Here is a 54,894-nt window from a genome sequence, read left to right on the forward strand (position 1 = left end):
CCGCGCGCTCAACGTGGCCGTGTCGCGGACGCCCGCGCCGAGAGGCGTGTCCTGGTCGAAGCTCGTCCTGAGCGGAGTCCCGGTGGAGCGAAGCGCGCCGAACCCGCAGAGCGACACGGCCGTGCTGTACCTCCACGGCGGCGCGTTCGTCGTCTGCGGCCCCGGGACGCACCGCAGGCTCGCCGGGACGCTCGCCCAAGACTCCGGGGCGACCGTCTTCTCCATCGACTACCGGATGCCGCCGCAGATCCCGTTCACCGAGATCACGGGCGACTGCCTCGCCGTCTACCGCCAGCTCCTCGCGGACGGCTACGCGCCGGGGCGGATCGTCGTCGCGGGCGACTCCGCAGGCGGCTACCTGACCATCGCCACCGCCCAGGCCATCCGCGCGGCCGGACTCCCCCTCCCCGCCGGGCTCGTGGCCATCGCCCCCTGGCTCAACCTGCGCCGATCGCTGCGCGGAGAGCGGGTCGCGAGCGAAGCGCTGATCCCGTGGCGGCAGCTGCAACTCGTCGTCCAGCAGTTCGTCGCCCCGCTCGGGCCCGAGGCTCTCGCAAATCCCGCCGACCGGGATCTTGCCGGGCTGCCGCCGGTCTTGGTCCAGGCCAGCTCGACAGAGCTCCTCTTCCCCGACGCCCAGCATCTCGCGGCCAAACTGGCCGAGGCTGGCGTGCCGACGACGTTCGAAGTCTGGGAAGGGCAGATCCACGTTTTCCAGGTCGCCGTCGACATCAACCCCGACGCCCGGCGGGCGGTCCGCAACGCCGCCGAGTTCGTGCGCCGCACGACCGGGGCCGCCGTCCCCTCCGCGCAACCGGAAACCGCGCGCTAAAGCATGCCTCGATCCGCATACTTGTCCTTCATATAGTCGTATGCTAATTTATGCACGTAATTGTTCCGACTCAACGATGAGAGGAAGCGACCATGAGCGCTCCGCATGATGTCCACACCGAGCACGAGCACCTCCACGGCCCGGATTGCGGCCACGAGACCGTCGAGCACGACGGCCACGTCGACTACCTGCACGACGGCCATCGCCACCACCCCCACGGCGACCATTACGACGAGCACTAAAGAGAACTAGAAGCGCTCGCCCCATTTTCCGGCGAACGCCACGTCCGACAGCGGCAGGCGCTTGCGCGGCGCGTTCTCCTTGGCCACAAGCCCTGGATCCGCGCCCGCGAGCCCTGCCCCGTCGAAGCCGACCGCGACCACGGCCCATGGCTCGAATCCTGCCGGGAAGCCGAAAACCGCTTTCGCGACCGCCTTGTCGAATCCGGCCATCGGGTGCGCGACCAACCCGTCCGCGACCGCCTGGAGAATGAACTGGCCGAGCGCGAGGCCGAGGTCCACCGGAGCGTACGCGATTTCGTCGGGATCGCCCGCAGCAGTCGCGGCGAACAGCACCAATGCTCCCGCCGCAGGCGCCCAAGACTGATTACCCCGGCTCAAAAGCCCTCGGAGCTTCCCGAACGTCTCATCCGGCCCGTCTGGACCGCGCAGTCCGACGATGAATCGCACCGGCTGGCGCTTGCCCCAGGTCGGGGCCCATCTCGCGGCTTCGAGGAGCGTCGTCACCTGGTCGCGTCCCACGAGCCCGGCAGGGTCGAGCAAACGCCCGGAGCGCCTCGCCGCGATCATCGGATGCAGCCGCGCCGCAGCCTCCGCGAAGTCGTCCGCCATATGTCGAGCCTACTGGCTCGCCGAGCCTATGTGTTGGTCCACCTCGGCCCGCAGCGCGCGAATCGAGTCCAACGCGTATTGCCCGTCGATCGCGGAGATCGCCATCGTGGGGACGAACTCGTCGTCCGGGATGTCCACCCTCGCCCACGGCGAGGACTCCGGGAACGAGACAGAGACGACCTGCCCCCAAGGAACCAGCTTCTCGGCGAAGAGGTTGCGCACGCCCAACCCCTCGTCGAGCACCCGGAGCCTCGGCCGGGCGAACAGCAGGGCGAGCCCGCCGAAGATCAGTCCGAGCAGCACCAACGCCACCTGGTCGGACACCCGGAAATACACCCCGGTCGCCGCAATCCGCAGCAGCACGCCGATAGTCGTGTGGATCGCCACGAGGATCACCGCGACGATCCACGCGTACACACGCATTTTCCTCGGCCGAATGACCAACGGCTGGCTCAGGCGGCGATCTCCGGCGTTATCGGCTCCTCGTGTACCCATTCCGCCTCCGTACACGTCGTCGCCTGCTGTCTTGGATCTCATCCGCCTGATCCCAGCCGGGAAATACTGTGCTCATGCCGAACGCAGCCGCCGCAACGCGAGCGCCGTGTTGATCGCCGCAGCGGCGGCCTCCCCGCCCTTGTCCTCCGCAGAATCCGGCAGTCCGGCGCGGTCCACCGCCTGCTCGCGGTTCTCGGTGGTCAGGACTCCGTGGGTGATCGGCGTGCGGGAGTCGAGGCTCGCGCGCAAAAGCCCCTGCGCCACCGTCTGCCACACGTAGTCGAAGTGGGCCGTGTCGCCGCGCACGACGACGCCGAGCGCGACGACCGCGTCGTTGCTCTCGGCCAGCTCCTGCGCGAGGATCGGGAGCTCCAATGCGCCAGCGGCCCGGACCACCTCCGTCTTCACCTGCGCCCGATCGGCCACCCGCAACGCGCCCGCAAGGAGCGCCTCCACGATGTCCGCGTGCCAATCCGACGCGACGATCCCGATGGTGAGCCCGGACGCGTCGCCGCTCAAGGCCAGCCCCGGCGCGTGCTCGCCCGCGCTCACGCCAGCCCTTCGTTCAACAAGGCCTCAGCCTGCACCGCTTCTTCCAAACCGTGCAGCTCATGGCCCATCCGGTCGCGTTTGGTCTGCAAGTAGCGCAAGTTCTCCGCGTTCGCCCGCATCGGCATCGGCACCCGGTCGTGGATCGTGAGCCCGTAGCCGTCCAAGCCGACCCGTTTGGCCGGGTTGTTCGTGAGCAGCCGCATCGAGCGGATGCCCAAGTCCACGAGGATCTGCGCCCCGACCCCGTAGTCGCGGGCGTCGGCGGGCAGGCCGAGCTGCAAGTTCGCGTCCACCGTGTCGGCGCCTTCGTCCTGCAGCTCGTACGCCCGGAGCTTCGCGAGCAGGCCGATGCCTCGGCCCTCGTGCCCGCGCATGTACAGCACAACGCCCCTGCCCTCTTTGGCGACGATCTCCATCGCCGCGTCGAGCTGCGGGCCGCAGTCGCATCGCAAGCTGCCGAACACATCGCCGGTCAGACACTCCGAATGCACGCGGACCAGCACGTCCTCCCCGTCCGTGATGTCGCCGTAGACCATCGCCACATGCTCGGCCTCCTCGTACGCGCAGGAGTAGCCGAGCGCGCGGAACACCCCGTGCCGGGTCGGAAGCCTCGCCTCCGCCTCACGGCGCACATGCTTCTCGTAGCGCCTGCGGTAGCGGATCAAGTCCGCGATCGACACGCGGGCGAGGTCGTGCTCCTCGGCGAAGACCCTGAGCTCGTCGCCCTTGGCCATCTGCTCCTCGTCCTTGGTGCTCACGATCTCGCAGATCACCCCGGTGGGGCGCAGCCCGGCGAGCCTGGCAAGGTCCACGGCGGCCTCGGTGTGCCCCGGCCTGCGCAGCACGCCGCCCGGCTTCGCGCGCAGCGGCACCATATGCCCAGGCCTGGTGAGGTCGGAAGCATTCGTGCCAGGGTCGGCGAGGAGCCGGATCGTGTGGGCGCGGTCGCGAGCGGAAATGCCCGTCCCGATCCCCTCCTTCGCGTCCACGGTCACCGTGTAGGCCGTGCCCCGGCGGTCTTGGTTCACCCGGTACATCGGCGGGAGGTCGAGCCGGTCGCAGTCCTCTTCCTCCATCGGCACGCAGAGGTAGCCGGAGGTGTGGCGGATCATGAACGCGACCAGCTCCGGGGTTGCTTTCTCGGCCGCGAACGTGAGGTCGCCCTCGTTCTCCCGGTCCTCGTCGTCCACCACCACGACCGCTTTGCCGTCGGCGATGTCTTTGATCGCCCGCTCGATGCTGTCGAAACCGCTCATCGGTCCACCCCCGAGGTCAGCCTCTCCACATATTTCGCGATCACATCAACCTCCAGGTTCACCACGTCGCCGACTGCGTGACGACCGAGCGTGGTCGCCCGAAGTGTTTCGGGGATGAGCGACACTTCGAAGAACGCCACAGCGCCGTTCTCTGTTCCCGCCGCCTTGCCGACTGCGCTCACGGTGAGGGAAACCCCGTCCACCGTGATCGAACCTTTGTGGGCGACGTACTTCTCAAGGTCTTCGGGGAGGCTGATCCGCACCACGTCCCACGACTCCGCCTTGGTTTGGCCGAGCACTCGCCCGATGCCGTCCACATGGCCTTGGACGAGGTGTCCGCCGAGCCGGGCGCCGAGGGCGAGGGCGCGCTCCAGGTGCACCAGCGAACCGGGCTCGAGCGCGCCGACGCTCGTGTGGCGAAGGGTCTCGCCCATCGCGTCCACCACGAACACGCCTGGTTCGGGCTGGTCGATCACGGTGAGGCACACCCCGTTCACGGCGATGGAATCGCCATGGCGGGCGTCCTCGACCACGCGCTGCGCCTTGATGGCGAGCTGCGCCGAATCGCCGATCGGTTTGAGCCAGGCCACCTCGCCAAGCTCCTCAACGAGGCCGGTAAACATAAGAGCCACGATACCCTTCGAGAAAGATCGGTCGAACCACGCCGCCGCGGACTGCCCGCTCAGCCGGGGATCATGGTGTGCCGCTGGCCGGTCGGGCTGGTCCAGTGGACGGTTCCGTCGGGTGATTGTTCGTCTCGCCAGTGGCCGTGTGTTTTGGCGCGATGGTGGTGTCTGCATAGACGTTTCAGGTTTTCGGGGATTGTTTGTCCGCCTGCTTGTGGATCCTCATGGTCAAAGGGAATGGTGTGGTCGAGTTCTGTTCGGGCTCTTCGGTAGCAGCCGGGAAACCTGCAGTGCTGGTCGCGGGTGTTCACATGAACTTCGAGGCTCGGGGTGGGTTTGTACTGGTCGGGTGTGGTGGTGAAGCGGATGCGTTTGGCGGCTTTCGCGAGCATCCGCGCGAGGTCTGCGCCGATGGGCGCTCCGTCCAGGAGCGCGGGTGCGGCGTCGCCAGCCAGAAGCGTGGTCTCGGTGATGACGAGTTCGATGTTTTTGGCGTGCCGTGCTGGTCGTTGGGCCGCCTCGCAGGTGTCTCGTCCGCATTCGCAGACAAGTTGGTGCTCAGATCCGAGGATCGCGAGCGCGTCGCTGTGCCGGGTGAAGATGGGACGCGGATCCTGCGGGCAGACCGTGCGGGCGATGGCGTCGAGTCTCTCGCGCAATTCGGCTGCGGCTTCCAGTGGCATGGTGCCGCGCAGGTCGGCCATGCCGTCACTGACCGGGGTGATCGTGAACGATCGCGACTTGTGCGCCCGCTCCCGCCGCCGCTTGCACCAGTCCGGATCGAGCCGCAAGTACTGGGCCTCCATCAACTGCGAGATCTTCCCGTACGAGTGCGCCCGCCAGCGCGGGGCCTGCACGGCGAGCCACGCGTCCAACTCCTCCCGCCAACCCGAAGGAGCGAAACCCAGGTTCTCACCCACGAACCGAGCCGCCTTCGCAGTGACCTCGGCCGCCGCCAGTTTTGATCCCAGTTTCGGGTAGTTCACGGTCATGTCCTCCGCGAAGGAGAGCATCGCCTCCGCTCCCCGAGACGACACCCCCAACGCCGGACCGAGCTCAAGGAGGACAGCCTCACGAGTCGCGAAGGAGAAAATCCCCTTCCCAACAGCCTCCTCCACAATCTGCCGTTGGGCGATGTCATCCGCGATAGAGGCCACCATCGTCGCCTTGCACGACAGCAGCACCGCCTCCAAACGCTCCATCTCCACGAGCGCCGCGAACTTCGTCTTCACATCCGCGCAGGCCTCCGGCCGGAGATCCCTGAACAGATCCTCCGACACGATTCCCCTCGCATCATCCATACGTTCGATTCTACATGAAAACACCAGGCAGGACAAGAGAAAAATAAGAAAAATACCGCTACGGCGCGTTGCGCGGGACCAAGCGCACCACGATGTCCTCGCCCGCCTGGCGCACATCCTCGACCGTGAATCTCAGCGCGTCGGCGAGCGTCCCGATCCCCAAATCGCCGACGGCGGACGGGCCCGCACCGAGCAAGGCCGGCGCCACATGCGCCTGCACGAGGTCCACCAGCCCGGCTTTGAGGAACGCGGCCGCGAGCGTCGGCCCCCCTTCGAGCAGAACGTGGACCGCGTCGCCGAGCATCGCGAGCGCCTCGGCGGGGTCGTGGGTCTTCGCGAGGATCGTCGGAGCCGCGTCATCGAGCACCCTCGCCCCAGCAGACAGCTCGGAGCGCCCGACCACGACCCTCGTCGGCTGATGCGGCGCGAGAGAGCCGTCTGGCAGCCTCGCCGTGAGCCACGGGTCGTCCACAAGCGCCGTGCCTGTGCCCACGATGATCGCGTCGAGCTCGGCGCGCATCGCATGGACGGACTCGCGGGCCTGCGGGCCGGTGATCCACTGGCTCGTGCCGTCCTTCGCGGCGATCCGCCCGTCCAGGGTCGCCGCGAATTTCCACGTCACATGCGGCCTGCCGGTTCGTTGCCGATGCAGCCATTCCCGCAGCGGACCGGCGCTGACCTCGTCCGCCAACACCCCAGAGCGGACCCGGACGCCAGCCGCCTCCAGCGAGCCTGCGCCGCCCGAGGAACGCGGATTTGGATCGGGCGCCGCGTACACCACCTCGGCGATCCCCGACGCGATGAGCGCCCGCGCGCACGGCCCGGTGCGCCCGACGTGGTTGCAGGGCTCCAGCGTGACGTACGCCGTGGCGCCCCGCGCCCGGTCCCCCGCCTCGGCGAGCGCCACCACCTCGGCATGCGCCTGGCCCGGCGGCTGGGTCGCTCCGCGACCGACAACCTGCCCCTCCGGGCTCACCAAGATCGCCCCGACCGGAGGGTTCGGGCTGGTGCGCCCGCGAACCGCATAGGAGGCCGCGACAGCCTGGCGCATGAACTCCTCGTCGACAGCGTCCGGGCGTTCAGGCATGGGCACAGCATAAGCGAGCCGGCATGCTTGAGAGATGACCGACGAACGAGCCGAGCACCTCGTCCACATCTGCGGCGAGGCCGAATGGCACGCCGCCCGCGAGAGCGCCGCCTATACCGCGCCGTCGCTCGACGAGGTCGGATTCATCCATCTCTCGGCCCCCGGGCAAGTCCACATCCCGGCGAATCTGTTCTACGCAGGCCGGGCGGACCTGGTGCTGCTGCGTGTGGACCCGGGCAAGGTCCCCGACCCGATCCGATGGGAGGAGGGAGTCCCTCCGTCCGCCGACGGATCGACATTCCCCCACCTCTACGGGCCGTTGCCGACTGCCGCCGTGATCGCGGCCGAGCCATACCGGCCGGGGCCGGACGGCAGGTTCGAGCCGCTCACGCGTTGAGCGCGGCCTGGCGCAACGCCTCGACGGCCCCAGCAGGGTCCTCCGCGCCGTACACGGCGGACCCGGCGACGAAACAGTCCACGCCCGCCTCGGCGGCCGCCTCGATCGTGCTCAGGTTGATCCCGCCGTCGATCTCGATGAGCACAGTGAGCTCGCCCCGGTCTTTGACCGCGCGCAGCTTGCGCACCTTGTCGAGCACCTCGGGCATGAACTTCTGGCCGCCGAAACCCGGCTCGACGCTCATGACGAGCACTGTGTCGAAACCGCGCAGCACTTCGAGGTACGGCTCAAGCGCCGTGCCCGGTTTGATGGCGAGGCCCGCGCCCGCCCCTGCCGCGCGTATATCCCTGGCCACGGCGAGCGGATCGTCCGTCGCCTCCGCGTGGAAAGTGACGTTCTTCGCGCCGATCTCCGCGTACTCCGGCGCCCAACGGGCCGGGTCCTCGATCATGAGGTGGCAGTCCAGCGGAATATCGGTGACTCTTTTGATGCTCGCCACCACAGGCACGCCGAGCGTGAGGTTCGGGACGAAATGGTTGTCCATCACATCGACGTGCAGCCAGTCCGCGCCATGCACGGCGGCGACGTCGCGGGCGAGGTTCGCGAAGTCGGCGGACAGGATGGACGGAGCGATCATGGGGGTTCTCTGCTGCGGCACCCAGCCAGTCTATAAACCGGCGAGATGATGCAGAATAGGAGCGTCCCCGCCCTCGTCCCTGTAAGGATCCCCGATGCCCTGTCTCGCTCGGGCCGTCGCGCTCACGGCCGTCCTCTCGCCCCTCTTCGCCCCCGGCATCGCCGAGGCTGACCCGAACCCGGACTGCGCCGTGTTGCAGCAGGCCGCAGGCAGCTACTCCAAGCTCGCCAGCCACTTCGCCTCGCTGCGCAAGGTCGCCGAGCAGCCGGGCCAGCACGCTGAAGCCACGCGCGAGCTCGCCGACCAGGCCCGTTCCATGGGAGACACGTTGCGCGACCTCTCGGGCAAGCTCACGAGCCAAGACTTGAAGAGCCTCTACTGGGAGGACGCCCTGTCCTTCGACGACTACGCCGACGCGCTCACCAACAACATCAACTCGGGCGACGCCTCCGCCGTGAAAGACGCGCACGCCCGCAACGTCAAGGCCGTCAACGCGGCCAACGACGCGTTCTACGCGGCCTGCAAGCGCTGACAGCCCGCGCGCACAGGACGGCGGCGGTTCGATAAAGAAACCGTCGCCCCCCGCCCGAACGCCTTTTCCGCGCCACGGCCTCGGACGTAGGCTGCGGGACATGCAGATTTCCCGTGCCCTCGCCCTCGCCCTGCCGCTGCTCGCCGCGCAGGCTCCGGCCGCGACCGCCGCGCCGAGCACGAGCGACTGCGCCGTGTTCAAGGGCGCGGACGCCGATCTGACCTTGCTGGCGGGCGCTTTGCGCACCATCGGCAGCGTCGTCTCCGACGACGCGTCGGCGCACGACAAGCGGGAGGCCGCCCAGACGACCGGGGAGACCCTGGTCAAAACGAGCGACATCCTCGCCAACGTGGCTTCGAGCGTGTCCGACCCGGGGTACCGCACGACGGTCTCCGACTACTCCGCGTCGATCAAAGAGCTCGGCGACCTCGTCGAGTCGATCAACGGCGCGCCCGACGAGGCCACCACGCACAAGGCGCAGGAGATCGCCAAACGCGTGGACAGCCTGTCGGGCGACTACGACAAGGCGCACAACGCGGCCTGCGCGGGGTGAGGCCGGGGCGGTCCTTTAAAATCCCACAGGCCGATACGGCCACAGGGAGGAAGGGGACCAGAACCATGGCGGAGAACGAGTCGTCGGAGCAGCTCGCCGCGTTGCGCGAGAGCGCCCGAGAGCTGATCCGGTCCGGGTTCGTCACACACGACGACCTCTACGAGCACCTCGCCGACGACGGCGTCTCGGAGGAGCAGGCCCGCGATATCGTCGACCAGGAGTGGCAGGCGCGCCTCGCCGAGCAGCAGACGTGGGCCGCGCCGAGCGACTACGACCGGCTGGCGGCGGTGTTCGAGGAGCTGGAGCGCAGGCGGATCGTCGCGCGGATGAACTTCACATGCTGCAACTCTTGCGGGCACTTCGAGATCGAGACCGAGCGGGACGAGTCCATGCCGGACGCGACCGGCTACGTCTTCTTCCACGGGCAGGACGCCGCCCAGCTCGGCGACGCCCCGACCAGCTTGCACCTGCGGTACGGCACGTTCGAGGAGCCTGCGGCGGCCGAGGACTACGGGCCGCTGGAGCTCGCCGTCGCGCGGGTGGCCGAAGCCGTGCTCGCCGAGCACGGCTTCGCGGTCGAACCTGTCGCCGACTCCCAGACCTGCGTCGCCGTCCCGATCACCGACTGGCGCAAACCGCTGCCGGAGCAGGCCCCCGCCACAGCCTTGTTATAGCCTCCATATAGGGCTAACATTGTGACGCGAGCCATAGGCGATCACACCCAGGAGGCGACGATGCCGGTCCGAATTCCCGCACTGCCGAAACCCAGGATCAGCACCCTGCCAGGCATGGCGGCCCTGGAGCGATGGGCCGCCGGACACGACTTCCCCGAGGTCGCCTATTCCCGTCCCCCGTCGGGCAGCGGGTTGAAACCAGTGGTCGGCGACAACGGGCTCCCCTTCGTCGGGCACGCCGTCGAGATGTTCCGAAGCGGCCCCGCATACGTCGAGCGCCTGTACCGCGACCGCGGCCCGGTGAGCTATCAGAAATCCGTCGGCATACCGTTCGTCTGGGCGCTCGGCCCGGACGCGACGCAATTCGTGTTCACCAACGCCGAGAAGAAGATCTCCCAACAGGGCTGGGAGCCGATCATCGGCCCGTTCTTCCGCCGTGGGCTCATGCTGCTCGACTTCCCCGAGCACCTCGCGCACCGGCACATCATGCAGGAGGCGTTCACCCGCGTCGCGCTCGCCGGATACGTCGAGCACATCGACGAGGTGGCCGCGGGGGCGATCCGGGCCTGGCCGGGCGACGGCCGCGCCTTCCGCATCCACAACGCCGCCAAAGAGCTCACCCTCGACATCGCGTCTGTCGTGTTCATGGGGCACAAGCACGGCGAGATCAGCCGCGCCGAGCTGGAGCGGGTGAACACCGCGTTCCTCGACACCACCCGCGCGGGCGGGGCCTTCGTCCGCCGCCCGGCCCCCGGCGCGCCGTGGTGGAAGTGGAACAAAGGGCTCGCTGGCCGCAAGCTCCTCGAGCGCTTTTTCGCGGAGCGCATCCCCGCCCACCGAGGGGCCCAGGGGAAAGACATGCTCACCGTCCTGTGCAACGCGGTGACGAAAGACGGCCAGAGCTTCGCCGACGCGGACATCGTGAACCACATGATCTTCCTGATGATGGCCGCGCACGACACGTCGACTTCGACCTCGACGACCATGGCCTACTACCTCGCCGCGAACCCGCAGTGGCAGGAGCGGGCGCGGGACGAGTCCGCGCGACTCGGCGACGGGCCGCTCGACATCGACGCGCTCGACAAGCTGGAGAGCCTCGATCTGGTGATGAACGAGTCGCTGCGGCTGGTGACGCCCCTTCCGTTCAATGTGCGCAAGGCGTCCGAAGACCTGGACCTGCTCGGCTATTACGTGCCGAAGGGCTCCATGATCGGCGTCTACCCGATGCTCAACCACCGGCTGCCCGAGATCTGGACCGAGCCCGCGAGGTTCGACCCTGACCGCTTCGCCGAGCCGCGCAACGAGCACAAACGCCACCGCTACGCGTTCTCGCCGTTCGGCGGCGGCGCGCACAAATGCATTGGCATGGTCTTCGGCCAATTGGAGATCAAGGCGATCCTGCACCGGATCCTCCGCGAGTACCGGATCGAGCTGGCCAACCCCCGCTACCGGCCGAAATGGGACCACGCGGGGATGCCCTTGCCGGTGGACGGCATGCCGCTCGTCCTTCGCCCGCTGCGGCGTTGAGGACGAGCCGTGCTCTACACTTCTGACGCGTTGTCGCGTGTTCGCCAGAGTTGGAGGGGGTTGCCCGTGTTTCTTCGTATGCCCTATGCGGTCGCTATGGGCGTGGCGGCGCTTCTCGCGCCGCTCAATGTGTCCGGCACGGCCGCCGCCGAGCCTGCCTCCGCCGACTGCGCGACGCTCAAGCAGGTCGAAACCGACCTCGTGTCCTTCACAAAGGATTTGCAGTCCCATGCCGAGTCGATGAGCTCCGCGCTCGCCCTCGACCCGGACGACCCGGACCGCCAGACCATAGGCGAGATCCTTGGCTCCACCGGGGACATGCTCCAAGGCGCCGCCGACGACGTCACGACCGCGTCGTACCGCAGCGCCTTAGAAGCCTTCGCCGACTTCTTCCACCGCAGCGCGCGCCTGGCCCTCGGCGAAGAGGGGGCCTCTCCCTCGGAGATCAAGCGATTCAAAGAGCAGGGCGAGTCCCTTGGCGGCGACGTCGACACCGCGTACGCCCACGCCTGCGACACGGCTGCCGCCAGCTGACCTAGCTACGCCGTCCGGCTCCGGCCCGACAGCGCGAACGCCGCGAACACCCCGGCGAGAGCGCCGCACAAATGCCCCTGCCACGAGACGCCCGGCTGCCCCGGCAGCACGCCCCACAGCACTGCCCCGTAGCAGAAGAACACGGCAGCGCCGATCAAGACCTGGCCGGGCTTGCGGCTGAAAAACCCCTGCACGATCAAAAAGAGCAGCCAGCCGAAGATCAGCCCCGACGCGCCGATATGCACGGTGTGCCACGGCGAGCCGATGTCGCCGATGAGCCACGTGCCGAATCCGCCGAGCAGCCAAATGACCGCCGTCGCGAGAAGGAACCTGCCCAATCCGGCGAGGACTCCGACGAGCCCGAGCACCAGGACCGCCCCCGCGTTGGCGTTGAGATGCTGCCATCCCGCGTGCAGGAGCGGCGCGAAGAGGATCCCCCACAGCCCGTCCGTCTCCAGCGGGCGGATGCCGTACCGGTCCAGTCGGTGCCGGTCCCACTGGTCGGCGAGCTCGACCGCGTAGAGCAGCGCGAGATAGCCGAGGACCAGCGTCGTCCCAATGCTCCATCGGTCCCGGCGCGTCAGTGGGGCCGGGACGTCGGGGGGGCTCATGCTCATAGTTCCAGCCTGGCCGCTGCCGCCCGAGACGTCAACCGATCTTGTTGCGCGTGCCACACCCATGACGCATACTGGAGCACATCAGTTTCAAAAGCGCACAACTGTTTCAGTTCCGTGGGACAAGGGAGAAGACCATGCTCGCTCGAGCCGCCCTCGCCGTCGCGTTCGCCGCGCTCGTCTCCGCGCCCCTCGCGCACGCCGACGACCGGCACGACTGCGAGCTGTTCAGGAACAACTCCGGCGAGGTCCTCAGCAACACGGAAACCGCCGTCGACCACATGCAGCAGGCTTCGCAGGACCAAGGGCGGGACGCGGCACAGGACGCGGCCAGCGCCATCGTCTACTTCCGCCAGGCGGGCGACGCCGCGAAACTGCTCGCCACCAGCCTGCAGTCCTCCTCGGGCCAGTCGGCGGCGACCAAACTCGACGAGGCTTTGTACGCGCAGGCGGACGCCTTCGAGGGCACGATCAAGGGACAGGGCAGCCAGGCTTCGCAGGACAAGCTCAAGGCTGCGGGCAGCGACCTGAAGGCCGCGATCGAAGGTTTCAAACAAGCCCTTCAGGGAGCGTGTGGGACGTAACGCCCCTCCTCGCCCACGGACGCTGCGGCCTCGCCTATGATATTTACATAGTTTCGCCTAGCAAATCTTCCTGGAAGGTTGACCGATGATGTCTGCTCGTCTCGCCGCCTCGCTCGCCGCGCTCGCCTGTGGCTTCGGCCCGCTCGTGATCGCCCCCGAGGCGCTCGCCGCGCCCCCCGGACGGACGAACGGCCACGACTGCGACGTGTTCAACGCGAACGACGACGCGATCCAGGGCGATCTGGACACGATCAACGGCATCGTCGCAGGCTATTACACGTCGTGGGTCGGCAACAGCTTCTTCGGCGACGAGCAGTACGGCGAATTCGACCCGGACGACCTCAACACGGTCCTCCACGCGACGAGCACCCTCTCCTCCCACGCGGACGGCGCGAAGAAGGGCATGCAGACCGACGGGGCCAACCTCGCGCTGCAACGCCTCGCGAGCGACTCCAGCGCCCTCCACGACACCGTGCTGAAAGTGCAGGACGGCACCTACCGCCCCCGCCAGCTCGGCTTGGTCAGGGACATGCTGGACCGGTCGATGAACAACTACCACAACGCGTACTCGTTCGCCTGCGGCGGCGACGTCGTCGAACCGCAGCACTGACCCGCTGTTCGTTTCCCCCGCCCGCGTGCCGCATACTGGTCGCGCAAGCTTTATTCGAGTTCGTGGGAAAGGGAAACCTTATGTCTATTCGTGCTGTCTTCGCCGCCGCGCTCGCGGCCGCCGCCCTTCCGCTCGCCGCGCCCGTCGCGGCGCATGCGGAGAGCAACGACTGCGTCGTCCTCAACAACTACTACCACAACATCAACGACCTGCTGCAGCAGCAAAATGCCGTCATGGAAACCGCGCACGAGGCGGCGAGGAACGAGAACTACGACGAGTTCTACTCGCTGGTCCAGCAAGTCTCCCACTTGCTCGGAGCGACCGCAGACCAATACCGAGGCGCGGGCTCTCGGGTCATCTCCCCCATGTACCGCCAAGTTTTGATGCAATACGCAGGCACGGAATCCGAGCTTTCCGGCATTTACGGCATGGTCGCCTCCACTCGCAATCAGACCGAATACCAAAAGAACCGTGGGAGCGAACTCGGCAACTGGCTCAGCGACCACAGCGACGACTACGACAACATCACCAATGCCGCCTGCTCGGCGTGACAATCCGACACCGGGCTCAAGGGACCGCCGCTCAGCCGAGCGGCGGTCCTTTCAGTTGAGCACTGTCAATTGAGCACTGTCAGTTGAGCACTGTCAGTTGAGCACGTCGAGCACGACCCACGCCGCCACAGCCGACGGCAACAGCGAGTCGAGCCGGTCCATGATCCCCCCGTGGCCCGGCAGGAGCGTGCCCATGTCTTTGATGCCGAGGTCGCGCTTGACCTGCGACTCGACCAAGTCGCCGCCAGCCGCGGTGAGCACCATGAGCGCGCCGAGCGCCACGCCCACCCAGTACGGCTGCCCCAGGAGCAGGCGCACGACCAGGATCGATCCGATCTGGCTGAACACCACCGCGCCCGCGAAGCCCTCCCAGGACTTCCCCGGGCTGATCGCAGGCGCCATCGGATGCTTGCCGAAGAACACGCCGGTCACATAGCCGCCCACATCGGAGCAGGCCACGACGACGAACAGACACACAAGCTGCTTCCAGCCGTCCGTCCCGCTCTGCAGGAGCAGGACGGTGAACGAGGCGAAGAACGGTATCCACGTCACCACGAAAACCGTGTGCGTCACCTCGGCGACGTAGTGGTCGGGCTTCCCGTTCAGCCCTTTGCGCAGCAAACACCACACCAGGCACACCACGACTGTCGCGGCGTACGCGGCGAGCATCCCGTTCGTCCCTTTGAAGAAACTGGCCCACACGATCCCCTGCCCGCCGAGGACCGCAGGAAGGTACAGCGTCGCGACCCCGTGCTCGTTGAACCGTTTCGCGACCTCGATGGTGGCGATGGCCATGGCGACCGCCACCACGACGACCCAGAGTTTCGGAGCCAGCCAGAGCACCGCGACGATCATCGCCCCCAGCGACACCCCGACCGTGATCGCGGCGGCGAGGTTCCGCCCGGCTTTGGCCCTTTTTTTAAGCTGGCCCGGTTTCGGTTGACCCGGTTTCCTCGGCTCATGACGCGTGTCTGCCGCCATTGTGCGCATTACTCCTCGGCCTCACGGCGGCGGCTCGATCAGACTTCGAGCAGCTCGGCTTCCTTCTTCTTCACCAGCTCGTCGATCGTCCCCACGAACTTCGCGGTGAGCTTGTCCAGCTCTTTCTCGGCCCGCGCGACATCGTCCTCGCCAGCCTGGCCCTCTTTCGAGAGCTTGCCGAGCTGGTCGTTCGCCTTGCGCCGCACGTTGCGCACGGTCACCCTGGCTTCCTCCGCCTTGCCCCTGGCCTGCTTGGCGAACTCCTTGCGCCGCTCCTCCGTGAGCGCGGGGATCGCCACGCGGACCACTTGGCCGTCGTTGCTCGGGTTCAGGCCGAGGTCGCTCTTCTGGATAGCCTCCTCGATGGCGCGCAACTGGCTCGCCTCGTACGGCTTGATGACCACCAGCCGAGCGTCGGGGGTCTGCACGCTGGAGATCTGCGGGATCGGAGTCGGGGTGCCGTAGTAGTCAACGACCACTTTGGCGAAGAGGGAGGCCGTCGCCCTGCCGGTGCGGATGGCGGCGAAATCGTCCTTGGCCACCTCGACGGCCAGCTCCATCCGCTCTTCGGCCTCGAAGAGGATCTCATCGATCATCGCGTTACCACCTCACTAGTGTGCCGATGCGCTGGCCCGAAACCGCACGCGCGATATTGCCCGGCTCAAGCAAATTGAACACCAGCATCGGCATCTTGTTGTCCCGGCACACCGCGAACGCGGCAGCGTCCGCCACTTTCAGTCCGCGCTCCAGCGCCTCCTGGAAGGTCAGCTCGTCGTACTTGACCGCGTCCGGGTTCTTCTTCGGGTCGTCCGAGTACACCCCGTCCACGGCCTTCGCGAGCAGCACCACCTCGGCTCCGACCTCCAGCGCGCGCTGCGCGGCTGTGGTGTCGGTCGAGAAGTACGGCAAGCCCATGCCCGCGCCGAAGATGACCACGCGGCCCTTCTCCAGGTGGCGCTTGGCGCGCAGCGGGATATAGGGCTCGGCGACCTGGCCCATCGTGATGGCCGTCTGCACGCGGGTGTCGATGCCCCGCTTCTGCAGGAAGTCCTGCAGCGCCAGGCAGTTCATCACGGTGCCGAGCATGCCCATGTAGTCCGCGCGGGACCGCTCCAGGCCGCGCTGTTGCAGCTCGGCGCCTCGGAAGAAGTTCCCGCCGCCGATCACCACTGCGACTTGGACGCCCTGGGAGACCACGTCGGCGATCTGCTCGGCGACAGTGTCGACCACGTCGGGGTCGACGCCGACGCTCCCGCCGCCGAACATTTCGCCGCCGAGCTTGAGCAAGACTCGGCTGTACCCCTGGCGGGGCGGGTTGGCAGGTTCTGCGACGGGAGCTTCAGTCATGGCTGGCTCAGTTCTGGCCGACCTCGAACCGGACGAACCGGACGATTTCGGCGCCTGCGGACTTGAGCTGGTTCGCGACCGTCTGCTTCGGGTCGGCGAGGCTGGCCTGCTCCAGCAGGACGACGTCCTTGTAGAAAGCGCCCACACGGCCCTCGACGATCTTCGGGATGGCCTGCTCGGGCTTGCCCTCCGAGCGGGTGATCTCCTCGGCGACGCGACGCTCCTGCGCGACGACTTCCTCCGGGACGTCGTCACGGCTGAGGTACTTCGCCTTCAGCGCCGCGATCTGCTTGGCGGCCCAGTCGGCGGCCTCCGCGGCCTTGTCGCCCTCGCCGGTGTACTCGACGAGCACGCCGATGGCGGGCGGCAGGTCCGAGCTGCGCTGGTGCAGGTAGGTCGCGACCTTGCCGTCGAAGGAGGCCACCCGGCCGAGGACCAGCTTCTCGCCGATCTTCGCGGACAGCTCGTCGACCGCCTCTTTCACGGTCTTGCCGTCGAGGTCGGCCGCTTCGAGCTCGGCCGTGGACTGCGGCCGGGCGGTCGCCGCGGCCTTCACGATCCGCTCGGCGAGCGACTGGAAGTCGCCGCCCTTCGCGACGAAGTCCGTCTCGCAGTTGAACTCGACGAGCACACCGTCAGCGGTGACGACGAGGCCCTCGCCGGTGGTCCGCTCCGCGCGCTTGCCGACATCCTTGGCGCCTTTGACCCGGAGGATCTCCACGGCCTTGTCGAAATCGCCGTCGGTCTCGACGAGCGCGTTCTTGCAGTCCATCATGCCCGAGCCGGTGAGCTCGCGCAGGCGTTTCACGTCAGCGGCGGTGTAGTTCGCCATCGTGGTTCTCCCTTTGGGTCGTTGTTGTGCCAGTAGGTTCTTCGGCGAAGCGCGTCGGGTTAGGAGGCGTCTGCCTCGGTCCCCTCGGTCGCGGCGGGCTCGGCCGCAGCAGGCTCGGCCTCGGCGGACTCGGCCGCAGCAGGCTCTTCCGCGACTGCCTCGGCAGCCGGAGCCTCGGCCTCGGCAGCCGGAGCTTCGGCGGCCGGGGCGAGCAGCTCCTGCTCCCACTCGGCGAGCGGCTCGGCCTCGGCGTTGGCGCCGCCGCGGTTGCTCGCGCGCTGCTGCAGGCCTTCGGCGACCGCGGTGGCGACCACGCGGGTCAGCAGGGCGGCCGAGCGGATCGCGTCGTCGTTCGCGGGGATCGGGTAGTCCACCAGGTCCGGGTCGCAGTTGGTGTCGAGGATCGCGACCACCGGGATGCCCAGCTTGCGGGCCTCGCCGACGGCGATGTGCTCCTTGTTGGTGTCGACGACCCAGAGCGCGGACGGCAGCTTGGCCATGTCGCGAAGGCCGCCGAGGCTGCGGTCCAGCTTGTTCATCTCACGGGTGAGGCCGAGGATCTCTTTCTTGGTGCGCCCGGAGAAACCGCCGGTCTGCTCCATGGACTCGAGCTCCTTGAGGCGCTGGAGGCGCTTGTGGACGGTCTGGAAGTTGGTGAGCATGCCGCCGAGCCAGCGCTGGTTGACGAAAGGCATGCCGACACGGGCGGCCTCGGTCGCGATGGGCTCCTGCGCCTGCTTCTTCGTGCCGACGAAGAGGACCGTGCCGCCGTGCGCGACGGTCTCTTTGACGAACTCGTACGCGCGGTCGATCGAGGTCAGCGTCTGCTGCAAGTCGATGATGTAGATGCCGTTGCGGTCGGTGAAGATGAATCGCTTCATCTTCGGGTTCCAACGGCGGGTCTGGTGCCCGAAATGTGCGCCGCTGTCGAGCAGCTGCCGCATAGTCACCACAGCCATGGTGAACACCCCTTTAGGTTTTTCGAGAAACGCCGCCCTTTTCGGGAACGCCGCCTCTGGTCGGTTCCGCCTGGGCCGGTCGGCCGCAAGCCCTGGTGCCAGACTCAGCGGCACGCCCGTCGTTCTTCAAGGCCCGACGGGACCGTCCTGCCGTGAGCGGATTCCCTCGCGAGAGGGATTGCTGACACGCGAAGTCACCGCACTGAGTCAAATCACGCAGCGCGGTGCGGTCACGAGTCTAGCAGTGAGTGCGCCCAATCGGCTAATCGCTCCAGCCGCCCCTGCGCGGCGGTCCTCGCGCCTGGCAGCGCGTCTTCGGCGGGGACCGGCTCGGTCGCTTCGAGGTAGACCTTGAGCTTCGGCTCAGTGCCCGACGGACGGACCACGGCGCGCAGGCCGTCGCCCGTCAGGACCACCGCGTCCGTGCGGGATTCCGGGGCCGCCTGCGCCAGGTCCTCGAACACGACGGGCTCGCCGTCGAGCTCGGCTGGCGGGGCCGAGCGCAGCCGTGCCATTGTCTTCGCGATACCGCTGAGGGCGGCGAACCGCAGCGAGACCTGCTTGGTCGCGTAGACGCCGAGCTCGAGCGCGTAGTCGTCGAAGACCTGCGCGACGGTCCGCCCCTTGGCCTTGAGGTCGGCGACGAGGTCGGCCGCGAGCACCGCCGCGCTGATCCCGTCCTTGTCGCGCACCGCGTCGGGGTCGACGCAATGGCCGATGGCCTCCTCGTACGCGTAGACGAGCCCCTCGCCCGCGCGGGCGAGCCATTTGAAGCCGGTCAGGGTGCGCGCGTGCCGGGTGAGCCGCGCCGCCGCGAGGGCCTGCAGCTGGCGGGAGGAGACGATGGTGCTCGCGGTGAGGGGGTCCTCCGTCGGCGAGTTCTCAAGGACCCAGCCGCCGAGGAGCGTCCCCGTCTCGTCCCCGTTGAGCATCCGCCAGCCGTTCGGGCCCTTGACTCCGATGGCGCAGCGGTCCGCGTCCGGGTCCAATGCGATGGCGAGATCCGCGTCCACCCGCTCGGCCAACGCGAGCAGGAGGTCCGTCGCGCCAGGCTCCTCCGGGTTCGGGAAGCTCGTCGTCGGGAAGTCCGGATCCGGCTCGAACTGCTCCGCGACCACGTGGACGTCGGTGAATCCGGCCCTGCGCAATGCCTCGACCGCGACCCTCCCGCCGACGCCGTGCATCGGGGTGAGCGCTATCCGCAGCACACGCTCGCCCTTGTCGCCGGGAGGCCTCTGGTCGGCGTAGCCGACTCCGCTGGCGCGGTCCAGATATGTCTCCAACACATCGTCGACGTGCGGATTCGGGACGAGCGGGCTGCGCGGCACCTGGTTCGCGGGACCGACCGCGGCGATCGCCGCCTCGATCTCCCGGTCCGACGGCGGGACCAACTGCGCGCCATCGCTCAAATACACCTTGTAGCCGTTGTCCTGCGGCGGATTGTGGCTCGCGGTGATCTGCACCCCGGCTGCCGCGTACCACCACTTCACGATGAAAGCCGTGACCGGAGTCGGCAAGCCGTGCGGCAGGGCGAGCACTTTGAAACCGGCGGCGGCGAACACCTCGGCGGCGGCCTCGGCGAACGCGGCGGAGTGATGGCGGGCGTCGCAGCCCACCACGACCGTCTCCCCTTCGAGGCCCTGTCCGACGAGCCAGTCCGCGAGCCCGGCGGAAGCGCGCAGGACCACGGCGAGGTTCATCCCGTTCGGCCCGGCCCGCATCGGCCCCCGCAGCCCGGCGGTCCCGAAGACGAGCGGGGCCGAGAACCGCTCGACAAGCTCGGCCGCCGCGCCGATGTCCCCTTCGTCGGCGGCGCCGAGCAAGGTCCGCAGCTCTTCCTCGCACGCCGGGTCCGGGTCGGCATCGACCCACGCCCGGACCTGGTCGTCAAGCGGTTGTCCGCTCATAGCCGCACAATCACCTCGCGCAACAGGCCCCCGACCCTCGTCGCGGCCAGGTGCCCCTCTTCCAGCACCTCGGCGTGGTTCAACGACTTCCCCGCGAGCCCGGCGGCGATGTTCGTCACCAGCGACACCCCCAGCACTTCGAGGTCCTCCGCCCGGGCCGCGATGGTCTCGTGCACCGTGGACATGCCCACCAGATCCGCTCCGAGCACCTGTAAGGCCCTGACCTCTGCGGGAGTCTCGTAATGCGGCCCTGGCAGGCCCGCGTAGACCCCCGAGGCGAGGCTCGGGTCGACCTGCCGCGCGAGCGCCCGCAGCCTCGGCGAGTACGCGTCGGTGAGGTCGACGAACTTCGGGCCCCGCAGCGGGGAGCGCGCGGTGAGGTTGAGGTGGTCGCTGATCAGGACCGGCTGCCCCACCCGGTACTCCTGGTTCAAGCCGCCCGCCGCGTTCGTCAAGACCAGCGTGCGCACGCCAGCCGCAGCCGCGACCCGGACCCCGTGCACGACGCGGGCGAGATCGTGGCCCTCATAGGCGTGGGTGCGCCCGACGAGCGCCAGCACGCACTGCTCGCCGACCAGGATCGACAGGGCGAGGCCCTGGTGCCCGGAGACGCCGGGGGCGAGGAAGCCGGGCAGCTCGGCCATCGGGACCACTTCGCTTGGCTCCCCCAGCCGGTCCACGGCGGGCGCCCAGCCGGAGCCGAGGACCACAGCCACATCGTGCTGCTCCACCCCCGTGCGCTTCGCGAGCTCGCCAGCCGCGACTCGTGCGGCCTCCGCAGGATCCCCGACCACATCCACAGCATCGACAGTCATGCGAGGCAGACTACCCGAGCGCAGGAGACCGCGCCTGAGCAGGCGCAGTGTCCAGTAGAGTGTCCGGGTGACTTTGATCCAGCCGGCGTCCGGGCCGTCGCGGGAGCTGGACTCGTGGTTGTCCGCGCACGGCGACGACCTGATCCGGTGGCGGCGGGAGCTGCACGAGCATCCCGAGCTCTCTCGGCACGAGCACGCGACCACCGCCTTCCTCGAAGGCCAGCTGCGCGCGTTGGGCCTCGAACCGAGGCGACTGCCGGTCGGCGTCGGCCTGGTGTGCGACATCGGCCCGTCGCCCGGCGGCGGGCGCGTCGCGCTGCGCGCGGACCTCGACGCCCTGCCGGTCGCGGAGGCCACCGGCCTCGACTTCGCCTCGCGCGTGGACGGCGTCAGCCACGCCTGCGGCCACGACCTGCACACCACGATCCTGCTCGGCGTCGCGTCGTTCCTCGCCCGCCAGCCGGATCTGCCGATCGGCGTCCGGCTGATCTTCCAGCCCGCCGAGGAGGTCATGCCGGGCGGCGCCCTCGACGTGGTGGCCGCGGGCGAGCTCGATGGCGTGGAGCGGATCTTCGCGGTGCACTGCGACCCGCATCTAGAAGTCGGCAAGGTCGGCGTGAAGGACGGCGCGATCACCTCGGCGGCGGACACCATCCACCTCACGCTCGAGTCCGCGGGCGGCCACACGTCCCGCCCGCACCTGACCGGCGACCTGGTCTACGCCCTGGGCGCCGTCGTCACCGGCCTGCCGGGCCTGCTCAGCAGGCGGGTCGACCCGCGCACCGGCACCGTCGTCACCTTCGGCTCGGCGCACGCGGGCTCCGCGCCGAACGCGATCCCGCAGACCGGCGAGCTCAAGGGCACCGCCCGGACCAGCGACTACCGCACCTGGCTGCAGCTTGAGCCGGTGGTCGCCGAGCTCATCCGGGACCTGCTGGCCCCGCTCGGCGTGCGCCACCGGCTGCGCTACCAACGCGGCGTGCCGCCGGTGGTGAACGACGCGGTCTCCACCGCCCTGTTCGCCTCGTCCGTCGCCCGCCTCGGCGAGGACGCGCTCGCGGAGACGGCGCAGTCCGGCGGGGGCGAGGACTTCTCCTGGTATCTGGAAGAGGTGCCCGGCGCGATGGCCCGGCTCGGGGTCTGGTCGGGCGAGGGCCCGCAATGCGACATCCACCAGCCCGATTTCATCGCGGACGAGCGCGCGCTCGCCGTGGGAGTCCGCCTGTTCGCGGAGCTGGTCTGGGAGACCGCGAGACTGAGAGGACAGGCATGACGCTGAAAGTTGCTGTGCTCGCGGGCGGAGTCGGCGGCGCCAAGTTCCTGCTCGGCCTGCGCCATCTGTTGGAGTCGGCGAGCCCTGGCGCGGAGATCGCCGCCGTGGTCAACGTCGGCGACGACGCCTGGATGCACGGGCTGAAGATCTGCCCGGACCTCGACTCCTGCATGTACACCCTCGGCGACGGGGTGGACGGCGAGCGCGGCTGGGGGCAGAAGGACGAGACCTACAGCGCGTGGGACGAGCTCAAGGCCTACGGCGTCGAGCCGACCTGGTTCACGCTCGGCGACCGCGACATCGGCACGCATCTCGTGCGCTCCCAGATGCTGGCGGCGGGCTACTCGCTCACCGATGTCACCGAGGCGCTCTGCGCCCGCTGGCGGCCACGGGCGCGCCTTTTGCCGGTCACCGACGACCGCAGCGAGACGCACGTCGTGGTGGCCGACCCCGTGTCGGGCGAGCGCACGGCGATCCACTTCCAGGAATGGTGGGTGAAGCATCGCGCGAAGCTGCAGACGTTCGGCTTCGCGTTCGTCGGCGCGGAGAAGGCCAAACCGAGCGCGCAGGCGCTCGCCGCCATCCGAGAGGCGGACGCGGTGCTGATCGCCCCGTCCAACCCGGTGGTGTCGATCGGCGCCATCCTCGCCGTCCCAGGGGTGCGCGGGGCGCTGCGCGAGGCCAAGGCCCCTGTCGTTGGCCTCTCGCCCATCATCGGCGACAAACCGCTGCGCGGCATGGCCGACATCTGCCTCGCGGCGATCGGCGTTGCCAGCTCGGCCGAGGCGGTCGGCTCGTATTACGGGGCGCGGTTGGACACGGGGCTGCTGGACGGCTGGCTCGTGCACGAGACCGACCAGGCGCTGATCCCAGGGGTGCGCTCGCTCGCCGTGCCGCTCTTGATGACCGATCTCGATGCGACGGCCGCGATGGCCCGCCGCGCGCTGGAGCTGGCTGGAGTGGCGCTATGACCCAACACCCGGCGACGGACCACGCCGCTGACGAGCTGGTGATCTTCCCGCTGCTGGGCCTCCCCGAGTTCCAGCAGGGCGACGACGTGGCCAAGGCCATCGCGGAGGCGACCGCGCTGCGGGACGGCGACGTGCTGGTGGTGACGTCGAAGATCATCTCGAAGGCCGAGGGCCAGATCGTCCCCGCGCCGTCGGACCCCGAGGAGCGCGACGCGCTGCGCCGGGAGCTCGTCCTCAAGGAGGCGCGGCGCGTCCTCGCGCAGCGCAACCGGACCCTGATCACCCAGAACCGCCTCGGCATTGTCGCGGCCGCGTCCGGGGTGGACGGGTCGAACCTTCGGCGAGACGAGCTCGCCCTCTTGCCGGTCGACCCGGACGCGAGCGCGGCGCAGTTGCGGGTGCGGCTGCGCGAGCTCGCGGGCGTCGACGTCGCTGTGGTCGTCACCGACACCATGGGCCGGGCGTGGCGGATGGGCCAGACCGACGCGGCGATCGGGTCGGCGGGCCTCGCGGTCCTGCACCGCTACGGCGGAGCCTTCGACGCGCACGGCAACGAGCTGCACGTCACCGAGGTCGCCATCGCCGACGAGCTCGCCGGAGCCGCCGACCTCGTCAAGGGCAAGCTCGGCGGCGTGCCGGTCGCGGTGGTCCGGGGCTTCTGCCCGCAAGACGACGGCTCCACCGCCCAGGACCTGCAGCGCCCGCTCGAAGAGGACCTCTTCAACCTCGGAGTCGACGAGGCGATGCGGCTGGGGCGCCTCGACGCGGTCCCGGCGCGGCGCTCGACGCGCCAGTTCTCCGACGAGCCGGTCGACCCGGAGGATGTGCGGTCCTCGGTCGCGGACGCGCTCACCGCGCCCGCGCCGCACCACACCCATCCGGTCAAGTTCGTGTGGCTGCGCGACCGGGCCCTGCGCGAGCGGCTGCTGGACCGGATGCGCGCGGCGTGGCGCGCGGACCTCGAATCCGATCCCTTCACCCCCGAGCAGGTCGAGCGCCGTCTCGCCAAGGGCGACATCCTCCTGCGCGCGCCGGAAGTCGTGCTGCCGTTCCTCGTGCCCGACGGGGCGCACGCCTATCGCGACGCGCGGCGCGGCGACTGCGAGCGGACCATGTTCCTCGTCGCGGGCGGCGCTGCCGTCCAAGGCTTGCTCGTCTCGCTCGCGGCGCGCGACCTCGGCAGCTGCTGGATCGGCTCGACCATCTTCAGCGCCGACGTGGTGCGGGAAGTCCTTGGCTTGGACGAGCGCTGGACGCCGCTCGGCGCCGTCGCCGTCGGCCATCCGGCGGGGCCAGCAGGCCCGAGGCCCGAGTGGGACACGGGCCCGTACCTGGTCGAGCGGTGATCGACCAGGACGAGTTGGAACGCGCGCGGCAGGCGTGGGCTGCGCATTGGCCCGATGAACGGCCGATCGGGCATCACATCCGGAACTTCGCGCCCGGCCGCCACATCCGATTTCACTCGCTGCCGCAGAGCAAGCAGTACACGGACACCCCGGAGGAGCTCGGTGTCCTCCTGGATCGGCACAACACGCTCTTTGGCGAGTTCTTCGCGCCGGACGAGGAGCTGTTCTTCGTGTTCCCGACCGTCGAGCCAGCCGACCCGGACTCGGCGATCGTCATCTACGGCAACCCTGTCCCGGAGGAAACCGTCCCAGGCTGCCAGCTCTGGTTCCGCGCGCCGCCGGACGAGGACGAGGACTTCGAGACCGTCTACGACTTCCATATCGCGAAGGTCCGCTGGCGGCGAGGCGCGTTCGACGCCCAGCTGCGCGATGTCGACCGCGAGATCCTGTGGGGAGTGATTATCGCCGACGCGGGCTTCACCCGGCTCGCGCATCCGTATGACGGCGGGCTCGACCTGCTCGTCCCGACCGAAGCCGAAGCGCTGGCGTTGCGCTCGCGCTATCGCGAGTGGGCAGTGGACTGCCCGTGCTGGCAGGACGACGGCTCGGGGCCCGAGACCGATTGAGGCTTCGCGCCAGAGCCTTGCGCCCGCGCTTCCCCCGCGCGCCAGCGGGTCTCGACGCGTTGTCCCCAGCCCGTCGCCGCCAACGTCACCACCGCGCCGACGAGCGCGAGCGCCGTGAGCCGCTCGCCACCGAGCGCGATCCCTGCGGCCACCGCCCACACCGGCTCGGTGCCCATCAAGAGGCTCGCCCGAGTGGCCGATGTGCGGGTGATCGCCCAGAGCTGGAGCAGGAAGGCCAAAAACGTGCAGCCGACGACCAGGATCAGGGCGTAGACCCACTGCGTCGCGGAGAGGCCCCGCACCAACGACGGCAGCGCCTCCCGGCTGATCAGCGTGAACAGCAGCGCGTTCAGACACGACTGCATCAAGGTGAGCGCAAAGACGCCGACGTCGCGGCCGGCCGTCAATCTGCCGCTCAGCACGACCAACGCCGATCGGGTGAACGCCGCGCCGAGCACCATGAGATCGCCGATGTTGGGCCGAGCGAGCCCTCGGGAGCCGATCATGACCGCGACGCCGAGCACCGCGAGGAACGCGGCGACGTAATACAGCCCCGGCAACGGTCTCCGGAGCAGGAAGCCCTCGGCGATCGGGGCGATCACGATGGCGAGGGACACGATGACGCCCGCGTTCGTCGCGGTCGTGTGCGCCACCGCGTTCGTCTCCAAGAGGAGCGTCACGGCCTGGACGAGGCCGAGCGCGCCGCCGATCCAGAGCACGTCCCTGTTCAGCCTCGACCGCGTGGCGAGCACGACGATCAGCAGCAGGGCCGCCGAGGGGATGAACCGCAGCGCCAAGATCGCGGCCGCCCCGCCCGCGCCCGTGAGCTCTTTCGTCGCGAGGTAGCTCAAGCCCCACATCGCGGCGACCGCGAGCAAAGCGATGTCAGCCGGCCGCGACCGTCCCGTTTGCGATTGCCCCAATCGGCGCGCCCTCCCTCGTGCCTGCCAAGCCCTTGCGGCGAGGCTGTCGGGCCGACCTTAGCAGGCGCGACGGCTCAGCGGCGGCGGGGAAGCACTGCGAGCGGAGACTGCAACGCCATCGACCACGCGCGCTCCCTCGGGGTCAAGTTCATGGCGGCCCGAACCCAACGGCGCATGCGGCCCTCATGGTGGGATCGAACAACAGACATCTCGTACTCCTTCTCACGCCGCCTGTGCGGCACTTGGCCCACCATCATGCAAGAACAATGCCAGGTAGTCAAGGGGCAAACGCGAAATGAACAGAAAGTAAACGATATTTTTATCTGCCCTGTTCGGGGGCTTGGCCGGGCCGGGCCCCCGAACAGGGCGCGACAAAGGCCTAACGACCGCGCGTGTTCACGGGCTTGATGACGGCGAGCGGGGTCTGCATGGCCTGGGCGAGCGCACGCTCCTCGCCGCTCATGAACGCGGCGGCGCGCAGCCAGCGGGCCGCGTGGCGGCAGCGGTCCGAAAAGGCCTGCTCGAAAGCGGCGCGGATGTGGTTGGGCTAGGCGTGGTGGTTGAGGAAAGCCATGGCCTTCTCCTTTCGGAGTGGGCGGCTTGGCTCGCGAGAGGCGCTATCGCCAAAAATCAGGAGTCGTCGCGAGCAAACCGAAGACGGGCGGATGGGAGCTGGGGCATGGTCTGTCTATGACCAGAACTACTCATCAGTCCCTCACCTCCTTCGGTTCGGTCGCATCTCGCGAGGCTTTCTTCCATGGTGGCCCCGGGCCACAAGCCTGTCAAGCTGCGCAAAGTGTGAAATGGCCGACGATGCGCCCACAATCCCGAGGCGGTCAGGCGGATGCATCGCAAGGCGTACCGAGCCGTGGCGCACGGAGGCGGTGTGGGTACGCGAGGCGAGGAACAACGCAGCGAGGCGCCGCCTGAGCCCTCGGATCAGACGTCGGAGGAGAAGCGCAACCCACCGTCGGGGATCGACACGCCCGGCCAGACCCTGGCCCCGGAGAGCAGTTCGCAACGGGCGCCGATCTGCGCGCCGTCGCCGATCACCGCGTCCCTGATCAGCGCGCGAGGGCCGATCCGCACCCCGAAACCGAGGATGGACCGTTCGACGACCGCACCGGCCTCCACCTTCGCGCCGTCGAAGACCACCGCGCCGTCCAGGCGGGCGCCCGCGCCGATCTCCACCCCGCGACCGAGCGCGGTGCCGCCGATGACCAGGGCGCCGGGGGCGACGCTCGACCCCTCCGGGACCAGCGCCTCGCCCCGCGCGCCGCCAAGCACCGGCGACGGCGCGATGCCGCGCACCAAATCCGCCGAGCCGCGCACGAAGTCCTCCGGCACCCCCATGTCCCGCCAATAGCCGTTGTCGACGTGGCCGTACACCTTGCCCTTGGCGACAAGGCCGGGGAAGACCTCGCGCTCGATCGACACCGCGCGCCCGGTCGGGATCGACTCGATCACCTCGCGCTTGAACACGTAGCAGCCCGCGTTGATCTGGTCGGTCGGCGGGGCCTCGGTCTTCTCCAGGAACGCCTTCACCTTGCCCTCGCCGTCGGTGACGACGCAGCCGTAAGCCCGAGGGTCGAGCACCCTTGTGAGCAGCAGGGTCGCATCCGCGTTGGTCTCCTGGTGCCGGGCGACCAGCGCCCCGAGGTCCGCGCCGGAGAGCACGTCCCCGTTGAAGACCAGGATCGTCGGCGCGTCGAGGGACCCATAGGCGTTGCGCAGGCCGCCGCCGGTGCCGAGCGGCTCGCTCTCGCTCACGTATTGCAGCTCGAGGCCGAGCTTGGAGCCGTCGCCGAAATGCTCGTGGAACGCTTCGGCGCGATACGAGGTGCCGATGACCACACGGGTCACGCCGATCTCGGCGATCCTGCTGAGCAGGTGGCTCAAGAACGGCACGCCAGCCGTGTGCAGCATCGGCTTGGGCGAGGTCAGGGTGAGCGGGCGCAGCCGTGTGCCCATGCCTCCTGCCAACACCACCGCTTGCACTGCGTTGTCGCTCATGCGCTCACCTTCTCTACTCTGCCGCTCCTCGCCGAGCGATCACAATCTTGGCCCGCAACCCTAGACCACAGCGCACTGCGAGCCGTAACGGAGCCTGCCACGCCGCGGCGTGGCGGTCGGCGAAGAAACGATACGCGCTGTCGTGGTGCGCGCGCAGCATCCGCGCCGGATGGCGTTTCGTGGAATGCCCTTGCTCGTGGAGCACGCGCGCGCCCGGCACATACACGTTCGCCCACCCCGCCCCGGCCAGCCGGTCGCCGAGGTCCACGTCCTCCAGGTACATGAAATACCGCTCGTCGAACCCTCCGACCTGGTCGAACGCGGACCTGCGCAGCAGGAGGCACGCTCCGGAGAGCCAGCCCGCCTCGCGCTCCGATGGCTCCTCGTCCCGGCGCAGATAGCGCCTCGTCCACGGGTTCGTGCGCCACACGCCGACGAGGACCGCGTGCATCGCGCCGAGGAACAAAGTCGGGACCGCCCGCGCGGACGGGTACACCGAGCCGTCCGGATCGCTGATGAGCGGGCCGAACGCCCCGGCGCGCGGCCAGCGCCGGGCCGCTTCGAGGAGCGCGTCGATACTGCCCTCGGCCCAGACCACGTCCGGGTTCGCCACGAGGTAGAACTCCGCGTCGCCCACGAGCTCCCGGACCTTGGCCGCGCCCAGGTTCGCCCCCCGCCCGAAGCCCAGGTTCTCGCCCGACTCCACCAGCACGGCGTTCGGGTGCTTCGCCGCCGCGGCTTGCGGAGCCCCGTCGACCGAGCCGTTGTCCACCATGACGACCAGCGGATCGGCCTTCGTCGCCGCCGCGACGCTGGCCAAGAATTCCTCAAGGTGCTTGCCCGGCGAGTAGGTCACCGTGACGATTGCGAATTTCTGCGATCCCCCCGTGCCGCCCGCGACCGTCATCCGTGCTGGAGGGCGTAACGCAGCGCGTCCCGCCAGGCTCGTGGGGGCCGCAGCCCGCTCTGCACCCAGGAGGCGACCGACAGGACCGAGTACGGGGGGCGTGGGGCCGGGCGGGACAGCTCCCAGCTCATGCACGGCCGCACCCGTCCGGGATCGGCCCCCATCTCCTCGAAGACCGCGCGCGCGAGGTCGTACCTGCTGCACCCCCCCGTGTTGCAGAACTGCAGGAGCGCGCCCTCGTCGCCCCGCCACACCAGCTCCATCAGCCCGTACACGAGGTCGGCGGAATGCGTCGGGGACCCGACCTGGTCGGTGACCGCGCGCATCGTGCCGCTGCCCTGCGACTGCTCGCGCGCGATGGAGACGAAGTCGCGCCCGTTGCGCTCGCCGCTGTACACCCAGCTGGTGCGCACCACGACGCTGCGCGGATTGTGCTCGAAGGCCAGGCGCTCGCCCGCGAGCTTGCTCTCGCCGTACACCTGGATCGGACGGGGCTCGTCGTCGGTCTCGTACGGCCGGGCGAGGCGGACCGAGAACCACCCCTCCTCTTGCCCGGCGAAGACGTAGTCGGTGGAGACGTGGATGAGCCGCGCACCGGTCCGCGCGCAGGCTTTGGCGAGATTGCCAACCGCCTCGGCGTTGATCCGGTGCGCGTTCTCCGAGTCGGACTCGGCCGTGTCCACCTTGGTCTCCGCCGCGCAGTTGACCACGACGTCCCCCGGCCGCACCGTCTCGGCCACCGCGTCCTCGTCGCAGATGTCCAGCTGGGCGCGCGAAAGCGCGAGCACGTTGTAATCGTGCTCGCGGGCGACCTTCGCGAGCCTGGAACCCACCTGGCCCCCGGCCCCGGTGATCACCAAGCGCTCGACGCGCGCGTTCAATGTCTCATCCCTAGCTCCACAGCACGCTAGCCTAGTCCATGCAATGAGCGAGGTTATGAGGAAGTTGTCCGACGCGTCCCCCGGGTCTCGGGGCGGCGCGCGCCCAGACGACCCCAAGGGCAAAGCCGCCCGGCGCCCGGCGCCCGAGCCCGTCACCAAGCCGAGGGCGATCGCGACCGTCTGCTCGCTCATGGCGCTCACGCTGACCGGGGCCGCGTGGGGCTGGAGCCAGAGCACCGACAACTCGATCTTCAAGTTCGACCTCAACGACAGCATCTCCCAGACCGACGACGGCGCCGAGGACATCCTCCTCGTCGGCGTGGACAGCCGCACCGACGCGGCGGGCAACCCGCTGCCCGAGGAGCTGCGCGACAAGCTCCACGCGGGCGGGAACGAGGAGAACGGCACGGTCAACACCGACACGATCATCTTGGTCCGCATCCCGAGGTCCGGCGGCGCGGCAACCGCCGTGTCGATTCCCCGGGACTCGTTCGTCAAGGCCCCCGGCCTCGGCCAAGTCAAGATCAACTCGGTGTACGGCTCCACGAAAGAGGCGAAACGGCTCCAGCTGGTGCAGTCCGGGGTCAAGGACGCGGAGGCCGAGCGGCAGGGCACGCTCGCGGCCCGCAACGCGCTCGCGCAGACCGTGCACGACCTCACCGGGGTGTCCATCGACCATATGGCGGAGATCGGCCTGCTGGGCTTCGTGCAGTTCACCGACGCGCTCGGCGGCGTGGACGTGTGCTTGAACGACGCCGTGGACGAGCCGCTGTCCGGGGCGAACTTCCCCGCCGGGCGCCAGACCCTCGACGGCGTGCAGGCGCTCTCCTTCGTCCGCCAACGCCACGACCTGCCCCGAGGGGACCTCGACCGCATCGTCCGCCAGCAGGCGTTCATGGCTGGCTTGGCCCGCAAGGCGCTCTCGGGGAAGTTCCTGCGCGATCCGGGGAAGATCAACCAGATCCTCGACGCGGTCAAGACGTCGATCGCGATCGACGACAAGTGGAACGTCATCGACTTCGTCTCGAAGCTCAGCGACCTGGCGGGCGGGCAAGTGCGCTTCGAGACCGTCCCCGTGGTCGACCCGGACGGGCAGACCCCCGGCGGACAGAGCGTGGTGATCGTCGACCCGAAGTCGGTGCAGGGGTATTTCCAAAACCTGCTCGACGCCCAGAAGCGGGAGCCCACGTCCGCCCAGCCGGCCCAGCCCGAGGCGACCGTGGACGTGGAGAACGCGAGCAACATCCCCGGGCTGGCCCAGAAAGTCGCGGCCGGGCTCGGCGGGGCCGGGTTCAACACCGGCGACGTCGGCGAGTACAGCGGGGCGAAGCCCGAGACCAGCGCGGTGTACGCGCATTCAGCGGACGACGCCATGGTCGCGCAGCTCTCCGGCGCGGTCGGCGAGCTCCCGGTGAAAGTCGACAGCTCGCTGCCCGCAGGCCATGTGCGGCTCGTCCTCGCGGGCGACTCCGCGACAACGATCACAGTGCAGGCCCCGGACTCGGCCCCGCCCTCCGAGGACAGCACCCCGCCCGACGCGGACCATCCGATCTCGGCCTCGTCGAGCGACATACGCTGCGTCAACTAGGGCGGACGGGCTTCCCGCCGTTCCACGCGGACAGCCGCTACTCTCGTTCGTATGCTTCTGCCCTCCCCAGCGATCTCCGACCGGCAGCTGGCCCAGGCGCTCAGCTGGACAGCCGCCATTGCCGTCCCCTTGCTCGACGGCGCGGCGGAGGCCGACCTCTTGCGGCTCAAGCGCCGCGAGCCGGGCGGCCAGGGCTCCTCACGGGTGAGCGGCGCGCTCGACACGGCGGCGAGACTCGTGCAGTCCAGGAGCCTGCCGGGCACGGCGGGCTGGGAGGCGAAAACCGTCTCCGAGCGCAGCCACTGGTGGGCGGGGCGGATCGGGGCGATCGGCTCCGCCGTGGCGAGCGCGCCGGGCGTGTTCGGCGCCCTCGCCGACCGGTTCCCCGTCCAGGACGCGTTCGGGTTCGCCACCCAGGCGGTCGCGTTGTGCGCGATCGCCCGCGAGCACGGGGTGGCCGATCGCGAGGAGCTCGTCCGCATGCTGGCCGAAGTGCTCTGCGGCCGCAAGCTCGACCCGGCGGCGCTCGCCGCGCCCGCCGGACCGGCCCCCTTCCACGAGAAGGACGAGGGCAAAGCGCGCCCCGCGGCGATCAGGCTGGTCGGCGGACTGTGGCAGATCACGCGCATCGTCCGGTCGATCACCGCAGAATTGGAGAAACGCCCGCACGGCGCGTCCGGCTACCACCTCGTCGGCAAGCTCCCCGTGGTCGGGGTGGTCGGCGATTTCCTCTACGAGACCGGCGGGGTGCGCCGCGCGGTCGCGGACGGCGAGAGCTGGCTGGCCGCGCGCGGGGCGGGCGCGGAGAACACCCGGCGCGGCTGGCGCAAAGGCGTGCTGCGCGGGCGTTGAGCGCTACCCGAGCAGGTCCTCGAGCGCGCCGCGCAGCGTCGGGAACTGGAACTCGAACCCCGCCGCTTCCAGCCGCTCGGGGACGCCGCGCCTGCCGGTGAGCGCGAGCGCCGCGTCCGTGCGCAGGATCGGAGCCCCGAGGCGCACCGCGAACGCCGGGGTCGGCGGGGCCCACGGCCTGCGCAGCACATGGCGCAGCTCGGCCATGAACTCCTCGTTGCGCACCGGATTCGGCGCGGTGGCGTTGACCGTGCCGCAGACCCGGCCCGCCAAGGCGAACCGCGCGACGGCGAGCCAGTCCGCGATATGGATCCAGCTGAACCACTGCTGTCCGGAGCCGACCCTCCCGCCGAGGCCGTATTTCGTCAGCGTGACCAGCTTGTCCAGCGCAGGCGTGCCTGCTGCGAGTGCGATGCTCGTGCGCAGGACCGCCTTCGAGCCCGCGACCGCGCCGTCGAACGCCTCCTCCCAAGGCGCTGCCACCCCCGTCATCTGCTTGAGTCCCGTCGTCAGCGGGGGAATCGGCGTCTCCTCGGTCAGCTCCGCCTCGCCCGCGTCGCCGTGGATCGCGAGCGTCGAGCCCTGCACCCACACCGGGATCTGCTCGTCCAGCCGCTCGGAAGCCGCCACCAGCGCGCGCGTCGAGCGCACCCTGGAATCGGTGAGCAGCCGGATGTTCCGTTTCGTCGGCGGGCGGTCCACGATTTCGCCCGCGAGGTTCACCAGCGCGGCCCCGGAGAGCTCGCCCGCCCACGGGCCGACGCTCTCCCCGTCCCATTGCGCCTGGCGGTGCTTGGCCCCCGGCTTGGGCGACCGGGTGAGCACGACGATGTCGTGGCCCCTGGCGGCGAGGTCGTCGGCGAGCCTGGAGCCGAGCGCGCCCGCGCCCCCGGCGATCACGATCTTCATGGCGCGAGTGTAGCCGCGCGGACGGGCCTCGCAATCTCTCAGCCCACGCTCATGCGGTCATCAACATATTCATATATGCGTATTCAATGATGAATTGTCACGACCACGCCGACTGAAGGAGACCACATGTCCGACGACCCCGCCCACGAATCCCCGCTGGTCTGCCCGCGCTGCGTCGGGCAGATGCTCATGACGCAGCGCTTCGGCAGCCCGCTGCACCAATGCTCAGGATGCGGCGGGACGTTCTTCGACCGCAACGAGCTGGAACAGCTCCTCGAAGCCGCGCGGCGGCTCGGCGCCCCGCCGCAGCCGCAGTACTACCCGCAGGCCCCGCAGACGCCCCCGGCGCAGCCGGGAGTCTTCGGCGGCCTGTTCGGCGGGCACGACCGCTACCCGCGCAGGCATCACTAGCCCGCGCGGCCGCCGCCGAGCACGTCGAGACGCTTCCCCGCGAGATCGGACAAGGCCCGGGCCTGGCCGAGGTCCGCCTCCCGCCCCTGGGGGTCGGCGACCACCGCCGTCACCCCCGCGTCCGCGAGGACCAGCGCGAGATACGCCACGCGGCGGCGGTGCTCCGCCTCCTCCGTCGCAGATCCGGACAGGTCCGAGGAGAGCGACGCGCGTTGCGCCCGCACGTCGAGGACGTACGCGCGCTCGCCAGACTCCGCGAGATCGCGCGCGGCCCGCGCGGCGGACTCGACCGCGCTCGGCCCGAAAGCCCACAGCACGTTCGACGCAGAGGGGCTCGGCGCGACCGGCTGGGCCCAGCTGGCCTCGGACTGGCGCCCGGACGGGGCCGCCCGGCCCTCGATCACGCACCCCGCGCCGACAGTGTCGTTGCTGAGCTCGTCCACGAGGATGAACGACCCGGTCTCCCGGTTCTGCTGGTACGGGTCGACGACCGCGTCGCCCGAAAGGCGCAGCACCACCTCGCCGATGTCGTTGAGCGCCAGATACTCCGGGTTCGGCACCTGTGTGAGCTCTTCGGGGTCGAGCCGGTGCCGGATCTCGGCGACCTGCGCCAGCACCCACCGCGCGGTGTGCTTCACAAGCATGCGCGATCCCTCGCGCAGCGGCTCCTCCCCCATCCAGCAGACCACAGCCACAAGCTCGCGGGCCGCGACGGGCAGGCTCGCCCCGCCCGCGATGAGATCGCCGCGCCCGACGTCGAGGTCCTCCGACAGCTCCACCGCGAGCGAGCGCGGCGCGACCGCCCGGTCGCTCTCCTCGCCGAGGAGGTCGATGGCGAGCACCGTCGCGGAGGCGCCTTCCGGGAGCACCGTGACCACGTCGCCGACGCTCAAGGTCCCGCTCGCGAGCCTGCCCGCGTAGCGCCGCCCGCCGCCGGGCAGGCGGATCACCTGCTGCACCGGCAGGCGGACGTCCGGGGAGCGCTCCGCCTCCTCGGCGGGCTCGACCGCTTCGAGCTGCTCCAACAGGATCGGGCCGTCGTACCACGGGGTCCGCTCCGAGCGCCGGACGATGTTGTCCCCGTCCTTCGCCACCACCGGGATCACCAGCAGGTCCGGGATGCCGAGCCGCTCGGCGAGGACGCGCAGCTGCTCGCGCACCTCCTCGAACCGGTGCGGGTCGAGGCCGACCAGGTCCATCTTGTTCACCGCCGCGATGACGTGGCGGACCCCGAGCAACTGCGTGATCATCGCGTGGCGGCGGGTCTGCCGGACCACGCCGACGCGGGCGTCCACCAAGATGACGGACACGTCGGCGGTGGAGGTTCCGGTGAACATGTTGCGGGTGTACCGCTCGTGGCCGGGGGTGTCCGCGAGGATGTAGTCGCGGTCCTCGGTGGAGAAGTAGCGGTACGCCACGTCGATGGTGATGCCCTGCTCGGCCTCCGCCCGCAGGCCGTCGGTGACCGCCGCGAGGTCGAGCTCGCCCGACTCGTCGGTGACCGCCGCGAGCTGGTCGTCGGGCAGGCTGCCGGTGTCGTGGAGGAGCCTGCCGATGAGCGTGGACTTCCCGTCGTCCACCGATCCTGCCGTGGCGAGGCGCAAAAGTTGACGGACAGGGGCTGTGGACTGCATGTATCCACAGTACCGGCCCGCCGCCCCGGCCCTGCCACGCGCATCCGCGCAACGTTGCGCGCGCTTCCCGGGAACATGAATTGAAATTGAAAACTAAAAAGTACCTTGATCTAACGAGTACTTCCCTGCTAGGGTTCCGGTGAGAACGAACTCCGAGATAGGAAGGCCTCGAATGCGCCCGATCAGAACCCTCGTCCGCGCTGGCGTGCTCGCGGCGGCACTGGCCTCTGCCGCACTGCTCGCCCCAGTCGCGGCCATCGCGAGCCCCGGCGACCCGTGCGCCGACCCCCAAGGACACCCCGGCAGGACCGGTCAAGACGGCAGCTGCCAGCTCCCGTACGGCCCGCCGCCACGACAGCAGCCGCCCCGCTGACGAGCGGGCGCGCGCCATGGGGAGCGGGCGCGGGCAGTTGCGGCCTCCGAGGGGTGCCGCAACTGCCCGCGCCCGCGCTCATAGGGCGGGAAAGTTAGAAATTACCCGGATCAGAAATACCCGGCGCGTTTGCGGTCTTCCATCGCGGAGGCGGACACCTTGTCGTCGGCCCGGGTCTGCCCGCGCTCGGAGATAGTCGTCTCTTCGATCTCCGCGATCACCTCGGGGATGGTCGTCGCCGTGGAGCGCACCGCTCCGGTGATGGTGAGGTCGCCGACGGTCCGGTACCGGACCGACTCCACCGACGAGCGCTCCCCCGGCCCCGGCCGGAGCAGCTCGGAGACCGCGAGCAGCATCCCGTCGCGCTCGAAGACCTCGCGCTCATGGGCGAAGTAGACGCCCGGCAGGGCCAGGCCTTCGGCTTCGATATAGCGCCAGACGTCGAGCTCGGTCCAGTTCGACAGCGGGAACACGCGGACCGACTCGCCCCGCCGGATGCGGGTGTTGTAGAGCGTCCACGGCTCCGGGCGCTGCGCCCTCGGCTCCCACTGCCCGTGCTCGTCGCGGAACGAGAGCACCCGCTCCTTGGCGCGCGCCCGCTCCTCGTCCCGCCGCGCGCCGCCGAACGCGGCGTCGAACCTGCCCTCCGCCAACGCGTCGAGGAGCGTGCGGGTCTGCAGCTGGTTGCGCGACGGCCCGTTCTCCACGACGCGGCCCCGGTCGATGGACTCCTGCACCGAGGCGACCAACAGCTTGTGCCCGGATTGCGCCACGCGGCGGTCGCGGAACTCGACCACCTCGGGGAAGTTGTGCCCGGTGTCGACGTGCAGCACCGGGAAAGGCAGCGGGTTCGGCGCGAACGCCTTCTCCGCCAGGCGCAGGAGCACGATGGAGTCTTTGCCCGCCGAGAAGAGCAGGACGGGGCGCTCCAGCTCCGCGACCACTTCGCGGATGATGTGCACGGCTTCGGCCTCAAGCGCCGTCAAAGCCGAAAGCTGGGTGGCTCCAACCGACATCATGACTCCATTCATCACAGCTTTTCAGCCCGCCCGCCCGCATGGACAGATCGCACGGCGGCAGGCGGTGACGCGCACGAGCGCAACGGCCACCAGTTTAGGCGATGCCGTCGAACAGGGAAGTCACGGAGCCGTTCTCGAAGACCTCTTGGATGGTCCGGGCGAGCAGCGGCGCGATGGACAGGACGGTGAGCCCTTGGAAGCGCTTCTCCTCGGGGATCGGCAGCGTGTTGGTCACGATGACCTCTTTCACGCCGCAGGAGGAGAGCCGCTCGGCCGCCGGGTCGGAGAGGATGCCGTGCGTGGCGGCGACGATGACCTCTTTCGCGCCGCTCTCGTGCAGCAGCCGGACCGCGCCCGCGATGGTGCCGCCGGTGTCGATCATGTCGTCGATGATCACGCAGGTGCGGCCCTTGACGTCGCCGACGACGGAATTCGCGGTGACCTGGTTCGGGACGAGCGGGTCGCGGGTCTTGTGGATGAAGGCCAGCGGCTTGCCGCCGAAGCCGTCCGCCCATTTCTCGGCCACCCGCACCCGGCCGGAGTCCGGCGAGACAACGACGATGTCGTCGAGCTGGTAGTTCTGCGTGATGTACTCGGTCAGCGTCCCCTTGGCGTGCATGTGGTCGACCGGGCCGTCGAAGAAGCCCTGCACCTGGTCGGCGTGCAGGTCGACGGTGATGATCCGGTCCGCGCCCGCGGTCTTGAACAGATCGGCGACCAGGCGCGCGGAGATCGGCTCGCGGCCCCGGTGCTTCTTGTCCTGGCGCGCGTAGGGGTAGAACGGCAGAATCGCGGTGATCCGCTTCGCAGAGCCGCGCTTGAGCGCGTCGATCATCAGCAGCTGCTCCATGAGCCACTTGTTGAGCGGCGCGGGATGGCTTTGCAGGACGAAGGCGTCCGAGCCGCGGACCGACTCTTCGAAGCGGACGTAGATCTCGCCGTTGGCGAAGTCGCGGGCCACCTGCGGGGTGATCGGAACCTTCAGCTCCTTGGCGACTTCCTCGGACAGCTCCGGGTGCGAACGTCCGGAGAAGAGCATGAGGCTCTTGCGGTTATCGGTCCACTGCGCGGTCACGTGCCAACTTCTCCTTCGTCCAAGCCGAGAGCCTCGGCAGCGGCTTTCGCAGATTTCGTCCCCGCGCGTTTCTGCAACGTCCACTGCGGGATGTTGCGCTGTTTCCCGGCGGACACGGCGAGCGCTCCCGGCGGCACATCCTCCTTGAGGACGGTGCCCGCGCCGATGTACGCCCCGTGTCCAACAGTCAACGGCGCAACGAACATGGTATCCGACCCGGAGCGCACGTGGTCACCCACGACGGTGGTGTGCTTGTTCACTCCGTCGTAGTTGACGAACACGCTGGACGCGCCGATGTTGCTGTGCTCCCCGATGACCGCGTCCCCGGCGTAGGTGAGGTGCGGGATTTTGCTGCCCGCCCCGATCCGCGCGTTCTTGGTCTCCACGAACGTCCCGATCTTGCCCGCAGCCCCCAGCTCGGTGCCGGGGCGCAGATACGCGAAGGGCCCGACCTGCGCCCGGTCGCCGACGACCGCGCCGGTCGAGTGCGTCCGGGACACGACCGCCTCGGCGCCGACGAAGGTGTCCTCCAACGTCGTGTCCGGCCCGATCCGCGCCCCGGTTTTGACCACGGTCGAGCCTTTGAGCTGTGTCCCCGGCTCGATGCGGACGTCGGGCTCGATCTCGACCCCGACGTCGATCCAGGTGCTCGCCGGGTCCACGACCGTGACGCCCGCGAGCATGTGCCCGCGCAGGATGCGCCGGTTGAACTCGGCCGCGAGGTCGGCGAGCTGCACCAGGTCGTTGCAGCCCTCCAACGCCACCGGGTCCGCGGCGATGGTCGCGATGACCGAGCGGCCCTGGCCCAGCGCGATCTCGACCACGTCGGTGAGATACCGCTCGCCCTGCGAGTTGGCCAGGCCGATGGCGGGCAGCGCGGCCCGCAGCAGCGAGGCCTCGAACGCGTACACCCCGGAGTTCACTTCGAGGACGCGGCGCTGCTCGTCGGTGGCGTCGCGCTCCTCGACGATCCCCGTGAGCGCGCCGCCGGGCGAGCGGAGGATCCTGCCGTAGCCGTACGGCTCCGCGACGACCCTGGTGAGGACGGAGCCGTCCGCCCGGCCCTCGCGGTGGCTCGCCACGAACTGCGCGAGCGTCGCGCCGTCGAGCATCGGGAAGTCGCTATAGATGACGAGCACCGTGCCGTCGAAGTCCGAGGGGATCGCCGCGAGGCCCGCGTCGGCGGCTCCGCCGGTGCCGTCCGGCACGGGCTGGGTCGCGATGGAGACCGGCGTCCCGACGAGCTCGCCCACGCGCGCCGCCGCCTGCGCGACCGGCTCGCCGTGCGGGCTGACCACGACGACCAGATGCGCGGGGTCCAGCTCCGCAGCCGCGCGAACGGCGTGCTCCAGCATGCTCCGTCCGGCAATAGGGTGCAGCGGCTTCGGAGTCTTGGACCGCATTCGGGTTCCGGAGCCCGCGGCCAAGACCAGCACGGCAAGGCGAGGTCCCAAAGTCATTCCTGCAGATTACCCCGAGCCGTTCGCCGGATCGCTCGGTGTCATTCCGACAGGAGCGCGTCGAAGGCCTGTTGCAGGGCTCCGATGATCGGCGCGGTGTCCGCCTCGCCGCTGACGAACTGGAACAGGTCGAGGCTCAACCTGTCGTCGAAGGTCGACACCAGGTAGGAATGGTTCCGCGAAGCGCCGATGGCCTGCTGCGCCTTGGCGTCGAACTGCTCCGGGCTTGGGCTCGAGTGGATGACGCCGTGCACGTCCTCGATGACCATGCCGTCGGGGACGGGCAGATCGGGCAGGACGCCGACGTTGGTGATGAACACCGTGTCGGGCATCGGCTGCGACACGACGGCGGAGAGCTCGCGCATGATGTTCGTCAGCCCGGACATCTGCAGGAGGCTCTGCGGCATGATGCCCCGCTCCAGGTCCACGGCGATCTGGTCGCGGACCTGCTTGGCCCAGGCGACAGGGTCGTCCCCGCGCTGGGCCAGCACCAGCGTCGTCGAGTTCCCGGAGAAATTGGTCACCGACATCGGGTCCTCGACCGACGGGCTCACCCGGGTCCGCACGTCCACGGCCGAGCGCAGCTGCAGGATCAAGAAATCGGGGGAGCCGGGCGCGAGCAGCTCGGCGAGCACGGCGGCGGCGGACACGAGCCCGTGCACGCTCACCTGGCTGCGCTTGCTGAGCGCGATGAGCGCGGCGGTCTGCCCCCGGCTCAGGCGCAACCGGTCGTGGGCCACGGCGAACTGCGCGCGCTCGGCGGCCTCCTCGGCGGCCTCCGGAGCCTCGCATGGCGAGGCGGACGACATCGCCTGGGTGAAGAACTCGGCGGCCTCCTCGCCGTAGCTCTGGCGGAGGAACTCGTCGAAGGCCAATTTCTTGACCCCGCGCTCGGACAGCACCTCCTCCGGCGGCAGGGGCAGCGGACGGGGCGGCCCCGCCTCGGCGCTCCCGGTGGTCACCAGGCTCGTGTAGAGCGCGAAGAACTCGGCCAAGTAAGTGATCATCACCCGGCCGTCCGCGAGCGAGTGGTGGCAGGAGAACACGAGCCGGAACCGGTCGCCCCGCCTGGCCACCCGCACCGCGAGCGCCTCCCCGCCGACCAGAAGCAGGTCGGACTCTTGGAGCGGGCGGTCCAGATCGCCGTCGTCGATCGTGCAGACCGGCGCGTCGGCGCGGTCCAGCAGCAGCGTGTGCCCCTTCCCGTCGGCGGCGCGCACGACGCGGCCGCCCACCACCGGGTACTTGGCCCGCAGCAGCGCGAGCGCCGCGCGGAGGGCCCCTTCGTCGAGCCGCCCACGGCCTTGGATGACCGCGTTGATCGTCGCGGACATGCCCGCCATGAACGATTCCATCCCGGAAAGCTCCCGGGCTGTCGGCGCCTCGATCCGCACACTGGTCACGGGCGGAGTATACCGCGTCGGACCAGCGCCGACAGGTGGAAATCACCCGAAACGGAGCCCCTCGCCCGAGGGTTCACCAGGACTTTCCGTCCAGCATTCCCAAGCGGGGGGAGGATTTCACCTCTCCTTTCCTTTCGGCCGCCGTCCCGGCCCGCCCGCCGCATGGCCGGGAAAGATTAAAATGCCGCTATGACAACCGCCTCCGACGACCTGGACGTGCTCATCATCGGGGCGGGCATCTCCGGCATCAGCGCCGCGTGGCACGTCCAGCGCCGCTGCCCCGGCAAGCGGTTCGCCGTCCTGGAGGCCCGCGACAGCCTCGGCGGCACCTGGGACTTCTTCAAATACCCAGGCCTTCGCTCGGACTCGGACATGCACACGCTCGGCTTCCGGTTCCGGCCGTGGACCGAGGAGAAGGCGATCGCCGAGGCCCCGGCGATCATGGCCTACCTCCGCGACACGGCGCGCGAGAGCGGGATCGACCGGCACATCCGCTACGGCAGCCGCGTCACGGGCGCCGCGTGGTCGAGCGAGGACCAGCGCTGGACCGTCCAGGTGGAGACCGGCTCCGGCAAACACGAGCTGACCTCCCGGCTCCTCTTTTTCTGCGGCGGGTACTACCGCTACGACGCCGGATACACCCCCGACTTCCCCGGCATGTCGGATTTCGCCGGGACGATCGCGCATCCGAACCAATGGCCGGAGGACCTCGACTGGGCGGGCAAACGCGTCGTGGTCGTCGGCAGCGGCGCGACGGCGGTGACGCTCGTGCCCGTCCTCGCCAGAACTGCCGCGCACGTCGTCATGCTGCAGCGCTCGCCGAGCTACATCCTCCCCGCCCCGAGCAGGGACAAGCTCGCCATCGCGCTGGCCAAGCGCCTCCCGCCGAAAACAGTCCACGCGGTCATCCGCTGGCGCAACATCCTGCGGGGCGCCTATTTCTACCGGCTCACCCGCAAAGACCCCGCCAAAGCCCGCGCGATGCTGCGCTCGTTCACCGTGCGCGCGCTGCCCGAGGGCTATCCGGTCGACACGCATTTCAACCCCCGCTACAACCCGTGGGACCAACGGCTGTGCCTCGCCCCCGGCGGGGACATCTACCGCGCGATCTCGGACGGGCGCGCCTCGGTGGCCACCGGCCAGATCGAGGCCTTCACGCCAACGGGCCTGCGCCTGCGCGGCTCGGACGGGAACGGCTCCGAGGAGATCGAGGCCGACATCGTCGTCACCGCGACCGGGTTCAACATGGGGTCGATGACGGATCTGCCCCTCGTCGTGGACGGCGAGCGGGTGGACCTGGCGAAGCAGTTCGCCTACAAGACGCTCATGCTCACGTCCGTCCCGAATTTCGTCTTCACCGTCGGCTACACGAACGCGTCGTGGACCCTCAAGGCCGACCTCGTCTCCGAATACGCCTGCAGGCTCCTGGCCTATCTCGACAAACGCGGCCTCGGCTCGGCCACCCCGGTCCTGGAAGCCCCGATCGCCGAGCCCAGGCCCTTGTTCGGCGACTTCCAGCCCGGCTACGCCAAACGCGCCTCGGACACGCTGCCGAAACAGGGGCCGAAGGCTCCGTGGCGGCAGCGGATGAGCTACGTGCGCGATGTGGTCGAGATCCGGCACGGGCGGATCCCGACCACATCGCTGCGGTTCAGCGCGGCGCGCCCTACCCGCTGACGAGCGGCGCGAGCGCCTTCCCGGCCAGCTCGACGACCCCTGGCGCGCTGCCGTGCGCGGCCAAGTTGATGGTCACGCCGTCCACGCCGTGCGCCAGCACCCGGCTCTGGATCTGCTCCGCGACCTTCTCCGGTCCGCCCACCACGACCATGTCCGCGAAGCGGCTCAGCTGCTCCTGGTCGGCGCCGCTCGCCGATCCCGCGCTCATCGCGGCGAGCAGGCCCTGCGCGGTCTGTTGCGCCTGCGCGTCGTCCTCGCCGATCACGACGGTGACGTATGCGCTGGTCTCCAGCGTCGACCGGTCGCGGCCCGCCTCGTCGCAGCGCCGCTGGAGCGCTTCGAGCTTCTGCGGGATCTGCGAGAGCCCGCAGATCAGGTTCAAATGGTCGGCGTGCTTGGCAGCGAGGGCGAAGGTCTTCTTCTCGCCGGTGCCGCCGAGCATGACCGGCACGCTCGCGCGCAACCGGGGCTCGTTGATCGCGTCCTTGACGCGGTACCACTTCCCGTCGAACGTCGGGCGCTCGCCCTTGAGCATCGGCCCGATGATCTGCAAGGCCTCCTCCAGCCGCTCGAAGCGGTCGGTGAACGTGCCGAACTCGAAGCCGTAGCTGTCATGCTCCAGCTCGAACCAGCCCGCGCCGATCCCGAGGATCGCGCGCCCGCCCGACACCACGTCGAGCGTGGTGGCGATTTTCGCGGTGAGCGCCGGGTTGCGATAGGTGGGGGTACCTCCCGCGGCTATGTTGGCGAGCTTGCGAGCTGCAGCCGCGGGGGAGTGCCGGTGACGAGGGCTCCGAGCTGGATCGTCTGGGTGCTCGCGGCGAGCGCCGCGAGCACCGTGTACGACTCCAGCATCGGCAGGTCCGGCTCGCCGAAGCCCGGCAGCTGGTAGAAGTGGTCCATCACGAAGAGCGTGTCGAAGCCCGCGGCCTCCGCCTCTTTCGCTTGGGCGACGACGGCGGGGAAGATGTCCCGCACCTCGCCCCCGTAGGAGTAGCTGGGGATCTGCAAGCCGAGTTTGATGCTCATAGTTTTCTCCTTCGTTGTCGAGGCCGGGATCAGGAAGCTTTTGCTCCGGGAGCGGCAGACGGGTAGACCACCCCGGTGAGCTGCTCGGAGACGTCCCACAGCCGGACGGCGGCAGCCTGGTCCTTGGCCCGCTTGGGCAATCTCGCGAGCGACGGGGCTCCGGTGGCCTCCAGGAAGCCGTTCGGGCCGTAGTACGCGCCGCCCTGCGCGTCGGGGCTCGTCGCGCCGTAGAGCGCGGGCAGGATCCCCTGCGGGATCTCTTGCCACAACCACGACACGTTGTAGGTGTACGGGAGCAGGCGGCCGGAGAGGCTCGTGTTCCCGCCGTGGGTCGGGCCGGTGGTCTGCAGGTTCGTTTTGGTGGCGCCGGGATGCGCGGCGTTGCTCGCGATCCCCCAGCCCCCCGCCCTGCTGCGCCGGTCGAGCTCGCGGGCGAAGACGAGGTTCGCGAGTTTCGAGGCCCCGTACGAGGCCCACAGCGGATAGCGCTTCTCCCATTGCAGGTCGTCGAAGTTCAAGCTGCCGAAATGGCTGGCCCCGCTGGACAGGTTCGTCACCCGCGCGCCCCCTGCGGCGCGCAAGAGCGGCAACAGGTGGCCGGTGAGCGCGAAGTGCCCGAGGTAGTTGCTGCCGAACTGCAGCTCGAAGCCGTCTTCGGTGGTCTCGCGCTTGGGCGGGGTCATGATCCCGGCGTTGTTGATCAGGATGTCGATCGGGCGGGACTCGGCGCCCAGCTGCTCGCCGAGCTCGGCGACGCTCTTGAGGCTCGCGAGGTCGAGGCGGCGCAGGCCGAGCTGCGCCTTGGGGTTCTCGGCCTTGATCTTGGCCATCGCCTCCTCGCCCTTCTGCTGGTTGCGGACGGCGAGGAGGACCTCCGCGCCAGCCCCGGCGAGGCGTTTCGTGAGGCCGAAGCCGAGGCCGGAGTTCGCGCCGGTGACGACGGCGAGCTTGCCGGCGAGGTCGGGGACGGTCAGGTTGAGGGATTCGCGGGACATGGACTTCTCCTGTCTAATTCGGATTCGGCCATCGAGTATCAGACCGATGGTCCGATAATAAGAGACCGATGGGATGTTGTCAAGAGACCGCCGGACTGTTAAACTTGGGCAATGATGTCCCAAGACTGCGGCTTCCATCGCGCCCGCAGCCCCGAGCAGGTGGAACAGCGCCGCAGAGCCATCCTCGACACGGCTTCGGAGATGCTGAGAGAGGCCCCGATCGCCGCGATCAGCCTTCGCGAGCTCTCCGCCAGGGTCGGGCTCGCGAAATCCAACGTGCTGCGCTACTTCGACAGCAGGGAGGCGATCTTCCTCGAGATCCTCGACCGCGAGCAGCGCGATTGGCTGGACGAGCTGGAGCGAACGCTCGGCGCCCTCGAACCGGGGACGGAACCGTTCGCGGTGGAGCGCGCCATCGCCGACGCCGTCACGGCCTCGGTCGTGCGGCGCCCGCTCTTGTGCGAGCTCGTCGCCGCGATGGGCGGCGTGCTGGAGCGCAACATCTCCGTGGAGTTCGCCCGCGATTTCAAACGTCGCGCGAACGGGAACATAGCCAGGCTCTCCGTGCTCGTCCAGGGCGCCGTCCCCGGCCTCGGCCCCGCGTCCGCCGCGATGGCCGCCGCCGCCATCGTCATCCTCATCACCGGGCTGTGGCCGTACGCCCACCCCACCGACGAGGTTTGCGCCGTCATGAAGGAGATGGGCTCGCCGACCGCCGATTTCATGTTCCGCGAGGGGATGCGCGACGGCCTGGTCACCCAATTCGTCGGACTGCGGGCGAGGGAAGCGGCAGGGGCTCCGCCCGGCAGGCTGTTCGCTCCGGCCGCCGCAAGCGAATAGGCCGAACGGGCCCGCGAACACACGGAGTAACGTTCCCCCTATGGCCTCCTCCGTGCGCGCTTCGCTCGACCAAGGGGTCGGGCATCTCGTCCTCGACCGCCCCCAAGCCCTCAACGCACTCGACCTCGCCATGATCCGCGAGCTCGCCGAACCGCTGGCCGCGTGGGCCGAGGACAGCTCGGTGCGCCGAGTGGTGGTCACGAGCGACTCCCCGAAAGCGTTCTGCGCGGGCGGCGACATCCGGGCGATCCGCGACTACGCCCTCAAGGACGAGACCGGGCCGATCCGGCAGTACTTCGCCGAGGAGTACGCGCTCAACCGGCTCATCGCCGAGTACCCCAAGGAATACGTCGCCGTGATCGACGGCTACGCCCTCGGCGGCGGGCTCGGGATCAGCGTCCACGGAGCGGAACGGATCGTCAGCGAGCACGCCGTCGCCGCGATGCCCGAAACCGCGATCGGGTTCTTCCCCGACATCGGAGCCTCTTATTTCCTCCCCCGGCTGCAGGGCGAGCTCGGGACCTACCTCGGGCTCACCGGCGCCCGCCTTTCGGGCGCCGACGTGGTCGCCGCAGGCCTCGCCACGCGGTTCGTCCCGCGCGAGCGGCTCGCCGACGCGACGAGCGCCCTGATCTCCGGGGTCGACTCGGACAGCGTGTGGGGCGCCTACGCCGAGGACGTCCCCGCCCTCGCCCTGCCGCTGGACCGGATCGACGCGGTCTTCGCGGGCCACGACGCGACAGCCATCCTCGACCGGGTCGAGAACTTGCTCGGCGATTCAGCCGGATGGGATGCAAGGCAGCAGGCGACGACGCGTACGGAAACAGCGAGGAACGAGCCTGGTACGCGAGGAGCCGATAACGCCGCAGACCGCCAGCTGAGCGCCGAGGACCGCGAATGGGCCGAGGCGACGCGATCGGCGCTGGCCGCCGCCTCGCCCACCTCGCTCGTCGTCACGCTCCGACTCGTCCGACTGGGCACCTCCGACGATCTCGCGGGCTGCTTGGCACGCGAACTGGACCTGGCCACGACGGTGACCAAGACCGAAGACTTCGCCGAAGGGGTGCGCGCCGCGCTCGTGGACAAGGACCGCTCCCCCGCGTGGCGGCCCAAGGCCGCCGTTGATGTCGCGGCGGACACGGTCGAGGAACTTTTCCGCTCCCACGCCATGTGAACACGAGGCGACTTCCGGAAAAACCCGCCACGCCATGTCACACTTGGTTGCTCTGTGAAGAGTCTAAGAGTACTCTAAGGTCACTTTCCACAACCGGAGGAGCATAGTTTGAGCAGGTTCACCAACGAATTGTTCGCGAACGCCGCAGCCTCGCCGCGAGGCCTGGCGACCGGCGATCCGCACGCCCCGCTCTTCCAGACCTGGGGCGAGGTCCACGCCATCGCCCGGCAGATCGCGGGCGGCCTCGCCGAAGTCGGCGTCGAGCCCGGACATTCGGTCGGCGTCCTCGCAGGCATGCCCGTGGACATCGCCCCGCTGGTGCAGGGCGTGTGGATCCGAGGCGGCTCCATCACCATGCTCCACCAGCCCACCCCCCGGACCGACCTCGTGCAGTGGGCCGAGGACACCCTTCGGGTGGTCCGGATGATCAACGCCGACGTGGTCGTGGTCGGCGACCCCTTCGAGCCCGCCGTCGACGTGCTGCGCCAGCACGGCATCCGCGTCGCGCTCATCAGCGAGCTGCGCAAAGGCCCGAGCATCAGCCCCGTCCCGATGGGCGAGCAAGACGTCGCGCTCCAGCAGCTGACCTCCGGGTCCACCGGCATCCCCAAAGCTGTCGTGATCACCCACGAGAACCTGTACTACTGCGCGCACGCCCAGCACGACGGCCTGAGCTTCAATGTGGAGACCGACGTGACCGTCTCCTGGCTGCCGCTCTTCCACGACATGGGCATGATCGGCTACCTCGCCACCCCGATGATCCTCGGCGGCCAGTCCGTGCACGTCACACCGATGGACTTCCTGCGCGCGCCGCTCCTGTGGGCCGAGCTCATCAGCAAATACAAGGGCACGGTCACCGCGGCCCCGAACTTCGCCTACTCCCTGCTCGCCCGCCGCTTGAACCAGGCTCCGGACGGCGTCGTCGACCTCTCCTCCATGAAGTACATGATGAACGGCGCCGAGCCGGTCTCGCCGGACACCATGGAGGCGATCGTCGAGGCAGGCGCCCGGTTCGGCCTGAGCCCCGAGGCCATCGCGCCGTGCTACGGCATGGCCGAGACCACGCTCGCCGTCTCCCTCCCCGTGCGCGGCACCGGCCTGCGCGAGGAAGTGGTCGACGCCGACCTCCTCGAACTCATGGGCCGCGCGGTGCCCACCGCCAAGGGCCACGTGCGCAGGCTCGCCACGCTCGGCAAAATCGTCGACCCGCTCGAGGCCAAGGTGGTCGACAACGAGGGAAGGGCCATCGAGTCCCGCCAGGTCGGCGTGATCCATCTGCGCGGAAAAGTGGTCTCGCCCGGCTACATCACCGTTGACGGCCCTGTGCCGATGACCGACGCCGAGGGCTGGCTCGACACCGGCGACATCGGCTACCTGACCGAGGACGGCCAAGTCGTCGTGTGCGGCCGGGTCAAAGACGTGATCATCATGGGCGGGCGGAACATCTACCCGACCGACATCGAGCGGGCCGCCTGCGGCGTGGACGGAGTCCGCGCGGGCAACGCCGCCGCCGTGCGGCTCGACGCGGGCGAGCTGCGCGAGTCCTTCGCCGTCGTGGTGGAGAGCAAACTCCACGAGGACGAGGACGAGGCGGAGCGCATCAGGCACGACATCGTGCACGCCGTGTTCTCCGAAGTCGGCGTCCGCCCCCGCAAGGTGGTCGTGCTCGGCCCCGGCAGCTTGCCGAAGACCTCTTCCGGCAAGCTCAAGCGCGCAGGCTCGGCCGCCCTGCTCGCGTCCGTCTGACGCGCCCGGCCCGTCCCGCCGCGCCGGACTCCGGCCACGCAGGGAAATAAATGCAAGGCCACTCGTCCCGAAGGGCATGATCCGCGTCACCGGCATATTTGCCCGCGCGCTCGACAAACACGGCTGACAGGCGCGTATGGCGCCATGAGCACGGCCGACGCCTGTGCTGTGGAATTGACATAAAGAGCAAATACGACGCGCCCAATGAAAGTTGCTTGGTATCATGCAACAGCTGGCCTGAGAAACACATACACTTTTCCTGTCAGCGACCTGAGAGCGAGTCAGAACGGAGTGCCCGGATGTGCCCCAAAGAGACAGCTCCCCGGCGGGCCGAACGCATGAGCAAGCAAAAGGGGGCATGAGGCCTTGAAAATCCTCAGAACGATCTGGTTGCCGCTCATCGTCGTGGTCGTGGTCGCAGGCGCGTCGTTCGCGGTCTACCGGCTCCACGGAGTCTTCGGCGCCGAGAGCGTCGCGGTCGCCGAGATCAAAGACAACACCGATCCCGTCATCCCCAAGGACGTGATCTACGAGATCTCCGGCCCGGCCGGGACCCAAGGAGAGGTCAACTACCTCGACGAGCGGGCGCAGCCCCACCGTCAGCAGTTCACGACCCTGCCTTGGTCCTTCACTATCTCCACCAAGCTCAACTCCATCTTCGCGCAAGTCGTGGCGCAGGGGGACAGCGACAACCTCAGCTGCCAGATCACCGTCAACGGCATAGTGCGGGATCGGCAGACCTCGTACGACCACAACGCCCAAATCTCCTGCTTGGTGAAATCTGCATGACCGCACCCCACGCCCCCGTCAAACATTCGCGCATCGCGCGGCTCATCCTGCACTCGTCGCTGCTGGTGGTCCTGCTGTGGCTCGCGGGCATCGTCCTCTTGAACATCTTCGTGCCCCAGCTCGAAGCGGTCGGCAAGGAGAACTCCGTCTCGCTGGCCTCCAAAGAGGCTCCGTCGTACAAGTCGATCCTGAGACAGGGCAAGCTGTTCCAGCAGTTCGACTCGGACAGCATGGTCATGATCCTCCTGGAGAGCGACCAGCCGCTCGGCGACCCGGCGCGCGAGTACTACACCAAGCTCGTCCAGCGCCTGCAGAAGGACACCAAGCACGTTTCGCACGTCCAAGACTTCTGGGGCGCCCGCAACACGGCGGGCGGCGTGCAGAGCGTCGACGGCAAGGCCGCCTACGTGCAGCTGAACCTCATCGGCGACCAAGGCACCAACGAGGGCAAAGAGTCCGTCCAGTCGGTGAGCGACATCGCCAACAACCAGGTCGACTGCAAGCCCGGCGGCGTCGACTGCAAGCCCGGCCCCAAAGAGAACGACCCCCCCAAGGGGCTGAAGGTCTACGTCACCGGCCAGGCCGCGCTCACGATGGACATGAACGACGCGGGCGACAAGAGCATGATCAAGATGACGCTGATCACGCTCGGGGTCATCGTCGTCATGCTGCTCGTCATCTACCGCTCCATCTTCACGACGCTGCTCGTCTTCTTGACCGTCATCCTCGAGCTCAGCGCCGCCAGGGGCGTGGTCGCCTTCCTCGGCCACACCCACATCATCGGTCTGTCCACGTTCGCGACGAACTTGCTCGTCGCCTTGGCCATCGCGGCGGGCACGGACTACGCGATCTTCCTCATCGGCCGCTACCACGAGGCGAGGGCGGCGGGCGAGGACCGGATCACGGCGTACTACACGACCTACCACAGCGTCTCGCACGTCATCTTGGGCTCCGGCCTCACCATCGCGGGCGCGACGTACTGCTTGACCTTCACGAACCTCCCCTACTTCAAATCGCTCGCCGTCCCGTGCGCCATCGGCATGCTCGTCGTGGTCGCGGCGGCGATGACACTGAGCCCCGCCGTGCTCCTCTTGGCCACCAAGGTCGGGATGATGGAGTCCAAGCGCAAGTCCAGCGGCCGGGGCTGGCGCAAGACCGGCACCGCCATCGTCCGCTGGCCCGCCCCGATCCTCGTGATGGTCTCGCTCATCGCCCTCGTCGGCCTCGGCGTCCTGCCGACCTACGCGGTGAACTACAACGACCGGGACTACATCCCCGCGAGCCTCCCCTCGAAGATCGGCTTCCTCGCGTCGGACAAGCACTTCTCGAAAGCGCGGATGAACCCCGACATCTTGCTGATCGACTCGCCGGTGGACCTGCGCAACCCGGCGAACATGCTCGTGCTCGACCGGATCGCGAAGAACGTGATCCGCATCGACAGCATCGGCAAGGTGCAGAGCATCACCAGGCCGCTCGGCGCGCCCATCGACCACAGCTCCATCCCCTTCCAGGTCAGCATGAGCTCGACGCCGATGCTTGAGAACATGAACTACCTCAAGGCGCGGATGAAGGACATGAAGAAGATGTCCGACGACCTCGGCGTCATGATCTCGACCATGCAGCGGATGTACGACATCATGAGCCAACTGGTCGGCGTCACGCACAGCCTGACAGGCACCACTGCGGAGATGAAGGGCATCACCGAGCAGATGCGCGACCAGATGAGCTACTTCGACGACTACATGCGACCGTTCCGCAACTACTTCTACTGGGAGACGTACTGCTACGAGCTCCCGTGGTGCTGGGCGGGACGCTCGATCTTCGACGCGCTCGACAACATCGACAAGCTCACCGACAGCATCGGCTTCATGTACGGCGACATCCAGAAGATGGACCAGCTCATGCCGCAGATGCTCGCCCAGATCCCGCCGATGATCTCGATCTCCAAGGACATGCGGAACATCACGCTGACCATGTACAGCACCTTCAACGGGATGATCGACCAGATGGAGCGCATGACGGACACGAGCTACGTCATGGGGCAAGCCTTCGACCTCGCGAAGAACGACGACTTCTTCTACCTGCCGCCGGAGGCGTTCGACAACGACGACTTCAAGGTGGGCCTGCGGCTCATGCTGTCCCCGGACGGCAAGGCCGCGCAGATGATCGTCACCCACCAGGGCGACCCGGCGGGAGCCGAGGCGCTCGCCAGCACCGAGACCGTGCTCAAGCAGGCGAAGCAAGCCATCAAGGGCACGCCCCTCGAAGACGCCAAGCTCACGCTCGGCGGCACGGCCGCGACATACCACGACATCGGCGAACAGGTGAAATACGACCTGATGATCGCCGTGATCTCGGCGATGAGCCTGATCTTCCTCATCATGCTCATCATCACCCGGAGCGTCGTGGCCGCCTTCACCATCGTCGGCACCATCGCGATCTCGCTGGGCTCTTCGTTCGGCCTCTCCGTGCTCATCTGGCAGCACTTGCTGCACCTGCAGCTGCACTGGTTCGTGATGCCCTTCACCGTCATCATCCTGCTGGCGGTGGGGTCGGACTACAACCTGCTCTTGGTGTCCCGAATGAAGGAAGAGCTCCACGGCGGGCTCAAGACCGGCATGATCCGGGCGATCGGCGGCTCCGGCGGCGTGCTCACCTCGGCGGGCCTCGTGTTCGCGTTCACCATGGGCTCGATGATCACAAGCGACCTCGTCGCCATCGGCCAATGCGGCACATCGATCTGCCTCGGCCTCCTGTTCGACACACTGATCGTGCGAGGCTTCATGACCCCGTCGATCGCGGCCCTCCTCGGACGTTGGTTCTGGTGGCCGCTGCGAGTGCGGGCCCGTGGCGAGGACAACGTGCTGCCCAAGCAGCAGGCCGCAGTAGCGGGCTAAGCCGCCTTCGCGATATCTGCCACCAACTCCAGCACCGCGTCGATCTCTGACGCGATGTTGAAATAGTGCGGCGAGAGGCGGACCACGTCCATGAGGCCCTTCGCGGCCATGTCGTGCTGGGCGGAGGTGCGGCGGGAGTAGTGGCAGGACACTGTGTGCTTGGCGAGCTCCCCCGCGACCGAGACCGAGTCCGCGCCGTCGAGGGAGAACGTCACAATGCCGCACAAGTCGTCCCCGAGGTCCCACACGCGCGCGCCGGGCACCTGCGCCAGCCCTTCGCGCAGCAGCCGCGCGCTCGCCCGCACTGCGGCGCTCGCCTCGTCGACCCCGATGTCCAAGAGGTAGTCCACGGCGGCTCCGAGCCCGAGGAATCCGGCGATGTTGCCTTCCCACTGCTCGAACCGGGTCGCGTCCTTCGCGACTTCGTACTCGTCGGGGCCGGTCCACGCCGTGGTGAACGTGCCGAGCACGCGTGGCTCAAGGCCCGCCGTCGTCTTCGGATTGACATAGAGGAAGCCGGTGCCGCGCGGGCCGCGAAGCCATTTGCGCCCGGTGAAAGAAGCCGCGTCGACACCCGATTCGGCCACGTCCACCGGCAATTGCCCGGCCGATTGGCATGCGTCGTGCAACACCAGCGCCCCATGGGCGTGGGCGAGCTCCACCACCTCGCGCACCGGGTTGACAAGCCCGCTGTTCGTCGGGACCTCCACGAGCGAGACGAGGCGCACCCGTTCGTCCAGCATCGCCGCAAGCGCTCCGAGGTCGATCCTGCCGTGCTGGTCGGACGGGACGACCTCGACGCTCACGCCGAGCGTCTTGTGCGCTTTGAGCGCGTTGATCGCGTTGCTCGGGTAGTCCGCGCGACAAGTGAGGATGCGGTCCCCCCGCTCGAACGGCACTGCGGAGAAGAACTCGTTCCACGCCCTGCCCGCCGAGTCGAGCAGCGCGACGTCCTCGGGCGCGGCCCCGATCAATCTCGCGATCGACTGTTTCACGCCCGCGAGGCGCTCCCCCGCAACCTCGGCTGCGCGATACCCGCCGACCTGCGCCTCGAGCCGCAGATGCCCGATCACCGCGTCGAGCACGGGCAGCGGCGGCAGGGACGAGCCCGCGCTGTCGAAAAACAGCGTGCCCATCACGCCCGGCGTGTCCGAAAGGATCCGATCGATGTCGAGCATTCCGGCAGTCTAGCCGCGCCCGGGCCCGCAATACTGTCAGACCCTTGTCGCACCATGGACGCCAGGCAACACGATCAGGAGGCAACGATGAAGTACTGGCTCGGAGTCGTCTCGCACGAGCACGTGCGTCGAGGCGTGGAACTCGGGATAGCGCAGGCGAACCACGGCAAGCGGCACCTGCTGGCCAGGATGCGCCCCGGGGACTGGCTCGTCTACTACTCGGCGCGGGAGCGCATCCGCGACGGCGCGCAGGTCCATGCGTTCACCGCGATAGGGCGGATCTGCGACGACGAGCTCTGGGAGGCCGCGGAGCCGATCAACAACGGGGGCTGTTTCCGCCCCTGGCGCCGCCGCGCGGAATACATCCGTATGGCTTCGACGGCTCCGCTCGCCGGGCTGCGCGACCGGCTCGACCTCACCGCCGACCAGCATTGGGGGATGCGCCTGCGGCGCGGCCTGATCGAGCTCGGCGAGCACGATTTCCAACTGATCCACGACGCGATGGTCGCATGTCCGGCCGGGCAGGGATCGACCGGGCAGGGCTCGACCGGGCGGCTCAGCAAAGCCGGGTGATCAGTCCCGGGCCGCGAGCGCGTCCTCCGCGTCCGCGTCGTGCGCGACGGGCTCCCACCTGCCGACCAAAAGCGCGACGGCCCCGATGACAGGAGCCGCGGCGATGACCCAGAAGACCCTGGTCGACAACGCCGACGCGAGCACCGGGAACAGGAACAGCGTCACCGTCGTGGCGGCGCTGTCGACGCCCCGGCTGAATCCCACGCCGGTCCCCCGGATACGGGTCGGATAGCTGAGCGCGGCGAACGTCATGAGATTGGCGCCGGGCCCGCTCGCCTGGGCGAACAGGTACAACCCGAGCATGCCCAACGCGAGCGCGATCGCGACCGGCCCCTTGGGCACGCCGAGCGAGGCCAGCACGACGAATGCGACGAGCTGGAGGCCGAATCCGATCAGCGTCATCCGCCAGGCCCCGTGGCTGCGCGACCAGCCGATGCCCAGCATCCCGCCGGTGAACGCGAACACGAGGTTGAGCGCCAGCGCCGAAACGATCGTGGTGAGCTCGCCCTGGGCGAGGAATGTCGCAATGATGACCGGCAGCCCGAAGGCGACCGAGTTGTAGCCGAAGTTCTGCGCGGTGTTGGCGACGAGGTTCTGCAGGGTCCGGCGCCGATACGGCGGACGGAACAGCTCCCGGTACCGCTGGCCCGCAGAGGCGCGCCGCGTCTCACGGCGCGCTTCGGGGGCCACGCGCGCGTCGACTCCGTAGCTGCGGCGCAGAATCGCCGCCGCGCCTTCGAGGTCGCCCTGGCCCGCCGCCCAGGCGGGGGACTCGTCGATGTAGCGCTTGCGCACCGCGATAATGGCGAGCGCGGGGACCGCGCCGAATCCGACCACGTACCGCCAAATGTGCTGGTGCTGCTCGGCGGGCAGCAGCGCGTAAATCCCCAAAATGACGACGTAGCATGCGGTGGTGGCCGCGTACCAGGCCGGGCACCACGCCGCGGTGCGGTCCGACTTGCTCCCCTTCCCTTGCAAGCGCGAGAACTCGGCGAGGAACGCCATCGCGACCGGCAGGTCCATGCCGACGCCCACCCCCATGAGGAAACGGAAGCCGATGAGCATCGCGGCGTTGACCGCGAGCGCGGCTCCGATCGCCGCCACGACGAAGAAGACCATGTCGGCCATGAAGACCCGGTATCTGCCGATCCGGTCGACCAGCGCCCCGCCGAGGAACGACCCGACGAGCGCGCCGAGCGAGATCGCGCTGACCACCAGGCCGAGCTGCGCGGGGCCGATGTGGAACTGCTCGCGCACAGCCTCCTCCCCGTATGCGAG

Annotated in this window: 57 protein-coding genes and 1 pseudogene (2 of these 58 cut by a window edge); 27 read left to right on the top strand and 31 right to left on the bottom strand. The window is 68.9% G+C overall.

Features of this window, described 5'->3' with window-relative positions; all coding sequences use genetic code 11:
* Positions 1-832, top strand: the 3' portion of a protein-coding gene (locus tag ACRC20_RS10505; RefSeq protein WP_438686324.1) for an alpha/beta hydrolase. 182 nt of this gene lie to the left of the window's left edge; 832 of the gene's 1,014 nt are visible here — the last part of the coding sequence; its start codon lies beyond the left edge, outside the window; its stop codon occupies positions 830-832.
* A 92-nt stretch (positions 833-924) separates the two neighbouring features.
* Positions 925-1,074, top strand: a complete 150-nt coding sequence (locus ACRC20_RS10510) for a zinc transporter permease (protein ID WP_438686325.1) — start codon at positions 925-927, stop codon at positions 1,072-1,074.
* A gap of 6 nt (positions 1,075-1,080) precedes the next feature.
* On the opposite strand, the gene ACRC20_RS10515 is transcribed toward ACRC20_RS10510, so the two are convergent.
* The 7 genes from ACRC20_RS10515 to ribD all read right to left on the bottom strand — a co-directional run bounded on the left by ACRC20_RS10515 (position 1,081) and on the right by ribD (position 7,000).
* The gene (locus ACRC20_RS10515) at positions 1,081-1,683 is read right to left on the bottom strand and encodes a nitroreductase family protein (RefSeq protein ID WP_438686326.1); all 603 of its coding nucleotides are present in this window, start codon (positions 1,681-1,683) and stop codon (positions 1,081-1,083) included.
* Between the two features lie 9 nt (positions 1,684-1,692).
* A complete protein-coding gene (locus ACRC20_RS10520; protein ID WP_438686327.1) occupies positions 1,693-2,106 on the bottom strand; it encodes a PH domain-containing protein in 414 nt (137 codons plus the stop codon).
* A 144-nt stretch (positions 2,107-2,250) separates the two neighbouring features.
* Positions 2,251-2,730, bottom strand: a complete 480-nt coding sequence (gene ribH / locus ACRC20_RS10525; RefSeq protein ID WP_438686328.1) for a 6,7-dimethyl-8-ribityllumazine synthase — start codon at positions 2,728-2,730, stop codon at positions 2,251-2,253.
* Entirely contained in the window at positions 2,727-3,986 is a 1,260-nt protein-coding gene (locus ACRC20_RS10530) for a bifunctional 3,4-dihydroxy-2-butanone-4-phosphate synthase/GTP cyclohydrolase II (protein ID WP_438686329.1), read from the bottom strand. Before ACRC20_RS10530 ends, ribH begins: the two co-directional genes overlap by 4 nt.
* Positions 3,983-4,609 (bottom strand): riboflavin synthase, encoded by a 627-nt coding sequence (locus ACRC20_RS10535; RefSeq protein WP_438686330.1) that lies wholly within the window; start codon positions 4,607-4,609, stop codon positions 3,983-3,985. Before ACRC20_RS10535 ends, ACRC20_RS10530 begins: the two co-directional genes overlap by 4 nt.
* Before the next feature lie 59 nt (positions 4,610-4,668).
* Positions 4,669-5,913 (bottom strand): DUF222 domain-containing protein, encoded by a 1,245-nt coding sequence (locus tag ACRC20_RS10540; protein WP_438686331.1) that lies wholly within the window; start codon positions 5,911-5,913, stop codon positions 4,669-4,671.
* Between the two features lie 58 nt (positions 5,914-5,971).
* The gene (gene ribD / locus ACRC20_RS10545) at positions 5,972-7,000 is read right to left on the bottom strand and encodes a bifunctional diaminohydroxyphosphoribosylaminopyrimidine deaminase/5-amino-6-(5-phosphoribosylamino)uracil reductase RibD (protein WP_438686332.1); all 1,029 of its coding nucleotides are present in this window, start codon (positions 6,998-7,000) and stop codon (positions 5,972-5,974) included.
* A 34-nt stretch (positions 7,001-7,034) separates the two neighbouring features.
* Between ribD and ACRC20_RS10550 the strand changes: the two genes are divergently transcribed.
* Positions 7,035-7,397 (top strand): DUF952 domain-containing protein, encoded by a 363-nt coding sequence (locus ACRC20_RS10550; RefSeq protein ID WP_438686333.1) that lies wholly within the window; start codon positions 7,035-7,037, stop codon positions 7,395-7,397.
* Here the strand turns inward: ACRC20_RS10550 and rpe are convergent.
* Entirely contained in the window at positions 7,387-8,034 is a 648-nt protein-coding gene (gene rpe / locus ACRC20_RS10555) for a ribulose-phosphate 3-epimerase (RefSeq protein WP_438686386.1), read from the bottom strand. The genes ACRC20_RS10550 and rpe overlap by 11 nt on opposite strands.
* Positions 8,035-8,128: 94 nt before the next feature.
* Here rpe and ACRC20_RS10560 point away from each other — a divergent pair, with 94 nt between their 5' ends.
* The 5 genes from ACRC20_RS10560 (at position 8,129) to ACRC20_RS10580 (ending at position 11,854) form a co-directional block, all read left to right on the top strand.
* Positions 8,129-8,566: a tat pathway signal sequence gene (locus ACRC20_RS10560; protein ID WP_438686334.1), complete on the top strand. Its 438-nt coding sequence runs from the start codon at positions 8,129-8,131 to the stop codon at positions 8,564-8,566.
* A gap of 100 nt (positions 8,567-8,666) precedes the next feature.
* The gene (locus tag ACRC20_RS10565) at positions 8,667-9,119 is read left to right on the top strand and encodes a hypothetical protein (RefSeq protein ID WP_438686335.1); all 453 of its coding nucleotides are present in this window, start codon (positions 8,667-8,669) and stop codon (positions 9,117-9,119) included.
* Between the two features lie 65 nt (positions 9,120-9,184).
* A complete protein-coding gene (locus tag ACRC20_RS10570; protein WP_438686336.1) occupies positions 9,185-9,793 on the top strand; it encodes a DUF6891 domain-containing protein in 609 nt (202 codons plus the stop codon).
* A gap of 60 nt (positions 9,794-9,853) precedes the next feature.
* Positions 9,854-11,320, top strand: coding sequence for a cytochrome P450 (locus ACRC20_RS10575; protein WP_438686337.1), 1,467 nt, complete (start codon positions 9,854-9,856; stop codon positions 11,318-11,320).
* 96 nt (positions 11,321-11,416) lie between these two features.
* A complete protein-coding gene (locus ACRC20_RS10580; RefSeq protein ID WP_438686338.1) occupies positions 11,417-11,854 on the top strand; it encodes a hypothetical protein in 438 nt (145 codons plus the stop codon).
* A gap of 5 nt (positions 11,855-11,859) precedes the next feature.
* Here the strand turns inward: ACRC20_RS10580 and ACRC20_RS10585 are convergent, their stop codons facing one another.
* Positions 11,860-12,471, bottom strand: a complete 612-nt coding sequence (locus ACRC20_RS10585; protein ID WP_438686339.1) for a rhomboid family intramembrane serine protease — start codon at positions 12,469-12,471, stop codon at positions 11,860-11,862.
* A 134-nt stretch (positions 12,472-12,605) separates the two neighbouring features.
* On the opposite strand from ACRC20_RS10585, the gene ACRC20_RS10590 reads away from it, so the two are divergent.
* The 3 genes from ACRC20_RS10590 to ACRC20_RS10600 all read left to right on the top strand — a co-directional run bounded on the left by ACRC20_RS10590 (position 12,606) and on the right by ACRC20_RS10600 (position 14,213).
* Positions 12,606-13,052: a hypothetical protein gene (locus ACRC20_RS10590; RefSeq protein ID WP_438686340.1), complete on the top strand. Its 447-nt coding sequence runs from the start codon at positions 12,606-12,608 to the stop codon at positions 13,050-13,052.
* A gap of 85 nt (positions 13,053-13,137) precedes the next feature.
* Positions 13,138-13,662, top strand: coding sequence for a hypothetical protein (locus ACRC20_RS10595; protein ID WP_438686341.1), 525 nt, complete (start codon positions 13,138-13,140; stop codon positions 13,660-13,662).
* A gap of 80 nt (positions 13,663-13,742) precedes the next feature.
* Positions 13,743-14,213 (top strand): hypothetical protein, encoded by a 471-nt coding sequence (locus ACRC20_RS10600; protein WP_438686342.1) that lies wholly within the window; start codon positions 13,743-13,745, stop codon positions 14,211-14,213.
* A gap of 93 nt (positions 14,214-14,306) precedes the next feature.
* On the opposite strand, the gene ACRC20_RS10605 is transcribed toward ACRC20_RS10600, so the two are convergent.
* The 7 genes from ACRC20_RS10605 to ACRC20_RS10635 form a co-directional block, all read right to left on the bottom strand.
* Positions 14,307-15,194, bottom strand: coding sequence for a phosphatidate cytidylyltransferase (locus ACRC20_RS10605; protein WP_438686343.1), 888 nt, complete (start codon positions 15,192-15,194; stop codon positions 14,307-14,309).
* A gap of 38 nt (positions 15,195-15,232) precedes the next feature.
* A complete protein-coding gene (gene frr / locus ACRC20_RS10610) occupies positions 15,233-15,790 on the bottom strand; it encodes a ribosome recycling factor (RefSeq protein ID WP_438686344.1) in 558 nt (185 codons plus the stop codon).
* Between the two features lie 4 nt (positions 15,791-15,794).
* The gene (gene pyrH / locus ACRC20_RS10615) at positions 15,795-16,541 is read right to left on the bottom strand and encodes a UMP kinase (protein ID WP_438686345.1); all 747 of its coding nucleotides are present in this window, start codon (positions 16,539-16,541) and stop codon (positions 15,795-15,797) included.
* A gap of 7 nt (positions 16,542-16,548) precedes the next feature.
* Positions 16,549-17,373 (bottom strand): translation elongation factor Ts, encoded by an 825-nt coding sequence (tsf, locus tag ACRC20_RS10620; protein ID WP_438686346.1) that lies wholly within the window; start codon positions 17,371-17,373, stop codon positions 16,549-16,551.
* 59 nt (positions 17,374-17,432) lie between these two features.
* Positions 17,433-18,332, bottom strand: coding sequence for a 30S ribosomal protein S2 (gene rpsB, locus ACRC20_RS10625; protein ID WP_438686347.1), 900 nt, complete (start codon positions 18,330-18,332; stop codon positions 17,433-17,435).
* 230 nt (positions 18,333-18,562) lie between these two features.
* A complete protein-coding gene (locus ACRC20_RS10630) occupies positions 18,563-20,239 on the bottom strand; it encodes a phospho-sugar mutase (RefSeq protein WP_438686348.1) in 1,677 nt (558 codons plus the stop codon).
* Positions 20,236-21,054 carry a purine-nucleoside phosphorylase gene (locus tag ACRC20_RS10635; protein ID WP_438686349.1) on the bottom strand — a complete coding sequence of 273 codons (819 nt, stop codon included), beginning with the start codon at positions 21,052-21,054 and terminating at the stop codon, positions 20,236-20,238. The genes ACRC20_RS10630 and ACRC20_RS10635 overlap by 4 nt, the downstream gene beginning before the upstream one ends.
* 67 nt (positions 21,055-21,121) lie before the next feature.
* Between ACRC20_RS10635 and ACRC20_RS10640 the strand changes: the two genes are divergently transcribed.
* From ACRC20_RS10640 to ACRC20_RS10655, 4 genes are read left to right on the top strand one after another with little or no spacing between them, the layout of a single operon-like run.
* Positions 21,122-22,327, top strand: a complete 1,206-nt coding sequence (locus tag ACRC20_RS10640; RefSeq protein WP_438686350.1) for a M20 family metallopeptidase — start codon at positions 21,122-21,124, stop codon at positions 22,325-22,327.
* Between the two features lie 2 nt (positions 22,328-22,329).
* Positions 22,330-23,298, top strand: coding sequence for a 2-phospho-L-lactate transferase (gene cofD, locus ACRC20_RS10645; protein WP_438686387.1), 969 nt, complete (start codon positions 22,330-22,332; stop codon positions 23,296-23,298).
* Positions 23,295-24,644: a coenzyme F420-0:L-glutamate ligase gene (locus tag ACRC20_RS10650; RefSeq protein WP_438686351.1), complete on the top strand. Its 1,350-nt coding sequence runs from the start codon at positions 23,295-23,297 to the stop codon at positions 24,642-24,644. The genes cofD and ACRC20_RS10650 overlap by 4 nt, the downstream gene beginning before the upstream one ends.
* Positions 24,641-25,270: a DUF3885 domain-containing protein gene (locus ACRC20_RS10655; protein ID WP_438686352.1), complete on the top strand. Its 630-nt coding sequence runs from the start codon at positions 24,641-24,643 to the stop codon at positions 25,268-25,270. The genes ACRC20_RS10650 and ACRC20_RS10655 overlap by 4 nt, the downstream gene beginning before the upstream one ends.
* Here ACRC20_RS10655 and ACRC20_RS10660 read toward each other — a convergent pair.
* Positions 25,204-26,148: a DMT family transporter gene (locus ACRC20_RS10660; RefSeq protein ID WP_438686353.1), complete on the bottom strand. Its 945-nt coding sequence runs from the start codon at positions 26,146-26,148 to the stop codon at positions 25,204-25,206. The genes ACRC20_RS10655 and ACRC20_RS10660 overlap by 67 nt on opposite strands.
* Positions 26,149-26,267: 119 nt before the next feature.
* Entirely contained in the window at positions 26,268-26,402 is a 135-nt protein-coding gene (locus ACRC20_RS10665; RefSeq protein ID WP_438686354.1) for a hypothetical protein, read from the bottom strand.
* Positions 26,403-26,585: 183 nt separating this feature from the next.
* Here ACRC20_RS10665 and ACRC20_RS10670 point away from each other — a divergent pair, with 183 nt between their 5' ends.
* Positions 26,586-26,744, top strand: a complete 159-nt coding sequence (locus ACRC20_RS10670; RefSeq protein WP_438686355.1) for a hypothetical protein — start codon at positions 26,586-26,588, stop codon at positions 26,742-26,744.
* Positions 26,745-27,132: 388 nt separating this feature from the next.
* Here the strand turns inward: ACRC20_RS10670 and ACRC20_RS10675 are convergent, their stop codons facing one another.
* From ACRC20_RS10675 to rfbD, 3 genes are read right to left on the bottom strand one after another with little or no spacing between them, the layout of a single operon-like run.
* Positions 27,133-28,206, bottom strand: a complete 1,074-nt coding sequence (locus tag ACRC20_RS10675) for a sugar phosphate nucleotidyltransferase (RefSeq protein ID WP_438686356.1) — start codon at positions 28,204-28,206, stop codon at positions 27,133-27,135.
* 13 nt (positions 28,207-28,219) lie between these two features.
* Positions 28,220-29,113, bottom strand: coding sequence for a glycosyltransferase family 2 protein (locus ACRC20_RS10680; protein WP_438686357.1), 894 nt, complete (start codon positions 29,111-29,113; stop codon positions 28,220-28,222).
* Positions 29,110-29,994, bottom strand: a complete 885-nt coding sequence (gene rfbD / locus ACRC20_RS10685) for a dTDP-4-dehydrorhamnose reductase (protein WP_438686358.1) — start codon at positions 29,992-29,994, stop codon at positions 29,110-29,112. The genes ACRC20_RS10680 and rfbD overlap by 4 nt, the downstream gene beginning before the upstream one ends.
* Before the next feature lie 55 nt (positions 29,995-30,049).
* On the opposite strand from rfbD, the gene ACRC20_RS10690 reads away from it, so the two are divergent.
* Both ACRC20_RS10690 and ACRC20_RS10695 read left to right on the top strand, forming a co-directional pair.
* Entirely contained in the window at positions 30,050-31,582 is a 1,533-nt protein-coding gene (locus ACRC20_RS10690) for an LCP family protein (RefSeq protein ID WP_438686359.1), read from the top strand.
* 51 nt (positions 31,583-31,633) lie between these two features.
* Positions 31,634-32,434, top strand: coding sequence for a hypothetical protein (locus ACRC20_RS10695; protein WP_438686360.1), 801 nt, complete (start codon positions 31,634-31,636; stop codon positions 32,432-32,434).
* 3 nt (positions 32,435-32,437) lie between these two features.
* Here ACRC20_RS10695 and ACRC20_RS10700 read toward each other — a convergent pair whose 3' ends face one another.
* The gene (locus tag ACRC20_RS10700; protein ID WP_438686361.1) at positions 32,438-33,343 is read right to left on the bottom strand and encodes an epimerase; all 906 of its coding nucleotides are present in this window, start codon (positions 33,341-33,343) and stop codon (positions 32,438-32,440) included.
* Positions 33,344-33,469: 126 nt separating this feature from the next.
* Between ACRC20_RS10700 and ACRC20_RS10705 the strand changes: the two genes are divergently transcribed.
* Positions 33,470-33,754 (top strand): zf-TFIIB domain-containing protein, encoded by a 285-nt coding sequence (locus ACRC20_RS10705; protein WP_438686362.1) that lies wholly within the window; start codon positions 33,470-33,472, stop codon positions 33,752-33,754.
* Here the strand turns inward: ACRC20_RS10705 and ACRC20_RS10710 are convergent.
* Positions 33,751-35,388 carry a GTP-binding protein gene (locus ACRC20_RS10710; protein ID WP_438686363.1) on the bottom strand — a complete coding sequence of 546 codons (1,638 nt, stop codon included), beginning with the start codon at positions 35,386-35,388 and terminating at the stop codon, positions 33,751-33,753. The genes ACRC20_RS10705 and ACRC20_RS10710 overlap by 4 nt on opposite strands.
* 172 nt (positions 35,389-35,560) lie before the next feature.
* Here ACRC20_RS10710 and ACRC20_RS10715 point away from each other — a divergent pair, with 172 nt between their 5' ends.
* Positions 35,561-35,761: a hypothetical protein gene (locus ACRC20_RS10715; protein ID WP_438686364.1), complete on the top strand. Its 201-nt coding sequence runs from the start codon at positions 35,561-35,563 to the stop codon at positions 35,759-35,761.
* A 110-nt stretch (positions 35,762-35,871) separates the two neighbouring features.
* Here the strand turns inward: ACRC20_RS10715 and cysD are convergent, their stop codons facing one another.
* From cysD to ACRC20_RS10735, 4 genes are all read right to left on the bottom strand, one after another.
* Positions 35,872-36,777, bottom strand: coding sequence for a sulfate adenylyltransferase subunit CysD (cysD, locus tag ACRC20_RS10720; protein WP_438686388.1), 906 nt, complete (start codon positions 36,775-36,777; stop codon positions 35,872-35,874).
* Positions 36,778-36,874: 97 nt separating this feature from the next.
* Positions 36,875-37,855, bottom strand: a complete 981-nt coding sequence (locus tag ACRC20_RS10725; protein ID WP_438686365.1) for a ribose-phosphate diphosphokinase — start codon at positions 37,853-37,855, stop codon at positions 36,875-36,877.
* Entirely contained in the window at positions 37,852-39,315 is a 1,464-nt protein-coding gene (gene glmU, locus ACRC20_RS10730; protein ID WP_438686366.1) for a bifunctional UDP-N-acetylglucosamine diphosphorylase/glucosamine-1-phosphate N-acetyltransferase GlmU, read from the bottom strand. The genes ACRC20_RS10725 and glmU overlap by 4 nt, the downstream gene beginning before the upstream one ends.
* Positions 39,316-39,356: 41 nt before the next feature.
* A complete protein-coding gene (locus ACRC20_RS10735) occupies positions 39,357-40,718 on the bottom strand; it encodes a phthiocerol/phthiodiolone dimycocerosyl transferase family protein (protein ID WP_438686367.1) in 1,362 nt (453 codons plus the stop codon).
* 189 nt (positions 40,719-40,907) lie between these two features.
* Between ACRC20_RS10735 and ACRC20_RS10740 the strand changes: the two genes are divergently transcribed.
* Positions 40,908-42,395 (top strand): flavin-containing monooxygenase, encoded by a 1,488-nt coding sequence (locus tag ACRC20_RS10740; protein WP_438686368.1) that lies wholly within the window; start codon positions 40,908-40,910, stop codon positions 42,393-42,395.
* Here ACRC20_RS10740 and ACRC20_RS10745 read toward each other — a convergent pair.
* Together ACRC20_RS10745 and ACRC20_RS10750 are read right to left on the bottom strand one after the other, a co-directional pair.
* Positions 42,385-43,424 (bottom strand): annotated as a pseudogene (locus tag ACRC20_RS10745) (LLM class F420-dependent oxidoreductase). The gene ACRC20_RS10740 and the pseudogene ACRC20_RS10745 sit on opposite strands and share 11 nt — an antisense overlap.
* Before the next feature lie 29 nt (positions 43,425-43,453).
* Positions 43,454-44,419 (bottom strand): SDR family oxidoreductase, encoded by a 966-nt coding sequence (locus ACRC20_RS10750; protein WP_438686369.1) that lies wholly within the window; start codon positions 44,417-44,419, stop codon positions 43,454-43,456.
* Positions 44,420-44,530: 111 nt separating this feature from the next.
* Between ACRC20_RS10750 and ACRC20_RS10755 the strand changes: the two genes are divergently transcribed.
* The 5 genes from ACRC20_RS10755 to ACRC20_RS10775 all read left to right on the top strand — a co-directional run bounded on the left by ACRC20_RS10755 (position 44,531) and on the right by ACRC20_RS10775 (position 51,865).
* Entirely contained in the window at positions 44,531-45,259 is a 729-nt protein-coding gene (locus ACRC20_RS10755; protein ID WP_438686370.1) for a TetR/AcrR family transcriptional regulator, read from the top strand.
* A 40-nt stretch (positions 45,260-45,299) separates the two neighbouring features.
* Positions 45,300-46,433, top strand: coding sequence for an enoyl-CoA hydratase/isomerase family protein (locus tag ACRC20_RS10760; RefSeq protein ID WP_438686371.1), 1,134 nt, complete (start codon positions 45,300-45,302; stop codon positions 46,431-46,433).
* Between the two features lie 108 nt (positions 46,434-46,541).
* Positions 46,542-48,179 (top strand): fatty acyl-AMP ligase, encoded by a 1,638-nt coding sequence (locus ACRC20_RS10765; protein ID WP_438686372.1) that lies wholly within the window; start codon positions 46,542-46,544, stop codon positions 48,177-48,179.
* A gap of 366 nt (positions 48,180-48,545) precedes the next feature.
* A complete protein-coding gene (locus ACRC20_RS10770) occupies positions 48,546-48,968 on the top strand; it encodes an MmpS family transport accessory protein (RefSeq protein ID WP_438686373.1) in 423 nt (140 codons plus the stop codon).
* Positions 48,965-51,865 carry an RND family transporter gene (locus ACRC20_RS10775; RefSeq protein WP_438686374.1) on the top strand — a complete coding sequence of 967 codons (2,901 nt, stop codon included), beginning with the start codon at positions 48,965-48,967 and terminating at the stop codon, positions 51,863-51,865. The genes ACRC20_RS10770 and ACRC20_RS10775 overlap by 4 nt, the downstream gene beginning before the upstream one ends.
* Here ACRC20_RS10775 and ACRC20_RS10780 read toward each other — a convergent pair.
* Positions 51,862-53,043: an aminotransferase class V-fold PLP-dependent enzyme gene (locus ACRC20_RS10780; protein WP_438686375.1), complete on the bottom strand. Its 1,182-nt coding sequence runs from the start codon at positions 53,041-53,043 to the stop codon at positions 51,862-51,864. The genes ACRC20_RS10775 and ACRC20_RS10780 overlap by 4 nt on opposite strands.
* 87 nt (positions 53,044-53,130) lie before the next feature.
* Between ACRC20_RS10780 and ACRC20_RS10785 the strand changes: the two genes are divergently transcribed.
* Complete coding sequence (locus tag ACRC20_RS10785) at positions 53,131-53,616, top strand: EVE domain-containing protein (protein WP_438686376.1); 486 nt, start codon at positions 53,131-53,133, stop codon at positions 53,614-53,616.
* Here the strand turns inward: ACRC20_RS10785 and ACRC20_RS10790 are convergent, their stop codons facing one another.
* Positions 53,617-54,894 carry the 3' portion of an MFS transporter gene (locus tag ACRC20_RS10790; protein ID WP_438686377.1) on the bottom strand. The gene runs 168 nt beyond the window's last position, so only the last 1,278 of its 1,446 coding nucleotides appear in the window; the start codon falls outside the window, past its right edge — the gene reads right to left on this strand; it ends in the stop codon at positions 53,617-53,619.

The organism is Segniliparus sp. (assembly GCF_051660745.1).
In the GTDB taxonomy this organism is placed as follows: domain Bacteria; phylum Actinomycetota; class Actinomycetes; order Mycobacteriales; family Mycobacteriaceae; genus Segniliparus.

Bases quoted from the DNA above. Each gene is read 5' to 3' on its own strand.
- ACRC20_RS10510 (WP_438686325.1), top strand. From the start codon at position 925: ATGAGCGCTCCGCATGATGTCCACACCGAGCACGAGCACCTCCACGGC.
- ACRC20_RS10515 (WP_438686326.1), bottom strand. From the start codon at position 1,683: ATGGCGGACGACTTCGCGGAGGCTGCGGCGCGGCTGCATCCGATGATC.
- ACRC20_RS10520 (WP_438686327.1), bottom strand. From the start codon at position 2,106: ATGCGTGTGTACGCGTGGATCGTCGCGGTGATCCTCGTGGCGATCCAC.
- ACRC20_RS10530 (WP_438686329.1), bottom strand. From the start codon at position 3,986: ATGAGCGGTTTCGACAGCATCGAGCGGGCGATCAAAGACATCGCCGAC.
- ACRC20_RS10535 (WP_438686330.1), bottom strand. From the start codon at position 4,609: ATGTTTACCGGCCTCGTTGAGGAGCTTGGCGAGGTGGCCTGGCTCAAA.
- ACRC20_RS10540 (WP_438686331.1), bottom strand. From the start codon at position 5,913: ATGGATGATGCGAGGGGAATCGTGTCGGAGGATCTGTTCAGGGATCTC.
- ribD (WP_438686332.1), bottom strand. From the start codon at position 7,000: ATGCCTGAACGCCCGGACGCTGTCGACGAGGAGTTCATGCGCCAGGCT.
- ACRC20_RS10550 (WP_438686333.1), top strand. From the start codon at position 7,035: ATGACCGACGAACGAGCCGAGCACCTCGTCCACATCTGCGGCGAGGCC.
- rpe (WP_438686386.1), bottom strand. From the start codon at position 8,034: ATGATCGCTCCGTCCATCCTGTCCGCCGACTTCGCGAACCTCGCCCGC.
- ACRC20_RS10560 (WP_438686334.1), top strand. From the start codon at position 8,129: ATGCCCTGTCTCGCTCGGGCCGTCGCGCTCACGGCCGTCCTCTCGCCC.
- ACRC20_RS10565 (WP_438686335.1), top strand. From the start codon at position 8,667: ATGCAGATTTCCCGTGCCCTCGCCCTCGCCCTGCCGCTGCTCGCCGCG.
- ACRC20_RS10570 (WP_438686336.1), top strand. From the start codon at position 9,185: ATGGCGGAGAACGAGTCGTCGGAGCAGCTCGCCGCGTTGCGCGAGAGC.
- ACRC20_RS10575 (WP_438686337.1), top strand. From the start codon at position 9,854: ATGCCGGTCCGAATTCCCGCACTGCCGAAACCCAGGATCAGCACCCTG.
- ACRC20_RS10580 (WP_438686338.1), top strand. From the start codon at position 11,417: ATGGGCGTGGCGGCGCTTCTCGCGCCGCTCAATGTGTCCGGCACGGCC.
- ACRC20_RS10585 (WP_438686339.1), bottom strand. From the start codon at position 12,471: ATGAGCATGAGCCCCCCCGACGTCCCGGCCCCACTGACGCGCCGGGAC.
- ACRC20_RS10590 (WP_438686340.1), top strand. From the start codon at position 12,606: ATGCTCGCTCGAGCCGCCCTCGCCGTCGCGTTCGCCGCGCTCGTCTCC.
- ACRC20_RS10595 (WP_438686341.1), top strand. From the start codon at position 13,138: ATGATGTCTGCTCGTCTCGCCGCCTCGCTCGCCGCGCTCGCCTGTGGC.
- ACRC20_RS10600 (WP_438686342.1), top strand. From the start codon at position 13,743: ATGTCTATTCGTGCTGTCTTCGCCGCCGCGCTCGCGGCCGCCGCCCTT.
- ACRC20_RS10605 (WP_438686343.1), bottom strand. From the start codon at position 15,194: ATGGCGGCAGACACGCGTCATGAGCCGAGGAAACCGGGTCAACCGAAA.
- frr (WP_438686344.1), bottom strand. From the start codon at position 15,790: ATGATCGATGAGATCCTCTTCGAGGCCGAAGAGCGGATGGAGCTGGCC.
- pyrH (WP_438686345.1), bottom strand. From the start codon at position 16,541: ATGACTGAAGCTCCCGTCGCAGAACCTGCCAACCCGCCCCGCCAGGGG.
- tsf (WP_438686346.1), bottom strand. From the start codon at position 17,373: ATGGCGAACTACACCGCCGCTGACGTGAAACGCCTGCGCGAGCTCACC.
- rpsB (WP_438686347.1), bottom strand. From the start codon at position 18,332: ATGGCTGTGGTGACTATGCGGCAGCTGCTCGACAGCGGCGCACATTTC.
- ACRC20_RS10630 (WP_438686348.1), bottom strand. From the start codon at position 20,239: ATGAGCGGACAACCGCTTGACGACCAGGTCCGGGCGTGGGTCGATGCC.
- ACRC20_RS10635 (WP_438686349.1), bottom strand. From the start codon at position 21,054: ATGACTGTCGATGCTGTGGATGTGGTCGGGGATCCTGCGGAGGCCGCA.
- ACRC20_RS10650 (WP_438686351.1), top strand. From the start codon at position 23,295: ATGACCCAACACCCGGCGACGGACCACGCCGCTGACGAGCTGGTGATC.
- ACRC20_RS10665 (WP_438686354.1), bottom strand. From the start codon at position 26,402: ATGTCTGTTGTTCGATCCCACCATGAGGGCCGCATGCGCCGTTGGGTT.
- ACRC20_RS10675 (WP_438686356.1), bottom strand. From the start codon at position 28,206: ATGAGCGACAACGCAGTGCAAGCGGTGGTGTTGGCAGGAGGCATGGGC.
- ACRC20_RS10680 (WP_438686357.1), bottom strand. From the start codon at position 29,113: ATGACGGTCGCGGGCGGCACGGGGGGATCGCAGAAATTCGCAATCGTC.
- ACRC20_RS10690 (WP_438686359.1), top strand. From the start codon at position 30,050: ATGAGGAAGTTGTCCGACGCGTCCCCCGGGTCTCGGGGCGGCGCGCGC.
- ACRC20_RS10695 (WP_438686360.1), top strand. From the start codon at position 31,634: ATGCTTCTGCCCTCCCCAGCGATCTCCGACCGGCAGCTGGCCCAGGCG.
- ACRC20_RS10700 (WP_438686361.1), bottom strand. From the start codon at position 33,343: ATGAAGATCGTGATCGCCGGGGGCGCGGGCGCGCTCGGCTCCAGGCTC.
- ACRC20_RS10705 (WP_438686362.1), top strand. From the start codon at position 33,470: ATGTCCGACGACCCCGCCCACGAATCCCCGCTGGTCTGCCCGCGCTGC.
- ACRC20_RS10710 (WP_438686363.1), bottom strand. From the start codon at position 35,388: ATGCAGTCCACAGCCCCTGTCCGTCAACTTTTGCGCCTCGCCACGGCA.
- ACRC20_RS10715 (WP_438686364.1), top strand. From the start codon at position 35,561: ATGCGCCCGATCAGAACCCTCGTCCGCGCTGGCGTGCTCGCGGCGGCA.
- cysD (WP_438686388.1), bottom strand. From the start codon at position 36,777: ATGTCGGTTGGAGCCACCCAGCTTTCGGCTTTGACGGCGCTTGAGGCC.
- glmU (WP_438686366.1), bottom strand. From the start codon at position 39,315: ATGACTTTGGGACCTCGCCTTGCCGTGCTGGTCTTGGCCGCGGGCTCC.
- ACRC20_RS10740 (WP_438686368.1), top strand. From the start codon at position 40,908: ATGACAACCGCCTCCGACGACCTGGACGTGCTCATCATCGGGGCGGGC.
- ACRC20_RS10750 (WP_438686369.1), bottom strand. From the start codon at position 44,419: ATGTCCCGCGAATCCCTCAACCTGACCGTCCCCGACCTCGCCGGCAAG.
- ACRC20_RS10755 (WP_438686370.1), top strand. From the start codon at position 44,531: ATGATGTCCCAAGACTGCGGCTTCCATCGCGCCCGCAGCCCCGAGCAG.
- ACRC20_RS10760 (WP_438686371.1), top strand. From the start codon at position 45,300: ATGGCCTCCTCCGTGCGCGCTTCGCTCGACCAAGGGGTCGGGCATCTC.
- ACRC20_RS10775 (WP_438686374.1), top strand. From the start codon at position 48,965: ATGACCGCACCCCACGCCCCCGTCAAACATTCGCGCATCGCGCGGCTC.
- ACRC20_RS10780 (WP_438686375.1), bottom strand. From the start codon at position 53,043: ATGCTCGACATCGATCGGATCCTTTCGGACACGCCGGGCGTGATGGGC.
- ACRC20_RS10785 (WP_438686376.1), top strand. From the start codon at position 53,131: ATGAAGTACTGGCTCGGAGTCGTCTCGCACGAGCACGTGCGTCGAGGC.